This window comes from Novacetimonas maltaceti, assembly GCF_002906255.1.
Lineage (GTDB): Bacteria > Pseudomonadota > Alphaproteobacteria > Acetobacterales > Acetobacteraceae > Novacetimonas > Novacetimonas maltaceti.
Window position 1 is genome coordinate 1 of record NZ_POTC01000025.1, and the last position, 46,883, is coordinate 46,883.

At 63.1% G+C, this 46,883-nt stretch carries 37 protein-coding genes and 1 riboswitch; of the genes, 13 read left to right on the forward strand and 24 right to left on the reverse strand.

The genetic code is table 11. The annotated features are described in order from the left end of the window. The coding region (locus KMAL_RS09820) for a transposase (protein ID WP_146044192.1) at positions 1–847 on the forward strand (847 nt) is incomplete at its 5' end. 123 nt (positions 848–970) lie between these two features. Here the strand turns inward: KMAL_RS09820 and KMAL_RS09825 are convergent. Both KMAL_RS09825 and KMAL_RS09830 read right to left on the reverse strand, forming a co-directional pair. After that, positions 971–1,933 carry an aliphatic sulfonate ABC transporter substrate-binding protein gene (locus tag KMAL_RS09825; protein ID WP_239020059.1) on the reverse strand — a complete coding sequence of 321 codons (963 nt, stop codon included), beginning with the start codon at positions 1,931–1,933 and terminating at the stop codon, positions 971–973. A 9-nt stretch (positions 1,934–1,942) separates the two neighbouring features. Then, a complete protein-coding gene (locus KMAL_RS09830) occupies positions 1,943–4,408 on the reverse strand; it encodes a TonB-dependent receptor (RefSeq protein WP_239020060.1) in 2,466 nt (821 codons plus the stop codon). Positions 4,409–4,810: 402 nt separating this feature from the next. On the opposite strand from KMAL_RS09830, the gene KMAL_RS09835 reads away from it, so the two are divergent. The 3 genes from KMAL_RS09835 (at position 4,811) to KMAL_RS09845 (ending at position 8,387) form a co-directional block, all read left to right on the forward strand. Next, positions 4,811–5,533: an ABC transporter permease gene (locus KMAL_RS09835; protein ID WP_180999795.1), complete on the forward strand. Its 723-nt coding sequence runs from the start codon at positions 4,811–4,813 to the stop codon at positions 5,531–5,533. A 1-nt stretch (position 5,534) separates the two neighbouring features. Then, positions 5,535–6,269: an ABC transporter ATP-binding protein gene (locus KMAL_RS09840; RefSeq protein ID WP_110095534.1), complete on the forward strand. Its 735-nt coding sequence runs from the start codon at positions 5,535–5,537 to the stop codon at positions 6,267–6,269. 171 nt (positions 6,270–6,440) lie between these two features. Further along, positions 6,441–8,387: a CocE/NonD family hydrolase gene (locus tag KMAL_RS09845; protein ID WP_110095535.1), complete on the forward strand. Its 1,947-nt coding sequence runs from the start codon at positions 6,441–6,443 to the stop codon at positions 8,385–8,387. A 143-nt stretch (positions 8,388–8,530) separates the two neighbouring features. Here the strand turns inward: KMAL_RS09845 and KMAL_RS09850 are convergent, their stop codons facing one another. Next, positions 8,531–9,865 carry a voltage-gated chloride channel family protein gene (locus tag KMAL_RS09850; RefSeq protein ID WP_110095536.1) on the reverse strand — a complete coding sequence of 445 codons (1,335 nt, stop codon included), beginning with the start codon at positions 9,863–9,865 and terminating at the stop codon, positions 8,531–8,533. Positions 9,866–10,007: 142 nt separating this feature from the next. Then, a riboswitch (Fluoride riboswitch) is annotated at positions 10,008–10,090 on the reverse strand. A 294-nt stretch (positions 10,091–10,384) separates the two neighbouring features. Here KMAL_RS09850 and KMAL_RS09855 point away from each other — a divergent pair. Further along, entirely contained in the window at positions 10,385–11,806 is a 1,422-nt protein-coding gene (locus tag KMAL_RS09855; RefSeq protein WP_110095561.1) for a M20 family metallopeptidase, read from the forward strand. 69 nt (positions 11,807–11,875) lie between these two features. On the opposite strand, the gene KMAL_RS09860 is transcribed toward KMAL_RS09855, so the two are convergent. Beyond that, entirely contained in the window at positions 11,876–12,730 is an 855-nt protein-coding gene (locus tag KMAL_RS09860; protein ID WP_167400142.1) for a 23S rRNA (adenine(2030)-N(6))-methyltransferase RlmJ, read from the reverse strand. 51 nt (positions 12,731–12,781) lie between these two features. Next, a complete protein-coding gene (gene eat, locus KMAL_RS09865) occupies positions 12,782–14,206 on the reverse strand; it encodes an ethanolamine permease (protein ID WP_110095537.1) in 1,425 nt (474 codons plus the stop codon). Between the two features lie 161 nt (positions 14,207–14,367). Between eat and KMAL_RS09870 the strand changes: the two genes are divergently transcribed. The 3 genes from KMAL_RS09870 to eutC are packed head-to-tail and all read left to right on the forward strand — an operon-like array spanning position 14,368 to position 17,484. Then, on the forward strand, positions 14,368–15,300 hold the full coding sequence (locus tag KMAL_RS09870; protein WP_239020061.1) for a polysaccharide deacetylase family protein: 933 nt from the start codon (positions 14,368–14,370) through the stop codon (positions 15,298–15,300). Positions 15,301–15,323: 23 nt separating this feature from the next. After that, positions 15,324–16,706: an ethanolamine ammonia-lyase subunit EutB gene (locus tag KMAL_RS09875; RefSeq protein ID WP_110095539.1), complete on the forward strand. Its 1,383-nt coding sequence runs from the start codon at positions 15,324–15,326 to the stop codon at positions 16,704–16,706. Continuing rightward, complete coding sequence (gene eutC, locus KMAL_RS09880) at positions 16,696–17,484, forward strand: ethanolamine ammonia-lyase subunit EutC (RefSeq protein WP_110095540.1); 789 nt, start codon at positions 16,696–16,698, stop codon at positions 17,482–17,484. The genes KMAL_RS09875 and eutC overlap by 11 nt, the downstream gene beginning before the upstream one ends. Before the next feature lie 10 nt (positions 17,485–17,494). Here the strand turns inward: eutC and KMAL_RS09885 are convergent, their stop codons facing one another. Beyond that, positions 17,495–18,475 (reverse strand): DMT family transporter, encoded by a 981-nt coding sequence (locus KMAL_RS09885; protein ID WP_110095541.1) that lies wholly within the window; start codon positions 18,473–18,475, stop codon positions 17,495–17,497. A gap of 246 nt (positions 18,476–18,721) precedes the next feature. Between KMAL_RS09885 and KMAL_RS09890 the strand changes: the two genes are divergently transcribed. Continuing rightward, the gene (locus KMAL_RS09890; RefSeq protein WP_167400143.1) at positions 18,722–21,964 is read left to right on the forward strand and encodes an Eco57I restriction-modification methylase domain-containing protein; all 3,243 of its coding nucleotides are present in this window, start codon (positions 18,722–18,724) and stop codon (positions 21,962–21,964) included. Positions 21,965–21,979: 15 nt separating this feature from the next. On the opposite strand, the gene KMAL_RS09895 is transcribed toward KMAL_RS09890, so the two are convergent. Both KMAL_RS09895 and KMAL_RS09900 read right to left on the reverse strand, forming a co-directional pair. Beyond that, the gene (locus KMAL_RS09895) at positions 21,980–22,942 is read right to left on the reverse strand and encodes a D-2-hydroxyacid dehydrogenase (protein ID WP_110095543.1); all 963 of its coding nucleotides are present in this window, start codon (positions 22,940–22,942) and stop codon (positions 21,980–21,982) included. A 170-nt stretch (positions 22,943–23,112) separates the two neighbouring features. Beyond that, positions 23,113–24,201 (reverse strand): saccharopine dehydrogenase family protein, encoded by a 1,089-nt coding sequence (locus KMAL_RS09900; protein ID WP_110095563.1) that lies wholly within the window; start codon positions 24,199–24,201, stop codon positions 23,113–23,115. A gap of 128 nt (positions 24,202–24,329) precedes the next feature. Between KMAL_RS09900 and KMAL_RS09905 the strand changes: the two genes are divergently transcribed. After that, on the forward strand, positions 24,330–24,800 hold the full coding sequence (locus KMAL_RS09905) for an Lrp/AsnC family transcriptional regulator (protein ID WP_167400144.1): 471 nt from the start codon (positions 24,330–24,332) through the stop codon (positions 24,798–24,800). A 17-nt stretch (positions 24,801–24,817) separates the two neighbouring features. Here KMAL_RS09905 and KMAL_RS09910 read toward each other — a convergent pair whose 3' ends face one another. Both KMAL_RS09910 and KMAL_RS09915 read right to left on the reverse strand, forming a co-directional pair. Continuing rightward, a complete protein-coding gene (locus KMAL_RS09910) occupies positions 24,818–26,203 on the reverse strand; it encodes a glucoamylase family protein (RefSeq protein ID WP_239020064.1) in 1,386 nt (461 codons plus the stop codon). 219 nt (positions 26,204–26,422) lie between these two features. After that, entirely contained in the window at positions 26,423–26,848 is a 426-nt protein-coding gene (locus KMAL_RS09915) for a DOPA 4,5-dioxygenase family protein (protein WP_110095545.1), read from the reverse strand. Positions 26,849–27,090: 242 nt separating this feature from the next. Here KMAL_RS09915 and KMAL_RS09920 point away from each other — a divergent pair, with 242 nt between their 5' ends. After that, positions 27,091–27,624: a hypothetical protein gene (locus KMAL_RS09920; RefSeq protein ID WP_110095565.1), complete on the forward strand. Its 534-nt coding sequence runs from the start codon at positions 27,091–27,093 to the stop codon at positions 27,622–27,624. A gap of 205 nt (positions 27,625–27,829) precedes the next feature. Here KMAL_RS09920 and KMAL_RS09925 read toward each other — a convergent pair whose 3' ends face one another. The 5 genes from KMAL_RS09925 to KMAL_RS09945 form a co-directional block, all read right to left on the reverse strand. After that, positions 27,830–29,152 carry a cytochrome c gene (locus KMAL_RS09925; RefSeq protein WP_110095546.1) on the reverse strand — a complete coding sequence of 441 codons (1,323 nt, stop codon included), beginning with the start codon at positions 29,150–29,152 and terminating at the stop codon, positions 27,830–27,832. Beyond that, positions 29,145–30,782 (reverse strand): GMC family oxidoreductase, encoded by a 1,638-nt coding sequence (locus KMAL_RS09930; RefSeq protein ID WP_110095547.1) that lies wholly within the window; start codon positions 30,780–30,782, stop codon positions 29,145–29,147. The genes KMAL_RS09925 and KMAL_RS09930 overlap by 8 nt, the downstream gene beginning before the upstream one ends. Before the next feature lie 18 nt (positions 30,783–30,800). Beyond that, entirely contained in the window at positions 30,801–31,409 is a 609-nt protein-coding gene (locus KMAL_RS09935; RefSeq protein ID WP_110095548.1) for a sorbitol dehydrogenase family protein, read from the reverse strand. Positions 31,410–31,755: 346 nt separating this feature from the next. Next, the gene (hpxZ, locus tag KMAL_RS09940; protein ID WP_110095549.1) at positions 31,756–32,142 is read right to left on the reverse strand and encodes an oxalurate catabolism protein HpxZ; all 387 of its coding nucleotides are present in this window, start codon (positions 32,140–32,142) and stop codon (positions 31,756–31,758) included. Between the two features lie 43 nt (positions 32,143–32,185). After that, the gene (locus KMAL_RS09945) at positions 32,186–33,406 is read right to left on the reverse strand and encodes an MFS transporter (protein WP_239020062.1); all 1,221 of its coding nucleotides are present in this window, start codon (positions 33,404–33,406) and stop codon (positions 32,186–32,188) included. Between the two features lie 417 nt (positions 33,407–33,823). Between KMAL_RS09945 and KMAL_RS09950 the strand changes: the two genes are divergently transcribed. Beyond that, positions 33,824–34,603 carry a sulfite exporter TauE/SafE family protein gene (locus KMAL_RS09950; protein WP_110095567.1) on the forward strand — a complete coding sequence of 260 codons (780 nt, stop codon included), beginning with the start codon at positions 33,824–33,826 and terminating at the stop codon, positions 34,601–34,603. 36 nt (positions 34,604–34,639) lie between these two features. Here KMAL_RS09950 and KMAL_RS09955 read toward each other — a convergent pair whose 3' ends face one another. Together KMAL_RS09955 and galE are read right to left on the reverse strand one after the other, a co-directional pair. Beyond that, positions 34,640–36,181 carry a flippase gene (locus KMAL_RS09955; protein WP_110095550.1) on the reverse strand — a complete coding sequence of 514 codons (1,542 nt, stop codon included), beginning with the start codon at positions 36,179–36,181 and terminating at the stop codon, positions 34,640–34,642. A gap of 133 nt (positions 36,182–36,314) precedes the next feature. Beyond that, positions 36,315–37,409, reverse strand: a complete 1,095-nt coding sequence (gene galE / locus KMAL_RS09960; RefSeq protein ID WP_110095551.1) for a UDP-glucose 4-epimerase GalE — start codon at positions 37,407–37,409, stop codon at positions 36,315–36,317. A 429-nt stretch (positions 37,410–37,838) separates the two neighbouring features. On the opposite strand from galE, the gene KMAL_RS09965 reads away from it, so the two are divergent. Beyond that, positions 37,839–38,951: an acyltransferase family protein gene (locus tag KMAL_RS09965; protein ID WP_167400145.1), complete on the forward strand. Its 1,113-nt coding sequence runs from the start codon at positions 37,839–37,841 to the stop codon at positions 38,949–38,951. Here the strand turns inward: KMAL_RS09965 and KMAL_RS09970 are convergent. The 7 genes from KMAL_RS09970 to KMAL_RS10000 all read right to left on the reverse strand — a co-directional run. Continuing rightward, positions 38,900–39,766, reverse strand: a complete 867-nt coding sequence (locus KMAL_RS09970; protein ID WP_110095553.1) for a glycosyltransferase family 2 protein — start codon at positions 39,764–39,766, stop codon at positions 38,900–38,902. The two genes, KMAL_RS09965 and KMAL_RS09970, sit on opposite strands and share 52 nt — an antisense overlap. A gap of 19 nt (positions 39,767–39,785) precedes the next feature. Beyond that, on the reverse strand, positions 39,786–41,825 hold the full coding sequence (locus KMAL_RS09975) for a glycosyltransferase (RefSeq protein ID WP_110095554.1): 2,040 nt from the start codon (positions 41,823–41,825) through the stop codon (positions 39,786–39,788). Positions 41,826–41,850: 25 nt separating this feature from the next. Next, a complete protein-coding gene (locus tag KMAL_RS09980) occupies positions 41,851–42,219 on the reverse strand; it encodes a hypothetical protein (protein ID WP_110095555.1) in 369 nt (122 codons plus the stop codon). Beyond that, positions 42,216–43,298, reverse strand: coding sequence for a glycosyltransferase family 4 protein (locus KMAL_RS09985; protein WP_110095556.1), 1,083 nt, complete (start codon positions 43,296–43,298; stop codon positions 42,216–42,218). The genes KMAL_RS09980 and KMAL_RS09985 overlap by 4 nt, the downstream gene beginning before the upstream one ends. Before the next feature lie 28 nt (positions 43,299–43,326). Next, positions 43,327–45,564 (reverse strand): GumC family protein, encoded by a 2,238-nt coding sequence (locus KMAL_RS09990; protein ID WP_110095557.1) that lies wholly within the window; start codon positions 45,562–45,564, stop codon positions 43,327–43,329. 77 nt (positions 45,565–45,641) lie between these two features. Continuing rightward, positions 45,642–46,349, reverse strand: a complete 708-nt coding sequence (locus KMAL_RS09995) for a sugar transferase (RefSeq protein ID WP_239020063.1) — start codon at positions 46,347–46,349, stop codon at positions 45,642–45,644. A gap of 223 nt (positions 46,350–46,572) precedes the next feature. Next, positions 46,573–46,883, reverse strand: a 311-nt coding sequence (locus KMAL_RS10000; protein WP_180999794.1) for a transposase, incomplete at its 5' end; no start/stop codon positions are given.

Below are 46,883 nucleotides of genomic sequence, written 5' to 3' on the forward strand. Positions count from 1 at the left end.
TGTGGATATCGCGAAACTGATGGACCAGGCGGAGCATGCGGACGCCACAGACAGAGATCCGCAGGCATTGCCGGAAGAGCTTGCCCGGCGGGAAACGCTGAAAGCGAAGCTGGACGAAGCCTGCGCCCGGCTGGAAGCTGATGCGAAGGCGCAGGCTGAAACGGCGCGACCGGCCTACGAGAAGAAGAAAGCCGCTTATGATGCGAAAACAGGGCGTCGCGGCCGGGCGCCCAAACCGCCCGATGATGAACCACCACCCGACCGACAGATCAGTCTGACCGATCCCGACAGCCGCCTCATGCGGCGTTCGGACGCCCACGAGTTCCGGCAGGCTTACAATGCCCAGGCCGTGGTGTGCGCCGAAGGCAGCCAGTTGATCGTGACAACCGACGTTGTCGCCACATCAGCGGATGCGCCGTCCTTTGCCGACACGGTGCTGTCGATGGAAGACACAATCGGTCTCCCAAAGACAGTGCTCGCCGATACCGGTTACGCCAGCGGGCAGGCGGTCCGGAAACTGCGGGAAAAGGGCATTGATCCGCTGGTCGCCATTGGACGGCCCTGTGCCCGCAGACCTTACGACTTCCGACCCCGGCCCGCAGAAAGGGAGCCACGCCGGATAACCGAACCCTGGCGGCTTGCCATGAAGGACAGGCTGGAAACTACAGAAGCCGGAGATCTTTACAGACGACGAAAACAGACCGTGGAGCCGGTCTTTGGAATTATCAAAAGCATCATGGGCTTCAGAAAATTCAGCCTGCGTGGCCTTGCAAAAGTCACGACCGAATGGACACTCGTTGCTCTCGCATACAACTGTAAAAGAATGGCGCGGCTTCAGGCAGCATAAGCCAGGTCAGCCTTGGCGTTATCAGCCGCAAAATGCCCAACCCGACAGGCTGCTAGGGCAGCGCGGGAGGGGCGAGTGTGGATTTTCAATGAAGGTTTCATGACGGATGACTGACGATCGCCATCATCCCTTCAGTGTGGCGATGCTTTTCCGGATGTCGGGCAGGCTGCCGATAAGGTTTTCCTTGTGAAAGGCGGCCGCGATTTCTTCCTGCTGTGCAATGCTGTCATCATCCATGGCATTGAACCTGAAGGGCAGTTTGTCGACGGAATTGCGCACGATATCGGGTGCCAGTCCGGTGCTGCTGGCCAGGATCCGCGTGACGTCTTCCCTGTGTGCCTGCGCCCAGTTGTCGCATTCGATGATGGCGTTCCTGACGGCCACAAGAAGGTCGGGAATGTTCTGGTAGAAGGAAAGGCTGGAGAGGTAGAAAGACATCGCGCCCTTTATGTCCGCCCCGGTGGCAAGCGCGCGTGTCTTCTGTCCCACGGCGGAAAGGTAGGGGTCCCATATCGCCCAGGCGTCGATGGTTCCGGCCTCGAACGCCGGTCGTGCGGCGGCAGGTAGCAGGTAGGAGAGATGGATGTCGTGAAATGACAGGCCTTTTTGCAAAAGGCTCGACAGCAGCAGCCAGTTGGCGTCCGATCCGCGTGTTACGGCAACTCTCCTGCCTCTCAGGTCTTCAATGCTCCGGATCGGGCTGTCATCATGGACAATGATGGCCTCGCTTGACCCGGATTTCGGTTCATGCCCGAAATATACGATGGAATCCGGGATATTGGCCTGGGCGAACACGGGGGGCAGGTCGCCGGTCTGCCCCACATCTATTGCCCCCGCGGCCATGGCCTGCAGGAGTGGCGGCCCTGCCGGAAACTGCGACCATTCGACCGTAATTCCCGTATTGGCCAGCGCCGCCTCCAGAAATCCCTTTTCCTTGAGGAGAATGAGGGTTCCATATTTCTGGTAGCCGATCCGTATCCTTTGTGGCGCGGCGGACGCCTGCCCTGCGGCAAGCATGGCTGTGGCGCCCGAAAGCATCAGTGTCATCAGGCTGCGTCGGTTGAGCATCATCTGGTTGTCCTTCATGCCACGTGTTCAGAGGTGATAGGTAAATTCGCCGCCAAACATGGCAGGATCGCCCAACTGTCCGTAAAACAGTCCCCCGTTTGCCTGTGGGGTCATGGTAACGAAATAGCGTTTGTCCAGCATGTTGTGTCCCCAGAAGCTGACATCCCATTTTCCCGAACGTGGACGGGCGCCGATATGGGCATCGAACAGGCCATAGGGGGCGATGCGGGTATAGGCGGATTCGGACGGGTCCGCGTAATAACTGGTGCGATAGGTGTAATCCCCGCCGATATAGAACAGGAGGTCAGATCCCCAGTGCGCGGAGGCAGGGAGGAACGACTGGAACGCAATGGTGTATTCCAGTCCCGCCGAAAGGTTCCATTTGGAATTCAGCGGGATCTGGTTTCCGGAAAGGTCTTTCATCGTCTTGATGTTGGAGGATTCCAGCGGCTGTGTCGCATTGCGGAACGAGGCATAGAACGCATCCGTATAGGCGGCGGAGAGGCGTCCCTCCAGCCCGGGGGCAAGCGTGCCTCGCGCATCGAGTTCGAACCCGCGTGAAATGACGTGATTGGCATTCGTAAGATACGAAATGATCGTTCCCGTCGGGGTGTAGTAGCTGGCGCTGGTGATATAGTTGTGGATGTTGTTCCAGTATGCGGAGGCGTTCACGAGCAGCCTTTTGTTGAAAAAAGCATTCTTGACGCCGAATTCGAACATGTCATTGAGTTCCGGTTTCACGTCTGGATTGGCGCCCTGCGACACATTCAGGTTCGCCACGTTGATACCACCGTTCCTGACGCCACGGCTGTATGTCGCATAAAGCAACTGCGCGCCGTTGGGCCTGTAGACAAGGCTGAGGTTGCCGCTGGGTTCCGTTTCACGATGGAAGGCGCGATAGGACATTGGCGCCCCGAACATGGAGTTGCGCAATGTCGTCGCAAGGCGGGCATCCGCTGCCGACAGGCCGGAAAATGACTGCCCGGAACTTGTAAACGACTCATACCCGCCGGATCTGGTGACAAAGGAGTAGCGGAAGCCGCCTTCTACGGTCAGTTTGTGGCTGATCTGGTATTTCGCCCTGACATACCCGGCAAGGGAGTTCGTAACCGGGTCATCCGACGCGCTGTAGCCATAACCATTCAGGGCGGCGTTATAGACCGCAGGGCTGTAGCCATAGCCATAATATTTCGCCCCCTGCGGGGTAATGGCGTCATAGATGGAATCGGGCACGGCCTCGTACATGTAAAATACCCCACCACTGACCTGCCATGGCCGGTTCTCCGGGGAGGAAATGCGTAGTTCCTCGGTCGCGTGCTGTTCGTAAACCTGGTTGTTGCCAGCGCTCTGTGCCCAGACGCCCGGAATGATGCCTGTGCCGCCGGTATAGGCATTGTGCGGATACCAGTACCATGTCCGCCACGCGGCAATGTTTTCCAGTTTCCAGCCATGGGACAGCCGATAGTTGAGGTCAAGCGACACGCCGTATGATTCCTGGTCATAGGCCTGGCTGCCCGGACCGCTGATCAGCATGTCCCTGAAGCTGTGCGCCGGAATCGCCGTCGCCCCGGCATAGGCCGCGCGCTGTGCATAGGTTCCGGAAATCGCCGCGCCATTGGCGTAGTTTGACAGCATCGTGGAGGGAACGGACACGCAGCAGCTACCACGCAGGTGCGTGTAATCGGCAATCAGGCGCAGGCTCAGCCTGTCTGTCGGGTTTGCAAGGATCTGTCCCTTGACGCCGATATCATGGTAATCCTGATACATGCGCCCGGTCGTCACATTTTTTACGTAACCGTCTCGGTTGTTGGAAAAACCGGAGATGCTGTAGGCAACCTTGTCACTATTGCCGATTGCCCCGGTCGCACGCAGGCGGATGTTCCCGGTGTTGTAACTGCCGTAATCGCCCGTGACGCTGTACTGCCGTTTGAAGGACGGGGCCGCCGTGGTGATGTTGATGATCCCGGCATCATTGTCGACGCCGCCACGTGTCGCCTGCGGTCCCTTGAGCACCTCGAACCCGCTCAGGTCCGTGATGTCATAAAGGACGGCCCCCGGCCGCGTCTGGTAAACGCCGTCGATATAGACCGCCGTCCCATTTTCCAGCCCGTCCTGCGCGGTGGAACTGAAATTCCCCAGTCCACGTATATTGATTGCCGTATTGCGCGGATTGGTCACCTGAAGCGTCACCGATGGCAGCAGTTTCTGCGCCTGCTGCAGGTTGGTGATCTGGTGTGCCTGCAGGTCCTTCTCCGTCACGGTCGTGACGGACACGGGGTCGTTCTGGTGCGCAAGCGCCTGGCGCCGGGATGTCGATGCCGCGCCACGCACATGTATGGTTTCCATGCCGTGGCTGGCGACAGCGGCGCTGGCGGGGGACCTGTCCCTTGTCGGCGTTGTTGAGGGCCGGGACGTGGCCTGATGCGCCGTCCGGGTTGCCGCATGGGCATCGGCGGTACTGAACAGGCAGCAGGCAAAAAAGGTCGACGTCATGACAAGCCGTTCCGGGATGCCGGATCCCGGGCGGTTTGCCTTCTGCGTGGATATTGGTGGCTGCATGTTCGTGAAAGCCATAAAACAACACTTCCGAATCGGTCGAAGATGAAACAACATCATACGAACGTGGAAAACTGGCAACAGTTTTATAAATGTTCATTGACAACAGTTATATGATGGATTTGCATGCTGGATGAAGTGAAAAGCGCGATGGAAAAGGCGCAGGCGTTGCCGCAGCCCATCACGTGTCGGGAGGATCAATCAGGCGTCATGAAGGAACTGACAGATATCGGCGCAGGCCGCCGGCAGGGCAGGGCGGCCCGCATCCCCCATCCCCCATGGCGTGCCCGTCTGCGCGCGTGGGGTGGGGGATGGCAGCGCTATGCCTCATCCCTGGTGATGCTTGGCGCCTGGCAGGCCGCGTCATCCGCAGGCCTCATCCCGTCGCGCATCCTGTCATCCCCGCTGCAGATCCTGCACACCGGATGGGCGCTGGCCTGTGACGGGACCCTGTCCACCAACCTGGAAATCTCGCTCCTTCGGGCATCGGCGGGGTTGGGGCTGGCCGTGACGGCGGGGGTGATCCTTGCGCTTGTCGCCGGACTGTCGCGCGTGGGGGAAAATATCGTGGATGCGCCATTGCAGGTGATCCGCACGCTGCCGGCGCTGGCGCTGGTGCCGCTGTTCATCCTGTGGTTCGGGATCGGGGAGTGGCCCAAGATCCTGCTGGTGGCGCTGGGGGCGATGTTTCCCGTCTACCTCAACCTGCACAAGGGCATACGCACGGTCGACCCCAAACTGATGGAGATGGCGTCGCTTCTGGGCCTGTCGCGCCGGGCGACCATCCGCCACGTGGTCATCCCCGGCGCACTGCCGGATTTCCTGATCGGGTTGCGCTTTGCCGTCGGGATTTCATGGCTGATGCTGGTGGTGGCGGAGCAGGTGAATGCGGAAAGCGGGATCGGCCACATGATGATGGACGCACAGGATTTCCTGCGGACCGATATCATTCTGGTCGGGTTGGTCATCTATGGCGTTCTGGGGCTGCTGTCCGATCAGGCCGTACGTTTGCTGGAGGCACGCCTGCTGGCGTGGCGTCCCCTGCGTGAAAGGGGAGCGTGACATGACGCATGCTTCTTTGGCCCAACGGCAGCGTGGTGATGTGCAGGTGCATGGCCTGACGCACCGGTTCGGGCAAGGGCGCCCGGTGCTGCATGATCTGGACCTGACGATCAGGGCAGGGGAATTCGTCGCGCTGCTCGGGCGCAGTGGTTCGGGGAAATCGACATTGCTGCGGATGCTGGCCGGACTGGAACGCCCCACGCGCGGGCAGGTCGTGGTGCCTGCCAACAAGGCGGTCATGTTTCAGGAAAGCCGCCTGCTGCCATGGATGCGCGTATGGCAGAATGTCGCGCTGGCAACCCTGCCGGAGGGAAAGGCCGACCGTAGCGGCGCCGAGCGCCTGCTGGGCGAGGTCGGGCTGTCACATCGTACGGAGGCATGGCCACTGACGCTGTCGGGAGGGGAGGCGCAACGTGTCGCCCTGTCGCGTGCCTTGATGCGAGATCCCGACTTCATCATGCTCGACGAACCTTTTGGCGCGCTCGACGCTCTGACGCGGTTGCAGATGCAGCGTCTGGTGCTGCGGTTGTGGTCCCGGCATGCCTGTTCGATCCTGCTGGTGACGCATGACGTGGACGAGGCGCTTTTGCTGGCCGATCGCGTCCTGGTGCTGCAGGAGGGGCGTATCCATATGGATGTACCAATCGACATTCCCCGTCCGCGCCATCATGCAGACCCGGATTTCGAGGCATTGCGCACAACGCTGCTGAATGCCCTGGGTGTTTTTGGGGACTGACCTGTCATTTCAAAAAGCTTTTCCATGGGAATGAAATTTCCGGGGCAGTCTTTGGGCAGGAGAGGCGGAAAATGCCGGGGCTTCATGAACATGTCATGGGGGTTCAAACGGTTTGTATGGGGGATTTTTTTGTGACACAATCGTATCGAACCCCATGTGACCGAGACCCAGATGACCCTTGCACACCGTGCCCCGGCCTTCAGAACCCTGCTCCTGCTTTCCGCCCTGACGCTTCCGGCGGTCATGCCACCTGCCAGCGCCCATGCTGATGGTGGCGTGGGGCAGGTGGCCCCGAAAAGTGGCTATGTCGCAAGGGAAGTCATGATCCCCATGCGTGATGGCGCACGGCTGCAGACCGTGATCGTCACCCCGGTCCATCAGGAGGGGCCGCTGCCGATCCTGATCACCCGCACCCCCTATGGCGTGCCGGACCAGAAAACCGTCGATCAGGAATCCACCAGGCCCGTCTCACGCGCGCTGCCAAGCTGGCAGGCGTTCCAGAAGGATGGGTACATCATGGTGTACCAGAACCTTCGTGGACGGTTCAAATCGGAAGGGGAGTTCCTCAAGACCTCGCGTTATGACAAAAATGATCCCAAACAGGCCAACGAGGTCAATGACGCCTGGGACACCATCGACTGGCTGGTGAAAAACGTCCCGCAGAACAATGGCCGGGTTGGCATCTACGGGGTGTCGTATGCCGGCCTGACGGCGGGCCTGACGCTTCTGAACCCGCATCCCGCGCTCAAGGCGATCAGCGAGCAGGCCTCGCCCGCCGACCAGTGGATGAATGATGATGACCATCATTATGGCGCGCTCAGGGAAAGCTATACCTTTGAATATACCGTGCTGGAGGAGGCGGACCGCAACGCGAACACCAACTTTGATTTCAGCACGCACGATGTCTATGACTGGTATCTCTCGCTTGGGCCACTGACCAATATCAACGCGAAATACCTTCATGGGAAGCTGGATTACTGGAACAGCGTCATGGCGCACCCGAACTATGATGCGTTCTGGAAAGAGGAAGCCTGGGTCAACAAGGTCCATGCCTCCACCGTCCCGAACCTCAATGTCGCGGGGTTCTGGGACCAGGAGGACCCGTGGGGGCCATGGCAGATCTTCCGTGGGGCGGAACAGCATGACCCGGACAATACGAATTTCATCGTCGGCGGCCCGTGGTATCACGGTGGCTGGCAGCGGACGGATGGGGAGAATATCGGCCTGATTCCCATGGGCGGCCACAGGACGGCAGAGGAATTCCGCGAGCAGATCGAAGCGCCCTTCTTCCGCTACTATCTGCATGGAAAAGGGGAAAAGCCGAACTGGAAGGCCCGGATGTTCGAAACCGGTTCCAATGAATGGCGACAGTACGCTACATGGCCGCCTGCCGGTGTCACGCCGAAGGACCTGTATTTCCATTCCGACGGCACGCTGTCCTTCACTCCGCCAAAGCCGGGGGAAGCCCCGTTCAGGCAGTATGTGTCGGACCCGGCCAATCCCGTTCCCTATCGCGCGCGCCCGATCTCGCCGACCTATCCGACGCCGGAATGGCGGACGTGGGAAACCAATGACCAGCGCTTTGTCGATCATCGCCCCGATGTGCTGACTTTCACCAGCGCACCGCTTGAGGAAGACCTGCGCATCGCAGGCCCGCTGGAGGCGCACCTGTTCGCGTCAACATCCGGTCGGGATTCCGATTTCGTGGTGAAACTCATTGATGTGTTCCCGGAAAAGGACCAGAAGGCCTTTGTCGCGCACCCCGACGCCGCGACATGGGCGGATTCCCTTGACGGATATGAACTCCCCATCGCCATGGAGGTCAGGCGCGGGCGTTACCTGCACGATTTCTCCCATCCCGCACCGCTTGTGCCGGGCAAGGTGCAGGACTGGGACGTGCCGCTGCGTGACCATGACCATGTGTTCCTCAAGGGGCATCGCGTGATGGTGCAGGTGCAGTCCACGTGGTTCCCGCTGATTGACCGTAATCCGCAGACATGGGTCGAGAGCATCTACCAGGCGAAGGACACCGATTTCAAATCCGCGACGCAACGGGTTTTCGCAACGGCGGCAAGCCCGTCGCACATCACCCTGCCGGTGCTGCCGACAGGGCGGTAAGGCTGGATCCTCTGGCCCGGAAGACCGGGGACATGAAGGAAAGTTTGGGGGCGCTGCCTTTTTTCCGAAAGGCGGCGCTGTATGAAGCGTTTTCGATCAGAATCTTCACCCAAAACTCTTTCATGATTTCCTTTTATGGGGAGCTATTTATCCCAAACGGTTCGGGCCTGGCGCAGGGGCATGTTGGGGATGATCAGCGGATCGGCATGTTTCGCGACCCTGACCCGCTGTGACAGGTAGATGCCCGAATGGCCCGAACACAGATAGGCCACGAAGCAGCCGGTCGCGATATAGACGATATTGGTCGCCCCAAACAGTTCGATGCCCATGAATGTGCAGGCCAGTGGCGTATTGGCGGCCCCGGCAAAAACCGCGACAAACCCGACACTGGCCAGCAGGTCGACCGGAACGCCGAGCAGTCCGGACAGCGTATTGCCCAATCCCGCGCCAATGAAGAACAGGGGCGTGACTTCTCCCCCTTTGTATCCTGTCGCAAGCACCGCAACCGTGAACAGCAGTTTGTACAGCCAACTCCACGTATAATCGCCGGTGTGAAAGAAATTCACGATTGATGCCCCGTCCTGTGTCGCCGCGACAACACCAAGGCCCAGATAGTCACGTGATCCCACGCAATGGACCAGTGCGATCGTCAGTACGCCGCCGATGGCCGGGCGCAGCCACGCAACAGGGCAGGTGCGGCGGATTACCGGTGTCAGGCGGTGCACCGATTCCGCAAACAGCAGGCTGGCCAGCCCGAAGCAGACCGCTGCAACTCCGACCTTGGCCAGCAGGATGGGATTCATATGGAAGACGCTGCCGCCCCAGTCGGGGGCACCGCCGAACGTCACACGGTAGGAGGTGTGATGGATGCCCCAACTGTGGCAGACCCAGTCGGCAAAAATGGAGGAGAATGCGGCAGGCAGCAGGGGGCGGTAATTGATCTGCCCGATGCTCAGCACCTCAAGCGCGAAGATCGCGCCTGCGATGGGCGTGCCGAATACGGCCCCGAAACCTGCGGCGATCCCTGATGTCAGGACAATCCGCACCTCATGCGGTTCAAGCCGGAACAGGCGGCCAAATCCCGATGCAAGGCTGCCGCCGATCTGCACCGCCGTGCCTTCACGCCCGACGGAGGCGCCAAACAGGTGGCTGATGACCGTGGAGACCAGGACAAGTGGCGCCATGCGCAGGGGGACGCCCCCTCCGGGTTCATGGATCTGGTCGATGATCAGGTTGTTCCCGCCTTCAGCGCACCGCCCGAAGCCGTGATAGGCCAGTCCGACCGCAACACCGGCCAGCGGCAGCAGCCATAACAGGCCGGGATGGGCGATGCGGCAGGCCGTGACCTGATCCAGAAGCCAGAGAAATATCGCACATAATGTACCAATGCAGGCAGACATCGGCACGAGGACGCAGCCCCATTTCAGAATGACGCGTATGTTCGCGCCCGATGTCACGATAAGCCGGGAAAGGGTCATGGGAGGGAAGGCCTGTACGGAATGGGAAATGGTGCCCCGTCTGCGGGGACAATGCCCCGGCAGGCATGTGGTGGCGGATGGTCGTGGGGTGTGGCGTGTGGCGTGTGACATCTGTACGGATTCCTCCCTCTGCTGCCATGATGGCGAGGTAGGAATCATCAGCCCGACGGGCGGTTTGGCGTCCTGCGGACAGGAAACCGGGCAGAGTCCATTGCCGGGCGACAGGATGCGTTTTCTCCCGCGGGGGTGTCAAGCCGTGCGGGTGCTGCGCTCGCTTCGCGGCGTGTGGCGATCATCCGACTGGCATGCGGGATGTGGAATGTATAATGTCCTGATCTTCTGGCCCGCCTGTTCACGCATGTCGGGGTGAAGGCGGGTTAGGGAGCGGATTTCACGATGTTTCTTCCGACGGGATGGGGCGGTTCCATGGTCTGCCGCATCGCCTGATTGTTGCGGCATCCACGTGATGCCGACCTGAAATGCGTATGAAACCGGCCTTGTGCGGTGGGAGGGAAGAACATGAAAAATGTCGATGAAATCTGGCTGGGGGTGGATGCGCTTGGCGCGGCATTCTGTGACTTTGCCGATCGTATATGGGACACGCCCGAACTGGCCTATGAAGAGTACCGCTCTGTCGAGACGCAGCGCGACATGCTTGAACGCAACGGCTTTCGCATCACGCGCGACCTTGCGGGCATTCCCACCTCCGTCATGGGGGAGGCAGGCGAAGGCGGCCCGGTCATCGCCTTCCTTGGTGAATTCGATGCGCTGCCGGGACTGGGTCAGCAGGCCGGGGTTGCGTGCTCCACCCCGACGGAGGAGACGCAGAACGGCCATGCCTGCGGGCATAACCTGCTGGGTGGTGGCGCGATGCTGGCGGCCACGGCGTTGAAGAACTGGATGGCACAGAAGGGGATCCCCGGCACGGTGCGCTATTACGGCTGCCCGGCGGAGGAAGGTGGCGCGGCCAAGACCTTCATGGTGCGTGACGGCGTGTTCGATGATGTCGATATCGCCCTGTCATGGCATCCGGGGTCGATCGCGGGGCCGTTCTACCCGGCGTCGCTGGCCAATACGCGTATCGACTTCACGTTCCATGGCCGCGCGTCGCATGCCGCCGCGGCCCCGCATCTGGGCCGTTCCGCCCTTGATGCGGCGGAACTGATGAATATTGGCGCCAATTACCTGCGCGAACACATGCCCTCAACCGCGCGGCTGCATTATGCCTATATCGATGCCGGGGGGCAGGCGCCCAACGTGGTGCAGTCGCGGGTGACGATCCGCTATCTCGTGCGGGCGGATGACCTGCGGCAGTTGCGTGAACTGGTCGGGCGGGTGCGCGCGATCGCGCAGGGCGCGACATTGATGACTGAAACAACGGTGGAGGAAGCCGTCGTCAGCGCGGTTTCCAACCTGATGGGCAATACGCCGCTGGAAGATACGCTGTTCGCCAACCTGACCCGGCTTGGGCCGCCGACCTATGCGCCGGCGGATTATGATTTCGCGCGGGAGATCCAGAATACCCTCAGCGCGCAGGACATCCGTGCGGCCTATCTGGCGGCGGGGGTGCCCCCACGCGATGACAGCCCGTTGTGCCAGATGATCGCGCCGCGTGAATTCGTGCCACCGCCCTTTGGCTCGACCGATGTGGGGGATGTCAGCTGGGTGGTGCCCACGGTGCAGGCATGGGGGGCGACATGCGCCATCGGCACGCAGCTTCATTCATGGCAGATGACGGCGCAGGGCAAGAGCGGGATTGCGCACAAAGGCATGATCCACATGGCCAAGGTGCTGGCCACGACGGCGCGTGACGTCCTGCAAAGCCCGACGCTGCTCGAACGTGTAAAGGCGGATCATGCCCGGCGTCTTGCGCAGGATCCCTATGTCTGTCCCATGCCGGCGGATGTCATGCCGCCAGTAGGCGCTGCCGACAGGCGCTGAAGGCCATTCACCAGGATGCCGCATCCCCCCCCCGGAACGATGCGGCATCCGCGGGCTGTCGCCAACCCCTTATTCCGGCACGGCCCATTCAACGCGGAAATCCGCCTCCCCATCGCCAAGGTAGCGGCACAGCGATGCAAGGATCTCGCGCGCTTCCTCCTCAAAACGGAAGGGCGGGTTGGCGATGATGATCCCGCTGCCATTGAGGCGTGAGGGATCAAGCGGTGGCCGCAGCGTCAGTTCAAGTGTCAGCAGCTTGCGCTGTCCCGCATCCTTCAGGCCGTTGATGAAGGCGCGGACGGGGGCGCGGTGCTTGATGGGATACCAGCCCGCGACGATGCCCGCCGGAAAGCGCTGGCGCGCCGTCATGATGGCCGTGCCAAGGCGGGCAAACTCATCGGGACGTTCGAATGGCGGGTCCATGAAGACCAGTCCCCGCTTTGCCTGCCTTGGCGGCAGCAGCGCCGTGATGGCCTGGTACCCGTCGCGCCCATGCACGCCGACACGCGGGTCATGGCGGAACAGGTGCCGCAGGGCCTGCTGGTCCTCGGGGTGGAGTTCGCAGCAGACCAGGCTGTCACCGGGCCGCAGCAGGCGTGCGACAAGTGCCGGGGAACCGGGATAGGACAGCCGCCCGGCCCGTTCGTCGCGCATGACCGCGCGTATGACCTCCAGCCAGTTTTCCACGCCCGGCGCATGCTGGCTTCCCGGTGGCGCATCCAGCAGCCGGCCGATCCCCTCACGCCATTCCCCGGTTGACTGTGCCTGCGTGCTGGACAGGTCATACAGGCCAACCCCCGCATGGGTGTCGAGGACACAGAAGGGCGACGGCTTGCGGCGCAGCGCCCCGATCAGCGCCATCAGCACGGCATGTTTCATGACATCGGCAAAATTGCCCGCATGGTAGCTGTGTCTGTAATTCACTCTGTACCGGTCCCGCAGGTTGATCCGCCCCGCGCACGGGGTGGGGGAGTGTTAGTCCATGCCCGCGTCCTTTTCCATCGCTGCGTGCCGTTTGTGGCGCCGCGCCAGCAGGTACGCCCCCACGCCCGCGCCCATGACAAGGGCATAAAGGACAAAGGCGGCGGGATTGCTGGCCGCCATGCCCAGAAACGACAGCAGCGCCGCGACAAGGGCGAAGCCGGGCACGACGGGATATCCCGGCACGCGCCACGGGCGGTGCAGGCCCGGTTGCATGCGGCGCAGGCGCAGGACGCTGCCCATCGCCAGCACATACATCGTCAGCGCCCCGAACACGGACATGGTCACGATGCTGGCCGTCAGCGGCTGTCCCCCGATGGTGGCGTAGCGATCGCCAAAGACCGCCCCAAGCCCGACGATCCCCCCCGCCAGGATCGCGGCCCATGGCGTGCCGAACCGGGGATGCAGCCGTCCCAGCAGGGCAGGGAGGTAGCCCTCGCGCGCCATGGCATAGATCTGGCGTGAATATCCCATGATGATCCCGTGGAACGACGCGACAAGGCCGAACAGCCCCAGCCAGACCAGCATGTGGACATATCCGCTGCGTGGCCCCACGACGCTGAGCATCGCCCGGGGCAGCGGGTCGTTGAGGTTCGCAAGCACCTTCCAGTCTCCCACCCCACCGGCCATGACCATGACGCCAAAGGCCAGCAGCATCAGCGTCACGATCCCCGCGACATAGGCCATCGGGATGGTCCGTTGCGGGTCGCGTGCCTCCTCCGCCGTCATGGCCACGCCTTCGATGGCAAGGAAGAACCAGATCGCGAACGGCACCGCCGCCAGTATGCCGGGTATGGCATGCAGGCTGAATGTATCGGCCCCCGCCCACCCGTCATGGGCGAAGTTCGCCCACGAAAACCCTGGCGCCACCACCGCCATGAAGACAAGGAGTTCCACAATCGCGGCGATGGTGACAACCAGTTCGAACATGGCGGCGATGCTGACCCCCGCGATGTTGAGCGCCATGAAGGTCACATAGGCCCCGCCCGCCGCCACCCGTGCGCTGACATGGGGATACTGGACATGCAGGTACGCCCCGATCGCCAGTGCGATGGCGGGCGGGGCAAAGACAAGCTCCACGATGGATGCGAATCCCGCGACAAAGGCAGGCACGGGCCCATATGCTGCCAGGACATAGGCAAACGGGCCACCTGCGCGCGGGATCGAGGTTGTCAGTTCGGTATAGGAGAAGATCAGCGCCGAATACATCAGCGCAACCATGACCGTCGTCACCAGGAAGCCCAGGGTGCCTGCCGTCGCCCATCCGTAGCTCCAGCCGAAATACTCCCCCGATATGACAAGGCCGACCGCGATCCCCCACAGGTGAAATGCCCCCAGCCGCCGCCGCAGGTGCGCGCCCGGCGGATGCGAAGGGCAGGTTGGCGAAGGCCGGGCGGGGGGCGAAGGTGATGCGGGCATTGTCCATGACCTGAAGGCGGAAGGTGGGCCGGGCTTGCCCCGGGCATGCGGGTACCGTCATGATGACAGTGGCATGGGAACGGGATGCGATTCCATGGTATGTTGCCATCATGCAATAAGATTCACGCCCCGGCGAGACGGGCGGGATGGGGGCGCGTAGAGTGACGGATTTTTCCCAGGCGGAAGGCAATGAGCCGTGGCGCTGGCCCGAGGCGCGCTGGCGCGGGATCGTCAACCGTGTCCGTGCCGGGCGCAGCCTGCTGCCGACCAACTGGCCCGATGGCGCGCGCTGTGCCTTTGCGATCTCGTTCGATGCGGATCATGACACGATTCCCCTGCGTGACGGGGATGAAAGCCCCATGCGCATCAGCCAGGGCCATTATGGCAGCAGGCGCGGCCTTCCGCGCATCCGCCGCCTGCTGCAGCAGGCGGGAATCCCGGCGACATTCTTCTATCCCGCCGTCTCGGCCATGCTGTATCCGGACGAGGTCCGCGCACTGGTGGCCGACGGCCACGAAATCGGCATCCATTCATGGATACATGAGCGTAATACGCAACTGCCGCCCGAAGATGAACTGCGCCTGTCCCTGCGTGCCCGCGACGTGCTGGCGGAAACCAGCGGTGTGGAACCCGTCGGCATGCGCACCGCAAGCTGGGATTTTTCCGTCCACACCATGTCCATCATCGAACAGATGGGCCTGCTCTATGACAGCAGCCTGATGGCGGATGACGACCCGTACGAACTTCTGGCCGATGGCCGGCCCACGGGCATTGTCGAACTGCCGCCGGAATGGATACGCGACGATGCGATCTACTTCAATTTCGAACGGTTTTCCGCCCTGCGTCCCTATACGCCGCCATCGGGTGTCGCGGAAATCTTCCGGGCGGAATTCGATGGCGCATATGCCGAAGGCGGCCTGTTCCTGCTGACGCTGCATCCGCATGTCAGCGGCCATCGCAGCCGCATCGGCATCATTTCCGACCTGCTGGCGCATGCGCGCGCACGCGGCGATGTCTGGTTTGCAACGCATGCCGATGTCGCGCGCTGGTGCCGGGACAATGCAGCCGCCTCAGGGGAGGCGAAGGCCCCCTAACCCGCAGTGAAGGTCCGCATATCGTGGCATATCATGCATCTCTGGGAGGGGAGAGGTTCACCTTTTCTTCCCTCATGCAGGTTCTGGCCCATGCCTCCCCCCGGCGCAGCGGCGATGAACTGGCCGGGGTGGCGGCCCCCGATCCCCTGCGCCGCGCCGCCGCGTGCGAGGCCCTGGCCGATATCCCGCTTGCCGCCTTCCTCAGCGAAGTCCCGGTGCCCTATGAGGCGGACGAGGTCACGCGCCTGATCATCGACACCCATGATGCGGCGGCCTTTGCCCCGGTATCGCACATGACCGTGGGGGAACTGCGCGACTGGCTTCTGCGCCATGAAACCGACGGTGCGTGCCTGTCCGCCCTTGCGCCGGGGCTGACGCCGGAAATGGTGGCGGGGGTGAGCAAGCTCATGCGCAATCAGGACCTCATCGTCGTGGCGCGCAAGATCACGGTGCGCAGTGCGTTTCGCAATACGCAGGGGCTGCCCGGGCGCATGGGATCGCGCCTGCAGCCGAACCATCCGGCCGACAGCCTGCCGGGGATCGCGGCGGCGCTGCTGGACGGGCTGCTGCTGGGGGTGGGGGATGCGGTCGTGGGGGTCAACCCGGCATCCGACAACATGGCCACGGCCCGCGACATCCTGTGCATGATGGAAGACGTGCGCGTGCGCCACGCCATCCCGATGCAGCACTGCCTGCTGACGCATGTGACCAATACGCTGCAACTGATGGAACGCGGCGCGCCGGTTGACCTGGTGTTCCAGTCCATCGCGGGCACGCAGGACGCGAACGCGGGGTTTGGCGTCTCGCTCTCCGTGCTGGAGGAGGCGCGCTGCGCCAGCCTGGCCCTTGGGCGCGGGACGGTGGGCACGAACACCATGTATTTCGAAACCGGGCAGGGGTCGGCCCTGTCGGCCGATGCCCATCATGGCATGGACCAGCAGACGGCGGAGGTCCGCGCCTATGCCGTGGCACGTGCGTTCGCGCCGCTGCTGGTCAATACCGTGGTGGGCTTCATCGGTCCCGAATACCTGTATGACGGCAGGCAGATCATCCGTGCCGGGCTGGAGGATCATTTCTGTGGCAAGCTGATGGGCCTGCCGATGGGGTGCGATGTCTGCTACACCAACCATGCCGAGGCCGACCAGGATGACATGGACAACCTGATGATGCTGCTGTGCGCGGCCGGGGTGAATTTCCTGATTGCCGTTCCGGGCGGTGACGACATCATGCTCAATTACCAGAGCCTGTCCCATCACGACATCCAGACGCTGCGCACCGTGTTCGGCGTGCGTGCGGCCCCCGAGTTCGAGGCATGGCTGCAGGCATGTGACCTGATTGACGCGCAGGGCCGCATGCGTGTCAATCCACCGTCCATGTTCATGGGAATGATCCCCGATGGCACATGATGTGACCCCTGCTCCGTGGGATGCGCTGCGGGCGCGCACCACGGCGCGGATCGGCCTTGCACGCACGGGCGATACGATGGCGGGGGTGCATGTGCGCCAGTTCCGGCATGCGCACCTGCGCGCGCGCCATGCCGTGTCGGTGGTGATGGAACCCGCGCGTATCGGGCTGGACCGGCCATGGGTGGAGGTCCAGAGCCAGGCGCGCGACCGTGACGAATTCGTCCGGCGTCCCGACCTTGGGCGCCTGCTGTGCGCCGACAGCCGTGCGCGGCTTGCGCGCGGTGATCATGCGTATGATGTCGTGTTCGTCATCGCCGATGGCCTGTCCGCCCGCGCGGCGGAACGGCAGGCGGCGGCGGTCCTGTCCGGTATCCTGCCGCTTCTGCCCGGGTGGCGTATCGCGCCGCTGGTGCTGGCCCATCGCGCGCGCGTGGCGCTGGGCGATGAAATCGCCGCCTGCCTTGGTGCGCGCTGTGTCGTCATGATGATTGGCGAACGTCCCGGCCTTGAATGTGCCGAAAGCCTGAGCCTGTACATGACATGGAATCCGCAACCGGGAACGCGCGACAGCGCGCGCAACTGCATCTCCAATATCCATGGGCAGGGAGGGCTGGCGCCGCTTGCCGCGGCCAGTCGGCTGGCATGGCTGCTGAAGAAGGCGCGGCAGTGCGGTCATGGCGGCGTCGGGCTGAAGGACGAGACCCGGCAGGTCGAAGGGACGTCCGGTCCTGCCATGCCCCTGCTCCCGCCAGGCGGCGGCCCACAGGGGGAAGCATGACCGTCCGCCCTCATATGGGGGCGTGGGATGTTTCCGGGCCGGAAGATGACGGCGCATGGGCGAGCGTGCTGAACACGACGCTCAGGACAAGGAACAGGACAGCCGCCCCTTCCATGGCGGTGGGCCATCGCCCTGTCCACAGGCAGCCATAGAACAGGGCGAACAGGGTTTCGCCCACCGCCATCTGTCCGCACAGCGTCATGGGCAGGAGCCGGCAGGTGCGGTTCCAGAAAATGCCGCCCAGCAGGGAGGAGACCAGCGCGATCCCCGCGCCCAGCGCAATGAACGCAACCCAGCGCGAAGGGGGATGGGACAGCGCGCCATGGCAGGCGAACGGGATGACGAACAGGGCCTCCACCCCCGTGGCGACACCGGTCAGCAGGCCCCAGTCCCCGGCGCTGGTATCGGAAAGCCGCCTGAGCCAGCGGGCGTTGGCAAGGGCGAAGATGCTCCACGATGCCAGCCCCCCGACCGCGCACATGAAGCCGAGGAGGTGGGCCATGTCGATGCGTGTGCCCCCCGCGCCCGCATCGGGGGCGTGCAGCGCCTGGATTCCGGTCAGGCTGATTCCCACGAACATCAGCACCATGGAAGGCAGGAGCCTGCGCAGGCCAAGGCCATTGCCTTCGCGCGTGCCCAATATGCCCACGATCACGGGCAGGAAGCCGGTGATGATGGAGGTGATGTTGATGCCGCATAGCCGCACGGCCATGGCAATCAGGATGTAATACCCAAGGTTGCCCGTCAGCCCCAGCCAGAGCAGTGCCGGGCGTCCCCCCTGCGGGATTCGGGCCGCCAGCCGCCGCCAGCGTGGAAGCACCAGCGCCACGGAGAAAAGGCCGTACATCAGGTAGCGTACCGTCGCCAACTGGAGTGCCGTGAAATCCGGCATCATGGCCGGGGCGATGAAAACCAGCCCCCAGCATGCCCCCGCCGCCAGTCCATTGCCAAGGCCTGCCAGCAGGGAATAATGGGCCCGAAAACTGTTCATGTCCGTCCTGATGCAGGTATCTGTGGTAATTATGGAATATTGCGGGCGTCATGGGAATGGGGTTGGCAGTATCTGTTGCGCGCTGTTGATGCAGGGGCGCCATGCCGGCCGCGGAACGATCGCCGCCAAGGGCGGGGCATGTGACGGTTTTCGCATAGGCCGGTGTGGGCAGGGATGTTTCGGCCTTGCCACCGCACAAAGGGCAGGCGATGAAAAGGCGTGCCCTTGATGCTGGCCTGCAGGAACATGATGCCACCCCGACCGGAGCCCATATCCGCCCCTTTCCCCGCATGGCAGAAGGGGCATGCAGCCTGTACGGAGGAGCACGCGGCAGCGCACCTGCGCGTCGGGGTCAGGGCGGCCCTGCTTGCGCTGGGGCAGGGGGTGCTGGATGCCAATGCGGCGCTTCGCGATGCGGTCGTGGCGGATGGGCATGTGCTGTCCTGCCTGTTTGAAGAACTGCTCCGGGTGGTCTGCCGCCTTGCCTTCCTTGCCGGACTGGAGGCGCGCGGCCTCCTGCCCGCGCCGCGGGCGGAGGCGTGTCCGGGGCATTCCTTCTCCCGCTGGCTTGCGCTGGCCTGCGCCCCGGAGGGCGGGGCGGGCGGTTTCGGGGCGTGGGATGGCATGCGCCATGTCCTTGGCGCGATGGATGCGGGCGACCCGGAACGTGGATTGCCCGCGCTGGGGGCGGAACCGGGGGGGCTGGCGCTGGTGATGGCGGCGCGGATGGCGGATCGTGATTTCCTGTCCGCCATCCGCAGCCTTGGCTGCAGCATCGGGGAAGGACGGCAGTACCGCCCGATTGACTGGAGATCCGTTCGCAGCGGCGACCTGGCGGGCGTGTATGAAGGCCTGCTGGAAACCCGGCCATGCCTTGCGCCTGACGGGCGGTTGATGCTCGATGAAGCCGGGCGGGGCAATGACCGGCGCATTTCAGGCAGTTATTATACGCCCGACAGTCTTGTGCAGGCGCTGCTCGACAGTGCGCTTGATCCCGTGATCGACCGTGCCGTGGCAGACGGTGGGGCGGAGGGAGTGCTGGCCCTGCGCATCATTGATCCGGCCTGTGGCGGCGGGCATTTCCTGCTGGGGGCCGCACGGCGGATGGCGGCGCGCCTGGCGGCCCTGCGCGCGCCAGGGCGGCAGGATTATCAAACCGCGCTGCGCGATGTCGTGGCCCGCTGCATCCATGGGGTGGACTGCAACCCCATGGCGGTGGAACTGACACGCATGGCGCTGTGGATCGAAACCGCCATGCCCGGACGGCCGCTGTGCTTTCTGGGGGCGAACATCCGTTGTGGAAATGCGCTGCTTGGCGTGGCGGATGTCGCGGTCCTTGAAGCGGGTGTACCGGATGGGGCCTACCGCGCGTTGGGGAATGACGACCCGGCCGTCGTGCGCCACTGCCTGCGGCGCAACCAGCGTGAGAAGGGCGACCTGTCCGCGCCCGACTGCCGCGCCCTGCTGGCCCCTTTCGTCGCGGAACTGTCCGTGCTGCGGGAAATGCCGGAAGAGACCACGCAGGATGTCGCACGGAAGCAGCAGTGTTTCGAGGCATGGTGGACCGGCGTGGCAGGCTCCACCCTTGGCCGGGCGTGCGACCTTTACGTGGCGGCGTTCATGTTGCCGCGCCCTGCCGGCAGTCAGGCCGACATGGTGCCCACGACGGCCCGGTTATGGCAGGAACCTGCGGGGGCGGAGGATGCCGGATACATGGATGCCGCCATCCACGCAGCCAGCGCGGCGAGGGCGCTGCACTGGCCGCTGGTTTTTGCCGATATCATGACATCCCATGGGGGATTCGATGTCGTGATCGGCAATCCCCCATGGGATGTCATGCAGTTGGAGGAGGAGGAGTATTTCGGGACGCGCATGTCCGCGATCTCCGCACTGAAGGGGGCGGCGCGCAAGGCCGCGATCACCGCGCTGGGCACCGCGCGGCCTGACCTGTTCGCACGCTTTGCGCATGCGCGCCGCCAGAGCGAGGCCATGGGCGTGTTCGTGCGCGCTGGCGGGCGCTTTCCCCTTGCCGGTCGTGGCAAGGGCAATACCTATGCGCTGTTTACCGAACTGTCGCTGGCGCTTGTGCGGCCGGATGGCCGGGCGGGGCTGGTTGTACCGACCGGGATTGCAACCGATGCGATGACCGCGCCGCTGCTTGGTCATCTGGTGGAGGAAAGGCGGCTGGCGCAACTCGTGGATTTTGAGAACAGCGCACCGCTGTTTCCCGGCGTCCATCGCAGTTTCAAATTCTGCCTGCTGACGATCGCCAATGCGGTGGCGGCGACACGTTTCGCCTGTTTCCTGACGCGGACGCAGCAATGCGGGGATACGCGGCGCGGCTTTTCGCTTTCTGCCGAGAATATCGCGCGCCTCAATCCCAATACGCGGACCATGCCGGTTTTCCGTTCCCGCATGGATGCCGCGCTGACCTGCGCGATCTATGCCCGCGTGCATGTTTTCGTGGACGAGGCACGCGGCCCCGCAGGCAACCCGTGGGACGTGGAGTTCAGGCAGGGCCTGTTCAACATGACCAGTGACAGCCGCCTGTTCCGGACCGCAGCCCAACTGGCGGGCGGTGGCTGGCGGCGGGACGGCACGGACTGGGTCCATCCCGGCCGCATGGCGCAGGGGGCACCGGACGGTGGTGACGGGTCACGTTATGTCCCGCTTTATGAAGCGAAGATGGGATATTTCTATGACCACCGGCATGCGGGCTATGGGCGGCGCAGGGGGGAGCGTGGCCATCGGGTCCTGCCCCAGACCGGCCCGGATGAACATTGCGACCCTGCGTTCGAGGTGACGCCCCATTACTGGGTTCCCCATGGCGAGGTGATGCGCAAGGCCGGGCATGCCGCCCGGGCACCGGCGTTTTTCGGGTTCCGCAACATCATGTCCCCGACCAATGAACGCACCTTCATCTGCAACCTGCTGCCGCCATGGGGGGTGGGAAACAGCATGACCCTGCTGTCGCCCGGAATGGGGTGGAGCGACCCACGGACGGCCTGCCTGATCGCCAACCTGTCCTCCCTGCCGTTCGATTTCGTCTGTCGGCAGAAGGCCGGTGGGGTCAACCTCAATTTCTTTATTGTAAGGCAGCTTCCCGTGCTGCCGCCGTCTTTCTACAGCGCGGCAGACGTGGAGTTCATCCTGCCGCGGGTACTTGAACTGACCTTTACCAGCAACACCATGGCCCCGTTTGCCCGTGCCATGGGCCATGCCGGCCCACCCTTCGCCTGGGACGAGGCGCGGCGTGCGCTGCTGCGCGCGGAACTCGACGCGTGGTATGCCCATGCCTATGGTCTGGGGCGCAGGCAGTTGGAATACGTGCTGGACCCCCATGACGTCATGGGGGCCGATTACCCGTCCCAGACCTTCCGGGTGCTGCGCAAGAACGAAATGGCCGCCTTTGGCGAATACCGCACGCGTCGCATTGTACTGGCGGCCTATGACCGGCAGAAGGGCAGGGCACCGCGCCCTGCCTCGTGACGCGGGGCGCGCCGTTCAGACGATCCGGTTTGTCAGTGCGCCCCCGGTTTCGAGGGCGGCGAGGTTCTTCATCAGGATATCGACGACATTGCGTTCATAGAACTGGGTTTCGCCCGCCGTGTGCCCGGTCATGACCAGGTTGGGACGTGACCAGAGCGCAGAGGACGACGGCAGCGGTTCCTCGTCATAGGTATCAAGCGCCGCCCCGGCGATCCGGCCCGTGTCGAGGGCCTCGATCAGGGCGGCTTCCTCCACCACCGGGCCGCGCGCCACATTCACCAGGCAGGCGTCCGGTTTCATGACCCCGAACGCGGCGGCGTTGATGAGATGGCGCGTCTGTTCGGTCAGGGGACAGGTCAGGATGACATAATCCGCATCCTTCAGGCCGGCATGCAGGTTGTCCATGGAAACCTGCTCCACCCCCGCGACATCAAGGGGGCGTGCGCTGTGGCGGGCGCCGCTGACCTTCATGCCAAGCGCCAGGCACAGTCGCGCCACGCGGTCGCCGATCGTGCCCATGCCAACGATCAGCGCACGCTTTTCCGACAGTTCCTGAAGGCGCGGGCGCGGGTCGGTGCCCGTCGTGGACCAGTGGTGGCGTGCCTGGTTGTCGCGTGCCTCATACAGCCGCCGCGCAAGGCTGAGCATCAGGGCCAGCGCATGTTCCGCAACCGCGTTGGCGTTGACGCCCCGTGCGTTGCACAGGTGCACGCCGCGTTCCTTCAGGCGGTTCAGGTCGAACTGGTCCACGCCCGAACTGATGGACTGGATCAGGCGCAGGCGCGGGGCGATGTCCAGAAGGTCGTTGTCCCACAGCATGGAAATGACCAGCACCTCGACCTCGGGCATGAGGGCCTTGAGTTCATCAAGCGTGGAGACCTGCGTGCAGGTCGGCGCCCCCGGGCGTTTTTCGAGTTCGTGGCGGATATCGTAAAAGGTATGCGCCGCATAGATATGCTGTATCGTGTCTTGGGGCATGGCAGGCTGACTGGTTCCGCGGTTGGGACGGGTGTCAGCGCATGCGCGATAAGGTTCAGGCCGCCAGCACCCCTCCGGGGAAGGGACGTATACGTTCTGATGTTAGAATGACGGGCGGGCCGGTTCAATATGCAAACCGGCCCGCGCAGGGGGTGTTCCGGGACTGTGCCTTAGCGCCGGCTGTCCTGGTAGAACTGCCCGAAGCGGTTTTCAAGGAACTGCGACAGGGCGATGTCTTCTTGCAGCACCAGTCCCGACGTGGGGATCCGGCCTTCGGCCAGCAGGTCCAGCACCGCGCAGATCGCACCCGCCGTCGTGATCTGGATGCCGGTGCGCGGACGCCCGTTGACGGTGGCGCCATGGATGGCACGCACGAATGTCTCCTGCGTCAGGCGTCCGTCACGCTGCCCGGACACCGTGACCAGGATGATGATGACATCCTGCATCGTCACCGGCAGGGCGTGTTCAAAGATCGACTTGATGACATCGCGGCGTTCGGACAGGCGCAGGTCATTGAGCAGCACCTTCATGATCGCGGCATGCCCCGGATAGCGGATGGTGCGGTAGTTCAGTTCCCGCACGCGCCCGTCATAGGTATCACACAGCGACCCCAGCCCGCCGGAGGTGTTGAAGGCCTCATACTTCACGCCATCGATCGTCAGGCTTTCCAGCCCGTCGAGCGCGGGCACCAGGCGGCGCTTGCCGCTGACGATGGCTTCGCACGGTTCGATATACTCGTTGATGACGCCGTCGGTGCTCCAGGTCAGGTTGTAGCCCAGCGCATTGGTCGAATATTCCGGCAGCGCGCCGACACGCAGCTGGATCGTGTCCACGCTGTCGAAGCGGCGTGCGATGTCATGGGCCACGATGGAGACAAAGCCCGGCGCCAGGCCGCATTGCGGGATGAAGGCCACCGATGGCGCCTTTGTCGAAAGTTCGCGCACGACCTTGGTGCTGGCCACGTCTTCGGTCAGGTCGAGGTAGTTGACCCCGGCCGCCGCCGCCGCCCCGGCAATGCGGGTCGTCAGGTGGAACGGCGCGGCCGAAAGAACCGCGAAACAGCCCCGCAGCAGTTCGGGCAGCACATTTTCCGCCGCCAGGTCCGTGACAACGCGCTGCACGGAATCGGGAACGCTTGCGGCATTGAGCGTCGCAGGATCACGGTCGGTCAGGGTGACGGTATAATCGCCCGTGCTGGCAAGGAAATCGGCAATGGTGGACCCGATGTTGCCGGCCCCGATGACAAGTATTTTGCGCATGACCATACTCCGCGTGTTCCGTGGGATAAGACCCGTGAATGGAACCGCGCCCCGATGTCGGCAACAAGCCGAGGATAGACGGCAGATGGCACTTTTATTCCGGCATTATGTGCAGCATGATCGGCATTATGCATATCGATGCCACCGATCGCCTCATCCTCGCCCTGCTGGAGGAAAATGCCCGCATGCCGACGGCCGAACTGGCCCGTCGTGCGGGACTGTCACGCACGACCGTGCAGAGCAGGATCGAAAGGCTGGAACGTGGCGGCGCGATTGCCGGGTATGCGGTGGTGATGGGGGCGGCAGCGCGCGACGCCATCCGGGCACATGTCATGATTACGCTTGCGCCAAGGCATGTCTCCTCGGTGGAGGACGCGTTGCGCAGGTTTCCGGAAATCCGTGAACTGCATGCCGTCAGTGGGCAGGTCGACATGATCGCGGTCGTTGGCGCCCAGACGACCGAGGCCATCAATGACGCGATTGACCGGATCGGCATGCTCGAAGGGGTGGATCGCACGACATCCGCCATTGTGCTGGCCACCCGTGTCATGCGCCAGGGGCCCACGACCGTTGCCACGCCACGCCACAGGACACGGTGATTCCTGCCCCGCGCGGGTCAGGGCAGGGGCTTGATCCTGGCGACTTTCATGGTGGGCTGGACTTGGGCAAGCCATCCCCCCTGGAATCCCGCGCGTTCCAGCCCCGTGCGGATATAGGGATTGCGCTTCATGACATTCCACACCAGACCGGTGCGCCAGTTTTCAATCATGAGCAGGATCGGCCCCTGGTCAATGCCAAGATATTCATTGTCGGACCAGAAGTCGCCCCCATTACGGAAACTGGGATTGAACGCATCGACAAATCCGTATTTCCCATAAATCCTGCTGCCATAGCGTGATTTCATGTCACGCATGGTCGGCAGCACGATTTCTGGCGCAAACGCGATCGATCCCAGCGCGGCCGTGGGGGCGATGGTCCCGTCATCCTGCGTATAGTCACGGCCCGCCCCGCGCGCGGAATAGGACAGGAAATGCCGGTCCTGCCCGTCGATCTTCTGTGTCATCTCGCCCGGGCCGTCGCAGGCCGTAAGCCCCCATGTGGTGGCGCTGTAATCCCGCCATTTCCCCGGATTGGCAATGGCATAGGCGCGTTGCGCATAGACGGCGCGGCGGCTGTTTTCAAAATAATCGATCTGCTTTTCATGCGCCCATGCGTCCTGGATGCCGCGGAAATCGATCCACGCATGGCTGTACTGGTGGCCGAACAGGGGCGCGAAATTCAGGAAGGTCTGCCCGTAATAATCCCCCCAACGGCGATCGTTCGTCGCAAGCCACGCCTGCCATGACGCAGGTTCCAGCGCATGGGTGGGCGAACCCAGACCAAGGATATAGGCCATCATCCCTTCGCTGTAGCCTTCCCAGTAACTGGGAATGAACTGGTGTTCGGGGCTCCATCCCATGCTGAGGCGGTTGTCGGGACGGCGTATCCACTGCCAGTTGACGCGCCGGTAAAGCCGGTCGGCCATGTCCCGGATGTCCCGTTCACGCGGCGTGTCGCGGTCGTAGAAGGACTGGGCGAACAGGACCCCCTGCATCAGCAGCGCCGTATCGATGCTGGAGAGTTCGATGTCCCGGTTCAGGCGCAGGCCATTCTCCTTCCGGAGGAAATGATAATAAAACCCCTGATATCCGGTTGCATTGTCCTCGCTGTCATTCTGTGCGCCATGCAGAAGGTAGCGCAGCGTGGCAAGCGTCCGCCCCGCCGCCTGGTCGCGCGTGATGTATCCGCGCGTGGCTCCGATGCCATAGGCTGTCAGGCCGAACCCGATCGAGGCGACGCTGGCCTGTGTCTGTGCGGAGGGGTAGCGGTCCGGGATGAGGCCGGTGTCCGGGTCTGCCGAATCCCAGAACCATTGAAAGGTCCGATGTTCCAGGTCGTCGATCAGGATCGTGTCGGCCGGCCCGGCATCCGGCGCGGTGGAAACGGCGGGTGGCGGCGTGATTTTCACACCCTGCTGGTCGAGGGCATGGGCCGACGGACCGGGCAGTGACGCACAACACAGAAGGATTGATACGAAGGTGGCGATATGTCGCCTGTCCGCCTGCCGACACTGCAACGTCCTGTCTCCTGAGCGCTAGCTGTCGGCATTTATGAATTGAGCGCGCGCCGGATGGCAATCCCGAAACGGTTTCTTTTGCCGCCTGTTACAAAACATAAAACATCATACCGTAATATTCGGGTCGGGCGTGGTGTTGGGCACCCCGGCTTCGTCGGCCTGTTGCTGCGTCAATGGCAGGTTTTGCGTGCACAATGGCAATGGCGTGCCCAGCCACAGGCTGTCGGTGGCATGGTCATGTTGTGGATGGATGGTGTTGGGATGGACCAGGATGCTCAGCCCATTGCGGTTCAGCATCAGCCACGGCACGAAGGTCCCGAACAGGGAGGTTGCAAAGGCGACCTGGAACATGCTGGCGGAATGAGGCCCCACGGGGGAGGTGTGCACGCGCCCGACGCGGACGGCGAAACGGTCCGACAGGGCGGCGCGCAGTTCCTGCGCACGGGGCAGCGTGCTGGCGCAGAAATAGACATGTGCGTGGTAGCTTGCGATTTCATCAATGCGACGTGGCGCGAATGTCGGGGTTTCCATCGTCGGTTGCTCCTGTGGATGGGAATGATGCCATCACTGTTGGTTACATTCTGTTACGTTATGGGAGGCCGCAGGACAGGGTTTTTCGCGGATGGCCCGAAGGCTGCGGCTGTCGCAGGCGGTGCGCGCCCGGTCATGCCTTCATATGGCCGCATGGGCATGGTTGCCTGCATGGGGGTTATGGGCAAGATGTCGTGATGATGTCGGGAAACCGGCCCCTGAAGAGTCAAGGAGGACATGCCATGAGGCATCGTTGTATTCGGTTTGCGGTTCCACTGGCATTTTCCCTGATCGGGTCTGGTATCGTGGCGTCCCCGTCCCAAGCCGCCCCGTCGCCTTACATCCAGCTGGCGCAATGGGATGGTCAACAGGAGCAGCAGCGCCAGCAGCAGATGCAGCAGATGCAGGAACAGTTCCGCCAGCAGCGTGAACAGTTGCGCCAGCAGCATGAGCAGCAACGACAGCAGATGGAACAGCAGCGCCAGCAGATGGAAGACCAGTACAGGCAGCAGCAGGACCAGTTGCGCCAGCAGGCCGATCAGATGCGTGGCCAGCCCAATGCCGGGTTCCAGTTGCAGCAGCGCCAGCAGCAGATCGAAATGCAGCGCCAGCAGCAGATGCAGCAGATGCAGCAGCAGTACCAGCAGCAGCAGATGCAGTTGCGTCAGCAGGCCGATCAGATGCGCCAGCAACAGATGCAGCAGATGCAGCAGTTGGGTGGGCAGGGATGGAATGGCCAGCAGTGGAACAACAGTCAGGACTGGGGCCACTGGTGAACCCGTAGCGCCAGGGATATGGTAAAATCATAAAGGTTTTTGGATGCCGCCTTCTGGCCTGTGAAGGCGGCATCCTTTGAAGCTTTCTGGCAAAAGGGTCATCAGGAACTTCCTGTGGCCCTTGCCGGAAGGCAAATAAAAACCGCCGCCCCTCACATGCAGGACATGTGGGAAACGGCGGTTTTTCTTGACCGTGGAAAACGGGTCAGGGCGTCTTCGGGGTATCAGTCCGCAGCTTTGCAACCTGTTCGGCGGTCACGGCGTGATCGCCACTTCCAAAGGTCTTCATGACGTAATTGACCAGGCTTGCGATTTCGGTATCGCTGAGGCGCTCGACATCGGAATTGCCGTCAAAGCCGGGCATATGCACATGCAGGTCGCCCGTCGTGCGGTCAACGCCGTTCAGGATCGTCATGATCAGGTTGTCGGGACGGCCCGCGCCGGTGACCGAGTTATGGAACAGGGAAGGCGCATAATGGTCGGTGGTTCCCGCGCCGTTCATGCCATGACAGGCGGCGCAGTTCGCGTCATAGATGTGCTGCCCGTCCATTTCCGCAAGATTGTCGATGCGCGTCAGCTCACCGCTGCGTACATCGGCCTCTTCCGCCGGCTGGCCAAAGCTTTCGCGTGGCTTGGTTTCGGCGCTGTCTTCCTTGGCGGGCACCTGCAGGATATAGGCCGCAAGCGCATGCAGGTCGGCATCGGTCAGGTGGCTTGTGCTATGCTCCACCGCCTCGCCCATCGGGCCTGCCGCCTGGCTGAGGCCCGCGACATGCCCGGTTTGCAGATACTGCACGAGGTTGTCTTCGGTCCAGTTGCCGATGCCGCTTGTCTTGCTCGACGTGATGTTGGGGGCATACCACCCGATCAGTGGCGCACCGGCAAGGTAGTTATCCTGCTCCTCGCTCAGCATCATGTTGCGCGGGGTGTGGCAGGTGCCGCAGTGTTCAAGCGCGGTTGCCAGGTACTTGCCGCGCCGCATCTTGTCGAATGTGGCGGAATCGCCGCTTTCGGGGGGGACGGTGCTGGCCACCATGTTCCATGCGCTCATGGCGATGCGCAGGTTGGCGGGAAAGTTCAGTGACGTGGTGGGCGGGCTTTCGGCCACCGGCTTCACGCTGTGCATGAACCACGCATACAGCGCCTTCACATCACCATCCGTCAGCCCGGAATACGATACGTAGGGCATGGCGGGATAGAGGTGGTTGCCGTCGCGGCGCAGCCCATGGCGGAGGCTTTTTTCAAAGTCCTCTTCCGTGTACTGGCCGATCCCGTGCTCGGGGTCGGGCGTGATGTTGGTGGAGATGACATCGCCCATCGGCGTTGCGATCTTCAGTCCCCCGGCAAACGGCTTGCCGCCCGGCTTGGTATGGCAGGCCACGCAGTCGGCCGCCGTGGCCAGATATTCCCCGCGGGCAAGAAGATCCGGCGAAGGATCTTCCGCCCGCGCGGGGGCGGACGACAGCGAAACAAGGGCCGTGCCTGCCGCCAGAATGGACCACAGGGCTTTGCGCGCGATATCAGGCATGGGCGAGTTCTTTTTTCAGCGTATCGGCAACGCGCAGGGCAAGGGCGGCCACCGTCAGGGTAATGTTGCCTGTTCCGACTGCGGAAAAGACGGACGAACTCGCCATGAACAGGTTTTCATGGTCATGGGTGCGGCAGTAGCCGTCCACCACGGAATCCTTCGGGTCCGTCCCCATGATGGTGCTGCCGGCGGGATGGTCCTGCGGGAAATATCCCGGCGTCCACTGTTCGTCCGTGCCATGCATCAGGCCGATCAGTTCGCGGAACATGCCACGCGTATGTTCGCAGCTTTTGACGGTATATTCAGGCAGCTTGTAATAGACTTCCGGGTGCGGGATGCCCAGCATGTCCTTCTTGGTCTGGCTCAGCGTCAGGCGGTTTTCCGGGTCGGCGATGCCTTCGTTATGGCTGAACAGCCGCACGGTATGCGACGCGAGGTAGCGGATCTGCTCCTCGAGTTCGCGCCCGACATATCCCTTGGAAATTGCAAGTGCGGTGGCCAGGTCCACCTGGTTGTCATCAACCATGTGGACAAGGTACGCGCCACGGGTGTTGCGCCAGTCGCCATCGCGGAAATTGTCGATGACATTGGTCTCCAGCGGGCCGCGACCGGGCCACAGCGCCTTGTCACCGCTGATGAAGCTGACCTGCACGCCGGTATGGTCCATCATGTTGCGGCCGACATGGCCCGAACTGTTGGCGACGCCGTCGGGGCTCTGCTCATCGGCCGAGACCAGCAGCAGCTTTGCCGTTTCGATGCAGTGCGCGGCAATGACGAAATACTTGCCCGTCACGCGGTGGCTGCCCTTGTCCGGGTCATAATAATGGACGGCCGTCACACGCTTGTTCGCGCTGTCACGCTCGATCCGGTAGACCACGGCGTTGGGGATGAACTTCGCCCCCGCGGCTTCGGCATGGTACACGGAATAGCTGCCGTTATACATCGCCCCGATGGGGCAGATCGGCATGCAGTTGTTATGCCCTTCGCAGGTGGGGCGGTTGTCATAGGGGCGGGTGTTGCGGGCCTGCGGTTCATGCACGACGCGCCACGGGGTCTTTTCGCTGATCAGCTTGCGGAACTGCTGCGCGGCATAGGAAATCGGCAGCGCCTCCATCGGGTATGGCTGCTTGCGCGGGGAGCCGAGGTCTTCCTTCGCCGGGTCCGGGCCGCAGACGCCCATCATGACCTCGGCCTGGTAATAGAACGGCTCGAGATCCTCGTATTTCAGGGCCCAGTCACGACCCTGCCCATAGCGGCTTTTCAGTTCGAAATCGGACGGCAGGTAACGCCACGCGCACCCGGCCCAGTGCCATGTGGTGCCGCCCATCATGCGCAGGTAAACCTGCTGGTAGGCTTCGGCATCGGGGCCGGTCGTGTGCAGGTATTCGTTCGGGGTGATCTGGTTGGGGGGATGCAGCGCCCACGGCACCGCAGGGAACGGCTCCTGATAGGAGGGCTTGTTTTCGAGGTTGCGGAAATTTTCCACGAAATGCTGGCGGTCCACCCGCGGACCGGCCTCCAGCACGATGACCGAAATGCCGGCACGGGCCAGTTCGTTGGCGATGGAACTGCCTGCGACGCCGGACCCGACGATCACGACGTCCGCAGAGAGGGATTGTTCGGAAGACATGGCGTGACGCTCCGGCTGTCAGGTGGGTTCCACGACGAAGGTGGAGGGCGAAAGGGCGGGTTCGCCTGTCGGAACGGCCACTTCCGGCGGGGTCTGGGTCCAGTAGAACGGACCGCCCTGCGCATAGGTCTTGGGGTAGATGGCGTCCTTGGTGATGTCGAACATCAGGGCGGAGCGGTAGACAACCACCTTGTGGTCCGCAAGGCCGCGATACCAACCGGTCATGATGTCGTGGATGACGTCCTTGAAACCCGGGTCGGCCTGCTCGGCGGCCTTTGCCATGTCATGCGCACTGGCAAAGCTGTTCTTGTTCATCAGGTCATGCAGCCCGTTGATCTGGTCACGGCGCGTGGGCACCGCATGCACGATTCCCATGAACAGGGCATGGCCGATCCGCGGGTCGAGGGCGGTGCGGTCCGTCAGGCGCTGCGACACCGCCATGAACGCCGCCACGTCGGCATCGTCGGAGGCGGCGGCAAACGCCCCCGTGGTGCCGCAGGCCAGGGCGACCCCCATGCTGCCCAGCAGGACGTCACGACGCGACATCCGCACAAGCCGGTTCAGGCGTGCGCGACCGGGAGTGGAGTGGTGGAGGTCAGCAGGAAAACAGCGCTGGTCTGTAGCCATGTGGCGTCGCCTCTCGAGGACGTTTGGTCCAGCGGCAATGCCGGGAACATGGCATGGCCGCATTGAATGCAATGATGTCCGTATCGTTACAGCTTTTTCATTTATCCCGGCAACCTCTGACCTACTCATATGCGGAATGGCTGCCGCGCGGATATTGTGTGAACAGGGGGGCAATGGAGTATTTCTCCTGAAATACAGCCGGGAAAAACGAAACGAGGACTGTTTTTTGCATAGTGTGTAAGGAAAGATTTTTCCAGTGAGGGAAAAGCCATATCCCGCACCAGAAAAGATGTATTTCAGGTCCCGTTTTCCATCATGCAGTATTGTCGGCCTATGCCCGTGCGGTTCACGATATGTCGGCCATCAGTGAAACATGCGCGGCGATGACTTTCCAGCCGTCTTTCGTGCGGATCCATGTCTGGCTCTGCCGGCCGATGCGGGTGCCGCCGGTGCGCTGGAATTCGAGGTCCACGGTGGCCACGTCGTCTCCCAGCGCGGTAATGACCCGGCGCAGGACCCTGCGTGGCGGCGATCCGCCAGTGCGTGCACGGCGGAAAGCCGCGATTTCCGCGGCGCCGTAAAGGTTTTCCCCCACGCCGTACCTGACCGTTTCCGGACCGTCATAAAACAGGCCATCCAGCGTTTCGATGCGGTTTTCGGCCAGTGCCTGTTCATACAGGTCCGACATTGCTGTGACTTCCGCGACGGTGGCGGGGTTGTTCAGTTCGGGCATGCGCCTGTCCTTCGGTTGGGGCTGGCCGCCGGGGCGTGGCGGTTCAGGAACGCGATGCCGCCGGTTCCGGCGTGTCGGCATCGACATGCCCGGCAGTATGCCGCGTCGCGTCACGGGACTGGAAGTACTGCGCCAGCAGGACCAGGCCAAACCCGATCAGGGCGAATCCGGCCGACAGGATGGGCAGGCTGCCATAGGACCAGTGCGTGCCCACCAGGATCCCCCCGGCCCACGCGCCAATGGCATTGCCGAAATTGAACGAACTCTGGTTCATGACCGCGGCGATGTTGGGGGCGGACCCCGAACATGCCACGACATAGGACTGCAGCGGCGCCATCGGGGCATAGATGAACACACCCCACAGGAACAGCAGGACAAGGCAGGTCCAGACATGCAGGCTGCCCGGCGCCAGCAGGAGTTGGACAACCGCCACGGCCCCCATCAGCCCCGCGCATGACGGCAGCATCTTCCAGTCCGCCAGCCGCCCGCCCAGCAGGTTCCCAAGGCACAGGCCACCGCCGATCATCAGCAGGACGCCGTCGATCACATGTGTCGTCAGGCCCGTGCGGATCTGCAGGAAGGGGGAGATGTAGGTGAACAGGGTGAACATGCTGGCGGATGTGCACATCGAAACCAGCATCATGGTCACGACCAGCGGGCTGGTCATGGCGCGGAACTGTTCATACAGGCGGATGGTGGGGCCGGCCTTCCCGTCCTGGGGAATCCACAGCCACATCGTGCTCCACGCCGCGACACCCACGCCGCAGATCAGCCAGAACGCCATGCGCCATGATGTCAGCTGCGCCACCACGGTGCCCAGCGGCACGCCAAGGATCATCGCCAGCGTCAGCCCGATATAGACGAGGGAGAGCGCCTCCGCCCGTTTTTCCGGCGGGACGAGCTTGCCTGCCATGATCGACGCCGCGCCATAGAAGGTGCCGTGCGAAAATGATGTCAGCACGCGCGCGACCATCAGCGACCAGTATCCCGGTGCGATCGCGCTGCAGGCGTTGCCCGCGATGAAGATGCCCATCGTCAGCAGCAGCGTGTCGCGACGTGACAGGCTGTTGGTCAGGATGGCGACCAGCGGGGAGGCGATGGTCACGCCGATGGCATAGCCGGACACAAGCATGCCTGCCTGCGCGATGGACACATGCAGCCCGCTGGAAAGCTGGGGCAGCAGCCCCATGACGATGGTTTCGGTGGTCCCGAGGCCAAAGGCCCCGATTGCAAGGGCCAGCAGTGCGACAGGCAAGAACGTCACCCTTTTCGATCAGGTCATATGCGCGGATGGCATCCGCCATGGCATCGGTTTTTCATACCGGTGGCGGCCGCGCCAGTGCCGGCACGGGGCTTCTGATCTTCGGGATTTACCATTGATCTCCGGCGGAAAAGCTGAATGTCTTTTTGAAAAGGGATATCCAGCCGGCGGGAATATAATAATGCCGACCGATATTACATAAATATGCAATATTTATTTTGCGGGCTGCATGAATGATGGCCGCCCGTGCCCTGCCGGGGCCGGTATTCCACTCCATGCGGAAAAATGGGCCAACTGATTTTCAAAAGATTGCCGATGCCTGTAAAAGTGCCATGGCCTGGAACGGGATGGCCCCGTGCGGCCAGATGGTAGGGGATGGCAGATCGATGCATGTTTTTCCGTTTTGCGAATCGCGTGGGAATGCCAACTGACGTGGCGCACATGCTGCTTGAACTGCTGTCCGGCGTGGTCGTGGGGTTCACGCTTGGCCTGATCGGGGGCGGCGGGTCCATCCTTGCGGTGCCGCTGATGGTCTATGTCGTCGGCGTGCCCAACGCGCATGTCGCGATCGGCACCAGCGCCGTCAGTGTCGCGGCCAATGCCCTGGCGGGCCTTGGGTATCATGCCCGCGCGCGCACCGTGAAGTGGCGGTGCGCGGGTATCTTTGCCTCATGCGGAATACTCGGCGCGCTGGTCGGGGCGTCGGCGGGGAAGGCCGTGGACGGGCAGAAGCTTCTGCTGTGCTTTGCGATCCTGATGATCGGCGTCGGGTTCCTGATGCTGCGCGGGCGGCATGACCAGGGATGTGCCGATGCGCAGTGCACCCGTGACAATGCCCCCCGCGTCATGGCCTTTGGCGGACTGACGGGGATACTGTCGGGGTTCTTTGGCATCGGCGGCGGGTTCCTGATCGTGCCCGGCCTGATCGCATCGACGCACATGCCCATACTCAATGCCGTGGGCACGTCCCTTGTCGCAGTTGCGGCGTTCGGGCTGAGCACCGCCATCAGCTACATGCTGTCGGGATATGTGGACTGGGGAATGGCGGCGCTGTTCATCGTGGGCGGGACACTGGGCAGTTATGCGGGCATGCGGGTGTCGCGCCGCATGGCGGGGGCGTCCGGGGCGCTGACCATCTTCTTTGCCGGGGTGATTTTCTGCGTGGCAACCTACATGATCTGGCGCAGCCTGCGGGGCTGATGCGCGGGCCTGCGCCATTTTGGGGGTGGGTCGCCCTCAGCCCTGCGAACGCCAGCGCAGGCCCTGTCGGCCCATGTTCCATGCCTGCGCCATGACCTGTCGCAGGGAGGCGCGTTCCGCCCCAGCCAGCCCCTGCCGCCACAGCACGGTATAGAACACCACAAGTCCCCCCACCGCGATGGCGCAGCCCATCAGGTGCGGGGTACGCGGCAGCGCCAGCAGCATCACGCCCACCCCCACGATGGCCGTGGGGACAAGGTGGCGCAGCATCTGCGACAGCCATGGATACAGCCGGATGCCAAGGCGTATGCGCACCACGCAGTCCATGATGCTGCGGCTGGCCCATGCAAAGGCCGCGCCCTCCACCCCGAACCAGTGCAGGAACGCCAGCAGCAGGGGGATATAGACCACCACCTCCACGACCGAGAGGATGGCGTTCATCTCCGCCCGCCCGATCCCGTCGAGGAAACCGGCCGCCACCGCGTCCATGCCGAAGACGAACACCCCGATGCTCAGGCATTTCATGATGAGCGTGCTGTGCAGCGCGAAATCCGGCCCGACCCATAGCGAGAGGATGTCGTGGCTGAAGATGGAGCCCAGCAGGCAGAACGGAAACAGCAGTCCCACCACCGTCAGGATGCTGTTGCGGTACAGCGCGACCGTGGCGGTGGTGTCGGTACGCCAGCATGCCGCCATTGCGGGATAGGCCGTGCTGGTGACCGCCATCGTGATCATCGACAGGCGTGCGACCACGTCAAAGGCAGTGGTGTAATATCCCGTCACGGCCGCGGACAGCACGGTTGCGATCATGAAGCGGTCCATGTAGGACAGGATGGGAAACATCAGGTTGGAGATGGTCATCCATCCCCCGATCCTGAACAGTGGCCGCAGCAGCCCGAATGCCGGGCGCGCGCGGCGCAGCGATGGCATGATGCGCAGGCAGACCGCGCCATATCCCACCGTCATCGCCAGGCGGCACAGCGCCAGCACCAGCATCACCCCCACCAGGCTGTCCCAGACCTGCAGCACCAGCAGCGGGCCAAGGTAGTACATGATGGAAATCGGGATGTTGATCAGGTTGGCGGTGCGGAACGCCTGATAGGCCGACATGACGCCCCACATCGCGGCGTTGATCATCACCAGCGGCGCCGTGGCGCACAGTACCCACATTGCCACCATCGTCTGGTGCTGCAGGTCGGCGGGGATCTTCAACCCGTGATAGACCCAGAACCGTACGCACAATGCCGCAATCACCCCACCGGCAAGCCCGAACAGGCCAAGCGTGAGGATGCCGGTCAGCGTCAGGCTCGCGCTTTCTTCTTCTTCCCCATCGGCGATGCGTTCGGCGATGGCGCGTGTCAGTGCGCGGCCCAGCCCGAAATCGAAGATGCCGAATGTCCCGACAAGGCTGAGCGCAATGGTCAGCACCCCCCAGCGCGCAAGTCCCAACCGGGTGATCAGCGGGGGGGTCACCAGCAGGGCGACGGCAACCGGACCGATACGGCCAAGCATGTTCCAGCCTGCATTGAATAGTACTGTCTGCATGCGGGTCAGGCGCGCATGGTCCGTGGGTGTCATTGAAATATGATCCTGCCCGTTCTGCGATACTGATGCATCAGGTTATGAGGAGGGCCGCCATGGCGTGGCAGTTGCAGTCGCCCCGCCTGACGGGAGGATGGAAAAGGGGGGGGGCATGAAGGCATGCCCGTCTTCAGGGGGAGGCGGGTCGGTAGAATTCTTCCGCCGCGCCCGGCAGGGGGAAGTCCGCGCCAAGGGGAATGGCGGGCATGTCCATTCCTGTCGCCGGCGACATGGCCGGAAGGGGGGCGGCATAACCTTCGGGATGGGTCAGGCGCCAGCGGAATGCGGTTTCGACAATGTCGTCAAGGGCGGCGATGCGCGGTATCCACCCGGTTTCGCGGCGCAGGCGTTCCGATCCCGCGATCAGGGTGGCGGGGTCCCCCTGCCGCCGTCCCGCCCATGACCAGTTCACGTTGCGTCCGGTCACACGTTCCACCGCGCGGATGACATCGAGGTTTGAAAAACCGGTCGTGTTCCCGACATTGTAGGTCACGCTTCGGGTTTCGATCTGCTCCAGCGCCATGAGGTGCGCGTGGGCAAGGTCGGTGACATGGATGTAATCACGCACGCATGTTCCGTCCGCCGTGGCATAATCCGCGCCAAAGATCGACAGGGCGGGACGCCGGCCAAGCGCCGTATCGATCGCAAGCGGGATCAGGTGGGTTTCAGGGCGATGGTCCTCGCCTGCGCGGCCCATGGGGTCTGACCCCGCCGCATTGAAATATCGCAGGCAGGCACTGTGCATTCCATAAATCGTCTCCGCCCAGTGCAGGACGCGCTCGATCAGGAACTTGCTTTCGCCATAGGGGGAGCCGGGATTGACGGTGGCATGTTCCATGATCGGCTGCTGTTCGGGGGTGCCGAACAGGGCCGCGGTGGAGGAAAATACGAAACGCCTGATGGCATGGTGGATGCACAGTTCGATAAGTTGCAGGCTGTTCAGGTAATTCTGCCGCAGGTAGGTAAAGGGAACACGCATGCTGTCCCCCACAAGGGACAGGGCGGCAAAGTGCAGGACGCCATCGAATTTCGCGTTTTCCATGACCGTGTTGAGAAGCGCCTGATCCGAAAGATTACCGACGACAAGGGGAACATCCGGTGGAACCGCGGCACGGTGGCCGGTGCTGAGATTGTCGAAAACCACGACGGAATGGCCGGCGTCGCGCAAGGCAAGTACGACATGGCTGCCAACAAAACCGGCGCCCCCTGTGACAAGGTAATGCATCGTATTCTTCCTGTGGTAATGGCATGCGATATGGACGGGCCTGCCGTGACATGTTTCAGGAATATGCCTGTGGAACCATGCCCCTGGCTGCTCTGCGCGAACGACAGGCGCATGCCCCCGGTTGCATGGGGGCGTGCTGAATCCGGTGGAATTTAATATTTCATTTTCCTGTTCTTCTGGCACGGAACAATCGGATATTTACCTACAAGGCTGTATCTGATGGATAATTCCTGCATGTCCGTGCGACATGCACTGTCCCACCGGGCAGGTTCACATTCTTTCGTGTGGTGGACAGGAGGAACCGCAAGTCGGGGTATTCTTTCACGGCGGATGCAAAATATTTTTGGCCCTGCGGAAAACCGGTCCGGTGACTGGCCTGTTTCATTGCCGAGGTCATGCGGCAGCCATGATCCGCGAAAGGAACAGGACATGGATGCTCCAAGACATCATTATGCCGCCCTTGATGGTGTGCGTGGCTTTGCCGCGCTGTCGGTGATGGTCTATCACCTCGGGCACTGGCTGGATGTCGGGGGGCTTGCGGTCAATAGCGGCCTTGCGGTGGACCTTTTCTTCTGCCTCAGCGGCTATGTCCTTTCCCTTTCATATGGCACGCGCATGACGGGCGCGCGTGGCCTGTCGGCAGGGCAGTTCCTCCGCCGTCGCCTTGTGCGCCTCATGCCCGTGGTCATCGTGGCGACGATGATCGGCGCGGCCTATGTGCTTGTGCGCGGCCACCTGAATGGCGGCGGTGGCGCATATGCGGCGCTGCTGGTGGCGGTGGTGCTGGCGCTGCTGGACCTGCCGTATCTTTTCGCACCGCACGAAATCGGCGGCCCACAGGTCTTTCCGCTCAACGGGCCGCAATACTCGCTGTTTCTGGAGCTGTTCATCAACCTGTTCTGGTGGCTGACACGCCGCCTTGACCAGCGCGTGCTGGCGGGCGTCATGATCGTGACATGCCTGCCGCTGGTATGGGTGTCCGGGCTGGGTGGGGACGTGCCCGGCACGTTCTGGAGCGGCTTTCCCAGGGTCGGTGCCTCCTTTTTCATCGGTGTTGCCCTTTACCGTTTCGCGCCAGCCATCCCGGCGGTGATGTCTGGCGTGCCGATGTTCGTCATGTGCCTGTGCCTCATGCTGGTGCTGTTCTTCTGGCCTGTGGCGGCATCGCGCGGGGTTGAAATGGCCTGGATTGCGATCTTCTCGCCCCTGCTGGTCATTTCCGGCGCGCGCGTCAGGATGTCGCCCGCCCTGGCGCGGGCCTCGCTATGGGGGGGGGAGGTGTCCTATCCGCTCTATGCGCTGCATTACCCGGTCTTCTGCTGGGTCAACGGGGTGTCCCAGGCCACGGTGCATGCACGGATCGCGATTGTGGAAATACCTCTTGCGGCCATCGTGGCGGTTGCGGTTTCGCTCTTCATACTCAGGCATGTGGATGAGCCTGCGCGGCGCATGCTGTCGCGCCGCCGGCCCGGCGCGACAGGTGGGGCGGCCTATGCCGTGGGGGAGGCATCCGTCGCCATGCCCGCGCATACCGAAAGGTAGCCACGAACCCGGCCAAGGAAAGTCATGACATAATAACGGAAGAAAGGAATGTTCCCCTTGAGGAGATAGAGGATGCCCCCCGCGATGGGACGCAGCAGGAACATGAGGACGATGCCGGGGGCAAGGTGGTTGCTGCGCATGACCCGTCCCATCCCCGCGCCATAGCTGTAGGCGCGGGCGATATTGAGGGAGACGGGCTTGTCGGGATGGATGATGCGCAGGGTCGGAAGATAAAGTCCCGCAAAGCCTTTTTTCAGGAGGCGAAGTGCAAGGTCCTGCCCTTCGGCCGAACCGAAGGGCGTGCCGGGACCAAGTGTTTCGTCAAAGCCGCCTACGGCATTGAAGGCATTGCGGCGGATGAAGAAATTGAATTCGATCAGGCATGTCCAGACAGTATGCGGATCAATCACCGTTTCTTCGGTCTGCCACCGCCCTGAACGTCCTGTCTGGCCTTCGTGCGTGATGACGGAGCCGGTTATGAATTCAGGGGAGCGGACGCAGCTGAATGTGTGATTGACGGTCTTGAGGATGTCCTTCGTATAGATGCAGTCATCATCTGGAAATGTAAGGATGTCCCCACCTGCGCGGCTGGCGCCGAGGTTGCGGGCATGGTTGCATTTTCGGATGGGGCTGCGCAGGTGAAGGATGCTCAGCCTGTCGCTGAATTCTTTCACGACGGGGAGCAGTCGGTCATCCTCGTTCTGGTCCACGATGATGACCTCGAATGTCTTGAGTGACTGTTGTGTCAGGGATAGCAGGAGACTGCGTAATTCCTCAACCCGCCCCAGTGTCGGCACGATCAGTGAAAAGAACATCGAAACAGGTCCCTGTGGGTTAAAGCGTCAGCATTTTTTCGGGGGAAACACGGCCGGACATGGCGTCACGCAACGCAAGCCAGTTGCCGATGATCCGTCCCCTGCGGTCGATATAGGGTTCCGGCCACAGGCTGCGCAGGGCGTTCATGGCCATGTTCCGACCGATGCTGCGCAGGGCATGGTCAAGGGGAAATGTGCCCTTGCGTGACAGGTAAAGCGGGTTCGCCACCTGTGAATATCCCAATCTCCGCCCCGGCGTGCGCCCGGACTTGCTGCCCAGGTGGATGCCCTTTGCCCCGTTGACGCGCACGATGCGGCCGCGTCGTCCCAACTGGCGGGAGAAATCTATATCCTCGTACCAGGCGTACAGGGGCAGGCGTTCGTCAAAATGGAGGCCGGATTCCGCAATGGTCGAAAGGCGATAGGCCATGTTGCACCCATATCCGTTCCACGCGGGTTGTACTGCGGGCAGGGGGGGCGTGTCATTGATCGCGGGATTGGCGAGCATCGCGCGCGCTTCCTCCACCGTCAGGCCCGGTCCCTTCGCCCCGTCCGCCAGTACGCGTCCGGTCGCAACAACAATGTCGGGTTCCGATGCAAAGGCCATGGCGCATTGTGCGAGGTAGTCGGGATCGGGCAGGAAATCATCATCGAAGAAAACGACAATTTCCGCATCTTCCATATGCTGCAACAAAAGGTTGCGCTGGTGCGCCAGTCCGCGCGGTCCCTGAAGCAGGACCAGCGTGTCGGATGCCTCCAGCCCCGCCATGTCCGCCATGGTGGGTGCGCAGACAATGATACGGTGTGGCGGATGGGTCTGCCGTCGCAGTTCCGCGACCGTCTCGCGCAGGATGCCCGGACGCCCGCATGTCGCGATCCCGACCGTGATCTTCATGTCCCGCGCGGCAGGTGTGGCGGTGCCTGCGGGTGTGCGGGCACTGGCGGGCATGCGCTGCGACAGGAGTTCACGCGACAGTGCGACATGACGCCGGGCATAGGCCTGCGAATTGAGAACCGTGCGCATGCGTTCGCGCGCATTGCGCACCATGGCCGCGCACCGGTCCGGGTCGCACGCCAGCGTGACGATGGCATGTCCCATGGCCTGCGTGTCGCCAACGGGGACATAAAAAACGCAGTCCCCATCGAAATAATGGCGCAGGCCGCCAGTATCCGTGGCAATGACCGGCAGCCCCCGCAGGGTTGCCTCCTCGATTACGGTAATGCCCGAAGCATGCAGGTTGTGCGTAAGCGGCACGACCACGATATCGGCTTCATCATACAGGCGGAACAGCACGTCATTGCGTTTCGGCGTAACGCGCGTGACATGCGGTGGCGGGTCAAGGCGGTTGGCCGTGGCAATGGTGACATGGCACGCCACGCCATCCGGCAGGGGGGATGTCGCGGCGATCAGCGTGGGCCAGTCACGATGGCGGTCATTGCCCAGCGACAGGACCCGCACGGGATCGCCCGGCATCCGTACCGGCGGGGCGTGGTCGGTCATTTCGTCCGCACGGATGCCAAACGGGATCCATTCCATCCTCTGTCCGGGGAACACGCTGCGTGCCTGCGCCAGATTTTCGGGCGACAGGAACGTCAGCATGTCCGCGCGCGACAGCAGGCTGCGCATGAACAGCCGCCGCCATGCCGCCTCCTGCGGCCAGCGATCCATCAGCCATACGCTCTGCGCGATCAGGGGGGGATGGGGGCGGCGTGGCGTCAGGCGATAGAGCAGCAGTACACCAAGCGCCTGTGCCTCGGTATGGGTCCAGACCACATCGGCGGACAGGATGCCCTTGCGGTTGCGCCATGCCTGCACGAAATCGAAACCAAGGAGAAAGCGCACCCCATAGCGCACAAGGCGCGAGAACGGGTTTTCCGCCCTGTCTTCGGACTGTTCAACAACGACACCGGGCCCCGCCGCGCGATAATATCCATAGGCGTAGGGTTCGTTGATGCCGGGTATTTCCCCTTTTTCCCAGCGCGCATGCCAGCTTCTGGCGCCATATCCATAGCTGAGTTGCACGAAAGCGCGCAGGGGAGGCGGAGTATCTGTAGGCATGAAAAGAAGTCTCCTGTGCGCGAAACTAGAAAATACCGACCGAAACAATCCTGAAATTGCGTTGCGCCATATGCGCGATCAGGTCCGCATGGGCGGCGGCGGCATGGCGGGGTGTGGGAAAGGCGTGGCAGTAGGCCCCCTCCAGCACCACATGCATGCCAAAGCGCAGGTTGACCGTGCGGGCGAACCTGCCGCCATAGGCGTAAACCGCCATGCGCGACGTCATGGGCAGGGGATGGGGATTGCTGATGAACAGCTGTTCGGAGGATGGATCGCTGATGCTGCACCATACCGACTGTGTCGGTGCGGCATGTGCGCCCGTTGCGATGGCCATGGCCATCACGCATGCCAGGGACCGCACCCAAGGCCAGCGCAGGGTGCGCACATGCTTCATGATGCCATGTCCTGTGCGATCTGCAGCAGCGACTGCGCCGCCCCGTCCCATGTGAATCCGCCCGCCCGCGCGCGTCCCGCCGCGCGCAGTTCCTGCGCCACGGCAGGGATGTCGAGGATGCGCACGACGCTTTGCGCGATGGCGTCGGGATCGGCGGGATTGGCATAGATCGCCGCCGGGCCACAGACTTCGCGCAATACGGCAATGTCGGCGGCCACCACGGGGCAGCCACAGGCCATCGCCTCCAGCGGGGGCAGGCCGAACCCTTCATACAGCGACGGGAACACGAAACATGCCGCCGCCTCGTACAGTGCGCGCAGTTCCCCATCGCTGACGCGCCCGACATAGGTGGCCGGGCGGGGCAGGATCTGTGTGCCGCTGGCATTGAACACGGTGGTGTTCACGCTGCCGCTGATGACAAGCGGGATGCCGCGCAGGGACAGCGCATGCGCCAGCGCATCCAGCCGCGCCAGGTTCTTGTGCGGGGCAAGGTTGCCGACCGCGAGCACGAAACGCTGTGCCTTGAGGTCATGGCGCGACAGGATTGCAGGGTCCGCCGGCGTGCGCGCGATATGTTCGGCCCCTTCGCCAATGACCGCTATGCGCCCGGCGGGTATGCGCAGGTAACGTGCCAGTTCCGTGCGGGAAAATTCGGAAACGGTGACAAGCCGCGTGCGCGTCCGGCACAGCAGGAAATGCAGGACCCGGTACCACAGGCGGAATTTCCATGAATAGGAATCTGGATGGCCGAACACGCCCGCATCATGGATGATCACGATCTGGCGCCGTCCCCACAGCGGCGCCGTATTGCCAAGGTTGAGCAGCACGCCACCGCGCGCGGCAAAGGGCAGTTCGAACTGCTCCCAGACCTGCCCATGGCGTTTGCCCACCGTGCGGCGGGGCAGGTCGGGCGCATCGCCTTCGGCAATGCGCCCTTCGGGGGTCAGGAGGATCGGTGACGGGCGTCCCTGCGCGTGGCTGACCCGGGCAAGGGCATGGCAGATCTCAAGCGCGAAACGCTGCACCCCGCTCAGGGGCTGGGTCAGGAAGCGGCCGTTGACATAGATGGCTGGTCTCACCAAAGCACTCCAAACATTGCGCGCCGCCTCAGGCCGGGGGCAGCAGTCCATAATGGCTGTAGATACGGAAGGGGTGTTTCTCCGCCTCGCCCAGGCTGTGCGGCGGGGCCTGTGTCAGGACGGCGCCGAGCGTGCGTGCGTCATAGGTGTGCAGCGTGCGCATCGCCTGCACCAGGGTTGCGGCGCTGGTCTGTCCCCACTTGACGACCATCACCACGCCATCGGTCTGGCGTGACAGGACGGCAGCGTCGGGAAATGCCAGCGCGGGCGGGGTATCAAGCAGGATCATGTCATATTGCGATCCCACCTGCGCCAGGATCTGCCCCAACTCCTCCGGCAGCAGCATGGCGCCGCCGCCACGGTGCATCATCCCCTCCGGCGTGAGGATATCGACCCCGGGCAGCACGTCGCGCTCCAGCCCCGCCAGCAGCGGCGAGACGGGGGCATGGGTGTTGCGCACGATGCTGACCGCCCCCATGATCCGCATGGCCGAGGGGTTGCGCATGTCGCAGTCAATGACCAGCGCGCGCTGCCCGCATCGCCCCGTATTCGCCGCCAGCGACAGGGCGAAGGTGGTTTTCCCTTCCGCCTGTTCCGCCGATGTGACCAGAACGACCTTCGCGCGGAAGCGGCTGTGGCCAAAGGACAGGACGCTGCGGATGGATTCCACCGTTTCCAGATAGGCCGAACGGTCCCGGCTGGCGTACTGGCGCGCCAGCGGCCCGGCAAAGGCCGGCACCAGCCCCAGCGCGAACAGCCCCGGAATGGCGTCGAGTTCCGCCGTGCTGCGCACCCCCTTGCGCATCCGGTCGATCACCAGCGCCGATCCCGCCCCCATCATCAGCGCAAAGAGCAGTGCGATGAGCATGTACTGCTTGCGTGGTGGCCCATAGGGGCCAAGCGGCGTTTCGGCGCGTGAAATCAGGTCCGCTTCCGCCACCTGCAGTTCCGCCTGTGTCGATGTCTGTGCAAACCGGCCGAGATAGTCCTGATAGACCGTGCGCGCCGCCGTGGCCTCGCTCTGCAACTGGCGCAGGGTCACGTCGGCTTCGTTTTCAGCCGTCACCTGCCCCTGCAGCCGGTCCACCTCCGCCGACAGGGCGGCAACGCGGGCCTGTGCGCTCGACAGTTCCTTTGCGGCACTGCTGGCGACGCGCTGGACTTCCGCGCCGATGCGCGCGCGCACCTGTGCCGCGGCCGCGCGCACCGACTGCAGGTCCGGATTGCCGTCCATGACCGTCTGGCTCAGGCTGGCGGCACGGCTGCTGATCTGCGCCTCCTGCGCCTGGAGCTGCTGGATCAGCGGGGAGGAGACGGCATCGGGGATGCTGTCGAGGCTGCCGTTGTGGATCGCGTTGCGGATCTCCATATAGCGCGCGCGCCGGCTTTCAAGGTCGCCGCGCGCGGTGATCAGTTCGCGGTTCATCTGGATCAACTGCTGGTCGGTCACGGTCGTCCCGCCGCTGTCGGCGCTGTTGCTGCTGCCGTTGGCGCCGGGCGCGCGTTCGAGTTCGGCGGCGATCAGGCCGTTCTTTTCACGGAAGGCCTGAACCGCCTGTTCCGCCTTGCGCAGCCGTTCGCGCAGGGGGGCGATCTGTTCATCAAGCAGGGCATTCGCCTGCCACGTCGCCGAGATCTTCATGTGGCGCTTGAAGTCGAGGTAGACATCGGCATAGGCATTGGCGATGCGCGCGCTTGTCGCCGCGTTGACCGTGCTGGCCGTGATCGTGATGATGTAGGACCGCCCGTCATTAAGGATCGTCACCCACTGGTCCAGCAGCAGGCTGACGGCCTGCAGGCGTTCCTCCGCCGTCATGGGGGGCTGCGGCGGCGGGGTTACGAAGATGCGCGAAACCGCGTCGATCAGCCGTTTACTGATGGGTACATGGTCCAGGGCTTCGCGGAAATCGGGGTCGTTCACCAGGTCCAGCTTCTGCGCCACGGCCCGTGATATGGCCGGGCTGCGCAGGATGCTGACCTCGCTGTTGACGGCCACGGTATCGACCTCGGGCGAGGATACCGTGGCCTGCAGGTCACGAAACGGGGCCTGGTGCGTGCCGATGATCAGGATGGACGCGGCATTGTAATAAGGCCGGAGCGAGAAGATGCCGATCCCCGCAGGCACCGCGATGCCCAGCGTGACCAGTGCAATGGCCAGGCGGTGGCGGCGCATGATGCTGAAGGCATGCAAGGGTGAAACCTGCTGCGTTGCCGTCGGGTCCGGCACGGGGCCGCTGAATGAGGCGGGCAATTGGAGCGTATTCATCACTTGCGTCCTCTCGAAAGGGGAGGGGCGGGGTGTTGGGGCATATGGCTGCTTTTCTTCCACGATGGGCGGGATGGTCAGCGTGCGCCTTTCTGGCCCAGGACGGCCGGAATGGTCTTCAGCAGGATCACGATGTCGCGCCACAGGCTCCAGTTCCGGACGTACCAGTTATCCAGTTGGACGCGCCGGGTGTAGGACGTGTCGCTGCGGCCACTGACCTGCCACAGACCGGTAATGCCCGGACGGGTGGCCATGTAATATTCCATGTCCGCGCCGTAATGGACCTCCTCGGCCATGACGATGGGGCGTGGGCCGACAAGGCTCATCTCCAGGCGCAGCACGTTGAAGATCTGTGGCAGTTCATCCAGGCTGGTCCTGCGCAGCAGCCTGCCGATCCGCGTGATGCGCGGGTCTGTCGTCAGCTTGCGCGTGGCGGCCCATTCCGCCGCCGCCTGCGGGTCGCGTGACAGCAGGTCGGCAAGGATCGCATCGGCGTTGACCGCCATGGTCCGGAACTTCAGGCACCGGAACGGGCGGCCGTTCCGCCCGATACGCATATGGCCGAAGATCGCAGGCCCCCCGTCAAGGCGGACCAGTGCATACACAATCGCAAGGATCGGGAAGATGGCCGTCAGGACCAGGGTTGCGACAGACAGGTCCAGCGCCACCTTCATCGCCCGGTGGACCGGTCGGTCAAGGTTGTTGCGGAACGTCATGATCATGGCGTCATGGCTGAAATAGGCCTGGCTGCCATGGTCCAGCGGGACACCGCACAGTGGCGGCATCAGGGAAAAGGGCAGCCGCGTGCGCGTGACATGTTCGACGCGAATTTCTCACACTTGAGGAAATTTTGGGTTATTTTGTAGAATTCAGTCATCCCACAGGAGCCCGATCTGGAATATTGACGATATTCTACTTCTGGCGGCGGGTTCTGAACGCAGTGAGGGTGTCACGGCCTGAGAAGGCCGTGTTGGTGGGAGCTATGTGGCCTGTGCGCTGTCTGTTTCGTCAGGGCGCCAGGCAAAGCCTTCGCAATCGTGCATGAGCAAGAGCGAATTCATGCTGACAGGGGAACATGTCCGGCATGGACAGGACAATCCGACGGACGCTGACCTTTACGGTTGTCGCGATTTTGAGCAGCCGCGCGCGGATTGTGCCACAGGTTGCCTTCTCCAGACTGGTTTGCCCAAGGGCCATCTTTTGCAGAGCGATGAGCAGGACATAGGCTGCGGCCGAGAACCACAGTCGGAGCTGGTTGGCCCGGATGGTGTGGGACGATGTCCTGTCTGAGAACAGATCCAGCTGGCATTCCTTGATGC

What these genes read in the sequence shown, in the direction of transcription:
- KMAL_RS09825 (WP_239020059.1), bottom strand. Translation starts at nt 1,933, where the DNA reads ATGAAGGACAACCAGATGATGCTCAACCGACGCAGCCTGATGACACTG.
- KMAL_RS09830 (WP_239020060.1), bottom strand. Translation starts at nt 4,408, where the DNA reads ATGACGTCGACCTTTTTTGCCTGCTGCCTGTTCAGTACCGCCGATGCC.
- KMAL_RS09835 (WP_180999795.1), top strand. Translation starts at nt 4,811, where the DNA reads ATGCTTGGCGCCTGGCAGGCCGCGTCATCCGCAGGCCTCATCCCGTCG.
- KMAL_RS09840 (WP_110095534.1), top strand. Translation starts at nt 5,535, where the DNA reads ATGACGCATGCTTCTTTGGCCCAACGGCAGCGTGGTGATGTGCAGGTG.
- KMAL_RS09845 (WP_110095535.1), top strand. Translation starts at nt 6,441, where the DNA reads ATGACCCTTGCACACCGTGCCCCGGCCTTCAGAACCCTGCTCCTGCTT.
- KMAL_RS09850 (WP_110095536.1), bottom strand. Translation starts at nt 9,865, where the DNA reads ATGACCCTTTCCCGGCTTATCGTGACATCGGGCGCGAACATACGCGTC.
- KMAL_RS09855 (WP_110095561.1), top strand. Translation starts at nt 10,385, where the DNA reads ATGAAAAATGTCGATGAAATCTGGCTGGGGGTGGATGCGCTTGGCGCG.
- eat (WP_110095537.1), bottom strand. Translation starts at nt 14,206, where the DNA reads ATGCCCGCATCACCTTCGCCCCCCGCCCGGCCTTCGCCAACCTGCCCT.
- eutC (WP_110095540.1), top strand. Translation starts at nt 16,696, where the DNA reads ATGGCACATGATGTGACCCCTGCTCCGTGGGATGCGCTGCGGGCGCGC.
- KMAL_RS09885 (WP_110095541.1), bottom strand. Translation starts at nt 18,475, where the DNA reads ATGAACAGTTTTCGGGCCCATTATTCCCTGCTGGCAGGCCTTGGCAAT.
- KMAL_RS09890 (WP_167400143.1), top strand. Translation starts at nt 18,722, where the DNA reads ATGATGCCACCCCGACCGGAGCCCATATCCGCCCCTTTCCCCGCATGG.
- KMAL_RS09895 (WP_110095543.1), bottom strand. Translation starts at nt 22,942, where the DNA reads ATGCCCCAAGACACGATACAGCATATCTATGCGGCGCATACCTTTTAC.
- KMAL_RS09900 (WP_110095563.1), bottom strand. Translation starts at nt 24,201, where the DNA reads ATGCGCAAAATACTTGTCATCGGGGCCGGCAACATCGGGTCCACCATT.
- KMAL_RS09905 (WP_167400144.1), top strand. Translation starts at nt 24,330, where the DNA reads ATGCATATCGATGCCACCGATCGCCTCATCCTCGCCCTGCTGGAGGAA.
- KMAL_RS09915 (WP_110095545.1), bottom strand. Translation starts at nt 26,848, where the DNA reads ATGGAAACCCCGACATTCGCGCCACGTCGCATTGATGAAATCGCAAGC.
- KMAL_RS09920 (WP_110095565.1), top strand. Translation starts at nt 27,091, where the DNA reads ATGAGGCATCGTTGTATTCGGTTTGCGGTTCCACTGGCATTTTCCCTG.
- KMAL_RS09925 (WP_110095546.1), bottom strand. Translation starts at nt 29,152, where the DNA reads ATGCCTGATATCGCGCGCAAAGCCCTGTGGTCCATTCTGGCGGCAGGC.
- KMAL_RS09930 (WP_110095547.1), bottom strand. Translation starts at nt 30,782, where the DNA reads ATGTCTTCCGAACAATCCCTCTCTGCGGACGTCGTGATCGTCGGGTCC.
- KMAL_RS09935 (WP_110095548.1), bottom strand. Translation starts at nt 31,409, where the DNA reads ATGGCTACAGACCAGCGCTGTTTTCCTGCTGACCTCCACCACTCCACT.
- hpxZ (WP_110095549.1), bottom strand. Translation starts at nt 32,142, where the DNA reads ATGCCCGAACTGAACAACCCCGCCACCGTCGCGGAAGTCACAGCAATG.
- KMAL_RS09950 (WP_110095567.1), top strand. Translation starts at nt 33,824, where the DNA reads ATGCCAACTGACGTGGCGCACATGCTGCTTGAACTGCTGTCCGGCGTG.
- KMAL_RS09955 (WP_110095550.1), bottom strand. Translation starts at nt 36,181, where the DNA reads ATGACACCCACGGACCATGCGCGCCTGACCCGCATGCAGACAGTACTA.
- galE (WP_110095551.1), bottom strand. Translation starts at nt 37,409, where the DNA reads ATGCATTACCTTGTCACAGGGGGCGCCGGTTTTGTTGGCAGCCATGTC.
- KMAL_RS09965 (WP_167400145.1), top strand. Translation starts at nt 37,839, where the DNA reads ATGGATGCTCCAAGACATCATTATGCCGCCCTTGATGGTGTGCGTGGC.
- KMAL_RS09970 (WP_110095553.1), bottom strand. Translation starts at nt 39,766, where the DNA reads ATGTTCTTTTCACTGATCGTGCCGACACTGGGGCGGGTTGAGGAATTA.
- KMAL_RS09975 (WP_110095554.1), bottom strand. Translation starts at nt 41,825, where the DNA reads ATGCCTACAGATACTCCGCCTCCCCTGCGCGCTTTCGTGCAACTCAGC.
- KMAL_RS09980 (WP_110095555.1), bottom strand. Translation starts at nt 42,219, where the DNA reads ATGAAGCATGTGCGCACCCTGCGCTGGCCTTGGGTGCGGTCCCTGGCA.
- KMAL_RS09990 (WP_110095557.1), bottom strand. Translation starts at nt 45,564, where the DNA reads ATGAATACGCTCCAATTGCCCGCCTCATTCAGCGGCCCCGTGCCGGAC.
- KMAL_RS09995 (WP_239020063.1), bottom strand. Translation starts at nt 46,349, where the DNA reads ATGCCGCCACTGTGCGGTGTCCCGCTGGACCATGGCAGCCAGGCCTAT.